This is a genomic window from Solirubrobacter deserti, from assembly GCF_027587175.1.
GTDB lineage: Bacteria > Actinomycetota > Thermoleophilia > Solirubrobacterales > Solirubrobacteraceae > Solirubrobacter > Solirubrobacter deserti.
Genome location: NZ_JAPCID010000052.1, coordinates 1 through 54,660, shown reverse-complemented (window position 1 = coordinate 54,660; position 54,660 = coordinate 1). Strand labels below are relative to the sequence as shown.

61 protein-coding genes and 2 pseudogenes (1 of these 63 only partly in view) are annotated in these 54,660 nt (G+C 71.9%); 15 read left to right on the top strand and 48 right to left on the bottom strand.

Features of this window, described 5'->3' with window-relative positions; all coding sequences use genetic code 11:
* The 3 genes in view from OJ962_RS27320 to OJ962_RS27310 are tightly spaced (each overlapping or abutting the next) and all read right to left on the bottom strand, a layout consistent with a single transcriptional unit that may run on beyond the window.
* A protein-coding gene (locus OJ962_RS27320) for an NAD-dependent epimerase/dehydratase family protein (RefSeq protein ID WP_202952442.1) crosses the window boundary here: on the bottom strand, positions 1-498 show its start. 540 nt of this gene lie to the left of the window's left edge; the window shows 498 of its 1,038 coding nt (coding positions 1-498); its start codon is at positions 496-498; the stop codon falls past the left edge of the window.
* Entirely contained in the window at positions 495-1,313 is an 819-nt protein-coding gene (locus OJ962_RS27315; protein ID WP_202952441.1) for a lysophospholipid acyltransferase family protein, read from the bottom strand. The genes OJ962_RS27320 and OJ962_RS27315 overlap by 4 nt, the downstream gene beginning before the upstream one ends.
* Positions 1,310-1,852, bottom strand: a complete 543-nt coding sequence (locus OJ962_RS27310; RefSeq protein WP_202952440.1) for a 5' nucleotidase, NT5C type — start codon at positions 1,850-1,852, stop codon at positions 1,310-1,312. Before OJ962_RS27310 ends, OJ962_RS27315 begins: the two co-directional genes overlap by 4 nt.
* A gap of 21 nt (positions 1,853-1,873) precedes the next feature.
* On the opposite strand from OJ962_RS27310, the gene OJ962_RS27305 reads away from it, so the two are divergent.
* A complete protein-coding gene (locus OJ962_RS27305) occupies positions 1,874-2,812 on the top strand; it encodes an alpha/beta fold hydrolase (protein WP_202952439.1) in 939 nt (312 codons plus the stop codon).
* On the opposite strand, the gene ilvD is transcribed toward OJ962_RS27305, so the two are convergent.
* From ilvD to thiD, 4 genes are read right to left on the bottom strand one after another with little or no spacing between them, the layout of a single operon-like run.
* Positions 2,799-4,466: a dihydroxy-acid dehydratase gene (gene ilvD / locus OJ962_RS27300; protein WP_202952438.1), complete on the bottom strand. Its 1,668-nt coding sequence runs from the start codon at positions 4,464-4,466 to the stop codon at positions 2,799-2,801. The two genes, OJ962_RS27305 and ilvD, sit on opposite strands and share 14 nt — an antisense overlap.
* A 10-nt stretch (positions 4,467-4,476) precedes the next feature.
* Positions 4,477-5,082: a hypothetical protein gene (locus tag OJ962_RS27295; RefSeq protein ID WP_202952437.1), complete on the bottom strand. Its 606-nt coding sequence runs from the start codon at positions 5,080-5,082 to the stop codon at positions 4,477-4,479.
* A 6-nt stretch (positions 5,083-5,088) separates the two neighbouring features.
* Positions 5,089-5,340 (bottom strand): hypothetical protein, encoded by a 252-nt coding sequence (locus OJ962_RS27290; RefSeq protein ID WP_202952436.1) that lies wholly within the window; start codon positions 5,338-5,340, stop codon positions 5,089-5,091.
* Between the two features lie 12 nt (positions 5,341-5,352).
* Positions 5,353-6,231, bottom strand: a complete 879-nt coding sequence (gene thiD, locus OJ962_RS27285) for a bifunctional hydroxymethylpyrimidine kinase/phosphomethylpyrimidine kinase (protein ID WP_202952435.1) — start codon at positions 6,229-6,231, stop codon at positions 5,353-5,355.
* 83 nt (positions 6,232-6,314) lie between these two features.
* On the opposite strand from thiD, the gene OJ962_RS27280 reads away from it, so the two are divergent.
* Positions 6,315-7,748 carry a circularly permuted type 2 ATP-grasp protein gene (locus OJ962_RS27280; RefSeq protein WP_202952434.1) on the top strand — a complete coding sequence of 478 codons (1,434 nt, stop codon included), beginning with the start codon at positions 6,315-6,317 and terminating at the stop codon, positions 7,746-7,748.
* A 104-nt stretch (positions 7,749-7,852) separates the two neighbouring features.
* Here the strand turns inward: OJ962_RS27280 and dprA are convergent, their stop codons facing one another.
* The 13 genes and pseudogenes from dprA to ffh all read right to left on the bottom strand — a co-directional run bounded on the left by dprA (position 7,853) and on the right by ffh (position 17,998).
* Complete coding sequence (gene dprA / locus OJ962_RS27275) at positions 7,853-8,938, bottom strand: DNA-processing protein DprA (RefSeq protein WP_238931103.1); 1,086 nt, start codon at positions 8,936-8,938, stop codon at positions 7,853-7,855.
* Positions 8,939-9,113: 175 nt separating this feature from the next.
* Positions 9,114-10,628 (bottom strand): YifB family Mg chelatase-like AAA ATPase, encoded by a 1,515-nt coding sequence (locus tag OJ962_RS27270; RefSeq protein WP_202952432.1) that lies wholly within the window; start codon positions 10,626-10,628, stop codon positions 9,114-9,116.
* Positions 10,628-10,993, bottom strand: coding sequence for a YraN family protein (locus OJ962_RS27265; protein WP_202952431.1), 366 nt, complete (start codon positions 10,991-10,993; stop codon positions 10,628-10,630). Before OJ962_RS27265 ends, OJ962_RS27270 begins: the two co-directional genes overlap by 1 nt.
* A gap of 79 nt (positions 10,994-11,072) precedes the next feature.
* A complete protein-coding gene (locus tag OJ962_RS27260) occupies positions 11,073-11,759 on the bottom strand; it encodes an alpha/beta hydrolase (RefSeq protein ID WP_202952430.1) in 687 nt (228 codons plus the stop codon).
* 49 nt (positions 11,760-11,808) lie between these two features.
* Positions 11,809-13,140, bottom strand: coding sequence for a hypothetical protein (locus tag OJ962_RS27255; RefSeq protein WP_202952429.1), 1,332 nt, complete (start codon positions 13,138-13,140; stop codon positions 11,809-11,811).
* Between the two features lie 42 nt (positions 13,141-13,182).
* Positions 13,183-13,926 carry a ribonuclease HII gene (locus OJ962_RS27250; RefSeq protein WP_270006739.1) on the bottom strand — a complete coding sequence of 248 codons (744 nt, stop codon included), beginning with the start codon at positions 13,924-13,926 and terminating at the stop codon, positions 13,183-13,185.
* Positions 13,820-14,434: a signal peptidase I gene (gene lepB, locus OJ962_RS27245; RefSeq protein WP_202952428.1), complete on the bottom strand. Its 615-nt coding sequence runs from the start codon at positions 14,432-14,434 to the stop codon at positions 13,820-13,822. Before lepB ends, OJ962_RS27250 begins: the two co-directional genes overlap by 107 nt.
* 198 nt (positions 14,435-14,632) lie before the next feature.
* Positions 14,633-14,983, bottom strand: a pseudogene (rplS, locus tag OJ962_RS27240) (50S ribosomal protein L19); the annotation flags it as partial.
* A 43-nt stretch (positions 14,984-15,026) separates the two neighbouring features.
* Positions 15,027-15,710, bottom strand: coding sequence for a tRNA (guanosine(37)-N1)-methyltransferase TrmD (trmD, locus tag OJ962_RS27235; protein WP_202952426.1), 684 nt, complete (start codon positions 15,708-15,710; stop codon positions 15,027-15,029).
* Positions 15,700-16,158 carry a ribosome maturation factor RimM gene (rimM, locus tag OJ962_RS27230; RefSeq protein WP_202952425.1) on the bottom strand — a complete coding sequence of 153 codons (459 nt, stop codon included), beginning with the start codon at positions 16,156-16,158 and terminating at the stop codon, positions 15,700-15,702. The genes trmD and rimM overlap by 11 nt, the downstream gene beginning before the upstream one ends.
* Before the next feature lie 4 nt (positions 16,159-16,162).
* Positions 16,163-16,396, bottom strand: coding sequence for a KH domain-containing protein (locus OJ962_RS27225; RefSeq protein ID WP_202952424.1), 234 nt, complete (start codon positions 16,394-16,396; stop codon positions 16,163-16,165).
* A 10-nt stretch (positions 16,397-16,406) separates the two neighbouring features.
* Entirely contained in the window at positions 16,407-16,652 is a 246-nt protein-coding gene (gene rpsP / locus OJ962_RS27220; protein ID WP_202952423.1) for a 30S ribosomal protein S16, read from the bottom strand.
* 14 nt (positions 16,653-16,666) lie between these two features.
* Complete coding sequence (gene ffh, locus OJ962_RS27215) at positions 16,667-17,998, bottom strand: signal recognition particle protein (RefSeq protein WP_202952422.1); 1,332 nt, start codon at positions 17,996-17,998, stop codon at positions 16,667-16,669.
* A gap of 22 nt (positions 17,999-18,020) precedes the next feature.
* On the opposite strand from ffh, the gene sthA reads away from it, so the two are divergent.
* Positions 18,021-19,436 carry a Si-specific NAD(P)(+) transhydrogenase gene (gene sthA / locus OJ962_RS27210; protein WP_202952421.1) on the top strand — a complete coding sequence of 472 codons (1,416 nt, stop codon included), beginning with the start codon at positions 18,021-18,023 and terminating at the stop codon, positions 19,434-19,436.
* Here sthA and OJ962_RS27205 read toward each other — a convergent pair.
* On the bottom strand, positions 19,405-19,683 hold the full coding sequence (locus tag OJ962_RS27205) for a hypothetical protein (protein WP_202952420.1): 279 nt from the start codon (positions 19,681-19,683) through the stop codon (positions 19,405-19,407). The genes sthA and OJ962_RS27205 overlap by 32 nt on opposite strands.
* A 143-nt stretch (positions 19,684-19,826) precedes the next feature.
* Between OJ962_RS27205 and OJ962_RS27200 the strand changes: the two genes are divergently transcribed.
* Complete coding sequence (locus OJ962_RS27200) at positions 19,827-22,949, top strand: PKD domain-containing protein (RefSeq protein ID WP_270006738.1); 3,123 nt, start codon at positions 19,827-19,829, stop codon at positions 22,947-22,949.
* A gap of 37 nt (positions 22,950-22,986) precedes the next feature.
* Here OJ962_RS27200 and OJ962_RS27195 read toward each other — a convergent pair whose 3' ends face one another.
* From OJ962_RS27195 to ftsY, 3 genes are read right to left on the bottom strand one after another with little or no spacing between them, the layout of a single operon-like run.
* Positions 22,987-24,039: an SPFH domain-containing protein gene (locus OJ962_RS27195; RefSeq protein WP_202952418.1), complete on the bottom strand. Its 1,053-nt coding sequence runs from the start codon at positions 24,037-24,039 to the stop codon at positions 22,987-22,989.
* 12 nt (positions 24,040-24,051) lie between these two features.
* The gene (locus tag OJ962_RS27190; protein ID WP_202952417.1) at positions 24,052-24,480 is read right to left on the bottom strand and encodes an NfeD family protein; all 429 of its coding nucleotides are present in this window, start codon (positions 24,478-24,480) and stop codon (positions 24,052-24,054) included.
* 10 nt (positions 24,481-24,490) lie between these two features.
* Positions 24,491-25,486 carry a signal recognition particle-docking protein FtsY gene (gene ftsY / locus OJ962_RS27185; RefSeq protein ID WP_202952416.1) on the bottom strand — a complete coding sequence of 332 codons (996 nt, stop codon included), beginning with the start codon at positions 25,484-25,486 and terminating at the stop codon, positions 24,491-24,493.
* A gap of 22 nt (positions 25,487-25,508) precedes the next feature.
* Between ftsY and OJ962_RS27180 the strand changes: the two genes are divergently transcribed.
* Both OJ962_RS27180 and OJ962_RS27175 read left to right on the top strand, forming a co-directional pair.
* Positions 25,509-25,973, top strand: coding sequence for a GNAT family N-acetyltransferase (locus OJ962_RS27180; protein ID WP_202952415.1), 465 nt, complete (start codon positions 25,509-25,511; stop codon positions 25,971-25,973).
* Positions 25,974-25,977: 4 nt separating this feature from the next.
* The gene (locus tag OJ962_RS27175; RefSeq protein WP_202952414.1) at positions 25,978-26,310 is read left to right on the top strand and encodes a hypothetical protein; all 333 of its coding nucleotides are present in this window, start codon (positions 25,978-25,980) and stop codon (positions 26,308-26,310) included.
* Here the strand turns inward: OJ962_RS27175 and OJ962_RS27170 are convergent.
* The 10 genes from OJ962_RS27170 to OJ962_RS27125 all read right to left on the bottom strand — a co-directional run bounded on the left by OJ962_RS27170 (position 26,307) and on the right by OJ962_RS27125 (position 35,600).
* Positions 26,307-26,651: a VOC family protein gene (locus tag OJ962_RS27170; RefSeq protein ID WP_202952413.1), complete on the bottom strand. Its 345-nt coding sequence runs from the start codon at positions 26,649-26,651 to the stop codon at positions 26,307-26,309. The genes OJ962_RS27175 and OJ962_RS27170 overlap by 4 nt on opposite strands.
* Entirely contained in the window at positions 26,648-27,076 is a 429-nt protein-coding gene (locus OJ962_RS27165; protein WP_238930950.1) for a hypothetical protein, read from the bottom strand. Before OJ962_RS27165 ends, OJ962_RS27170 begins: the two co-directional genes overlap by 4 nt.
* The gene (locus OJ962_RS27160) at positions 27,073-30,285 is read right to left on the bottom strand and encodes a chromosome segregation SMC family protein (RefSeq protein ID WP_202952412.1); all 3,213 of its coding nucleotides are present in this window, start codon (positions 30,283-30,285) and stop codon (positions 27,073-27,075) included. The genes OJ962_RS27165 and OJ962_RS27160 overlap by 4 nt, the downstream gene beginning before the upstream one ends.
* Complete coding sequence (locus tag OJ962_RS27155) at positions 30,285-30,944, bottom strand: ribonuclease III family protein (protein WP_270006737.1); 660 nt, start codon at positions 30,942-30,944, stop codon at positions 30,285-30,287. The genes OJ962_RS27160 and OJ962_RS27155 overlap by 1 nt, the downstream gene beginning before the upstream one ends.
* A gap of 14 nt (positions 30,945-30,958) precedes the next feature.
* Entirely contained in the window at positions 30,959-31,213 is a 255-nt protein-coding gene (locus OJ962_RS27150) for an acyl carrier protein (RefSeq protein ID WP_202952411.1), read from the bottom strand.
* The gene (gene plsX / locus OJ962_RS27145) at positions 31,210-32,289 is read right to left on the bottom strand and encodes a phosphate acyltransferase PlsX (RefSeq protein ID WP_202952410.1); all 1,080 of its coding nucleotides are present in this window, start codon (positions 32,287-32,289) and stop codon (positions 31,210-31,212) included. The genes OJ962_RS27150 and plsX overlap by 4 nt, the downstream gene beginning before the upstream one ends.
* The gene (gene rpmF, locus OJ962_RS27140; RefSeq protein WP_202952409.1) at positions 32,231-32,434 is read right to left on the bottom strand and encodes a 50S ribosomal protein L32; all 204 of its coding nucleotides are present in this window, start codon (positions 32,432-32,434) and stop codon (positions 32,231-32,233) included. The genes plsX and rpmF overlap by 59 nt, the downstream gene beginning before the upstream one ends.
* Before the next feature lie 101 nt (positions 32,435-32,535).
* Positions 32,536-33,051, bottom strand: coding sequence for a YceD family protein (locus OJ962_RS27135; protein ID WP_202952408.1), 516 nt, complete (start codon positions 33,049-33,051; stop codon positions 32,536-32,538).
* A 5-nt stretch (positions 33,052-33,056) separates the two neighbouring features.
* On the bottom strand, positions 33,057-34,667 hold the full coding sequence (locus tag OJ962_RS27130) for an acyl-CoA synthetase (RefSeq protein WP_238930949.1): 1,611 nt from the start codon (positions 34,665-34,667) through the stop codon (positions 33,057-33,059).
* Positions 34,668-34,676: 9 nt separating this feature from the next.
* Positions 34,677-35,600 (bottom strand): hypothetical protein, encoded by a 924-nt coding sequence (locus tag OJ962_RS27125; RefSeq protein ID WP_202952407.1) that lies wholly within the window; start codon positions 35,598-35,600, stop codon positions 34,677-34,679.
* A 17-nt stretch (positions 35,601-35,617) separates the two neighbouring features.
* Here OJ962_RS27125 and OJ962_RS27120 point away from each other — a divergent pair, with 17 nt between their 5' ends.
* Both OJ962_RS27120 and OJ962_RS27115 read left to right on the top strand, forming a co-directional pair.
* Positions 35,618-35,887, top strand: a complete 270-nt coding sequence (locus OJ962_RS27120) for an acylphosphatase (protein ID WP_202952406.1) — start codon at positions 35,618-35,620, stop codon at positions 35,885-35,887.
* Between the two features lie 37 nt (positions 35,888-35,924).
* The gene (locus OJ962_RS27115) at positions 35,925-37,226 is read left to right on the top strand and encodes a hypothetical protein (RefSeq protein WP_202952405.1); all 1,302 of its coding nucleotides are present in this window, start codon (positions 35,925-35,927) and stop codon (positions 37,224-37,226) included.
* A 53-nt stretch (positions 37,227-37,279) separates the two neighbouring features.
* Here OJ962_RS27115 and OJ962_RS27110 read toward each other — a convergent pair whose 3' ends face one another.
* Entirely contained in the window at positions 37,280-38,071 is a 792-nt protein-coding gene (locus OJ962_RS27110; protein WP_202952404.1) for an arylamine N-acetyltransferase family protein, read from the bottom strand.
* 27 nt (positions 38,072-38,098) lie between these two features.
* On the opposite strand from OJ962_RS27110, the gene OJ962_RS27105 reads away from it, so the two are divergent.
* Together OJ962_RS27105 and OJ962_RS27100 are read left to right on the top strand one after the other, a co-directional pair.
* Positions 38,099-38,425, top strand: a complete 327-nt coding sequence (locus tag OJ962_RS27105) for an antibiotic biosynthesis monooxygenase family protein (protein WP_202952403.1) — start codon at positions 38,099-38,101, stop codon at positions 38,423-38,425.
* Between the two features lie 28 nt (positions 38,426-38,453).
* The gene (locus OJ962_RS27100; RefSeq protein WP_202952402.1) at positions 38,454-39,695 is read left to right on the top strand and encodes a phytase; all 1,242 of its coding nucleotides are present in this window, start codon (positions 38,454-38,456) and stop codon (positions 39,693-39,695) included.
* Here the strand turns inward: OJ962_RS27100 and OJ962_RS27095 are convergent, their stop codons facing one another.
* The 8 genes and pseudogenes from OJ962_RS27095 to OJ962_RS27060 form a co-directional block, all read right to left on the bottom strand.
* Positions 39,696-40,202, bottom strand: a complete 507-nt coding sequence (locus OJ962_RS27095; protein WP_202952401.1) for a hypothetical protein — start codon at positions 40,200-40,202, stop codon at positions 39,696-39,698.
* Entirely contained in the window at positions 40,166-40,795 is a 630-nt protein-coding gene (locus OJ962_RS27090; protein ID WP_202952400.1) for a hypothetical protein, read from the bottom strand. Before OJ962_RS27090 ends, OJ962_RS27095 begins: the two co-directional genes overlap by 37 nt.
* 21 nt (positions 40,796-40,816) lie before the next feature.
* Positions 40,817-41,902, bottom strand: a complete 1,086-nt coding sequence (locus tag OJ962_RS27085; RefSeq protein ID WP_202952399.1) for an ABC transporter permease — start codon at positions 41,900-41,902, stop codon at positions 40,817-40,819.
* 53 nt (positions 41,903-41,955) lie between these two features.
* Positions 41,956-42,627: pseudogene (locus OJ962_RS27080) on the bottom strand (ABC transporter ATP-binding protein); the annotation flags it as partial.
* Positions 42,624-43,088, bottom strand: coding sequence for an ATPase (locus OJ962_RS27075; RefSeq protein ID WP_121257010.1), 465 nt, complete (start codon positions 43,086-43,088; stop codon positions 42,624-42,626). The gene OJ962_RS27075 and the pseudogene OJ962_RS27080, both read right to left, overlap by 4 nt.
* A 16-nt stretch (positions 43,089-43,104) precedes the next feature.
* Positions 43,105-43,602 carry a pantetheine-phosphate adenylyltransferase gene (coaD, locus tag OJ962_RS27070; protein WP_202952398.1) on the bottom strand — a complete coding sequence of 166 codons (498 nt, stop codon included), beginning with the start codon at positions 43,600-43,602 and terminating at the stop codon, positions 43,105-43,107.
* Entirely contained in the window at positions 43,592-44,125 is a 534-nt protein-coding gene (gene rsmD / locus OJ962_RS27065) for a 16S rRNA (guanine(966)-N(2))-methyltransferase RsmD (RefSeq protein ID WP_202952397.1), read from the bottom strand. The genes coaD and rsmD overlap by 11 nt, the downstream gene beginning before the upstream one ends.
* A complete protein-coding gene (locus OJ962_RS27060) occupies positions 44,126-44,506 on the bottom strand; it encodes a hypothetical protein (RefSeq protein WP_202952396.1) in 381 nt (126 codons plus the stop codon).
* 24 nt (positions 44,507-44,530) lie between these two features.
* Between OJ962_RS27060 and OJ962_RS27055 the strand changes: the two genes are divergently transcribed.
* Positions 44,531-45,178: an RraA family protein gene (locus OJ962_RS27055; protein ID WP_202952395.1), complete on the top strand. Its 648-nt coding sequence runs from the start codon at positions 44,531-44,533 to the stop codon at positions 45,176-45,178.
* On the opposite strand, the gene OJ962_RS27050 is transcribed toward OJ962_RS27055, so the two are convergent.
* Positions 45,162-46,220 carry a hypothetical protein gene (locus OJ962_RS27050; RefSeq protein ID WP_202952394.1) on the bottom strand — a complete coding sequence of 353 codons (1,059 nt, stop codon included), beginning with the start codon at positions 46,218-46,220 and terminating at the stop codon, positions 45,162-45,164. The genes OJ962_RS27055 and OJ962_RS27050 overlap by 17 nt on opposite strands.
* Positions 46,221-46,264: 44 nt before the next feature.
* Between OJ962_RS27050 and OJ962_RS27045 the strand changes: the two genes are divergently transcribed.
* Entirely contained in the window at positions 46,265-46,615 is a 351-nt protein-coding gene (locus tag OJ962_RS27045) for a hypothetical protein (RefSeq protein WP_202952393.1), read from the top strand.
* Here the strand turns inward: OJ962_RS27045 and OJ962_RS27040 are convergent.
* Together OJ962_RS27040 and recG are read right to left on the bottom strand one after the other, a co-directional pair.
* Positions 46,612-47,112, bottom strand: coding sequence for a DUF4142 domain-containing protein (locus OJ962_RS27040; RefSeq protein WP_202952392.1), 501 nt, complete (start codon positions 47,110-47,112; stop codon positions 46,612-46,614). The genes OJ962_RS27045 and OJ962_RS27040 overlap by 4 nt on opposite strands.
* Positions 47,113-47,233: 121 nt before the next feature.
* Entirely contained in the window at positions 47,234-49,327 is a 2,094-nt protein-coding gene (gene recG / locus OJ962_RS27035) for an ATP-dependent DNA helicase RecG (RefSeq protein ID WP_270006735.1), read from the bottom strand.
* Positions 49,328-49,410: 83 nt separating this feature from the next.
* Here recG and OJ962_RS27030 point away from each other — a divergent pair, with 83 nt between their 5' ends.
* On the top strand, positions 49,411-50,850 hold the full coding sequence (locus OJ962_RS27030) for an amino acid permease (protein ID WP_202952391.1): 1,440 nt from the start codon (positions 49,411-49,413) through the stop codon (positions 50,848-50,850).
* The gene (locus tag OJ962_RS27025; RefSeq protein WP_202952390.1) at positions 50,847-51,722 is read left to right on the top strand and encodes a universal stress protein; all 876 of its coding nucleotides are present in this window, start codon (positions 50,847-50,849) and stop codon (positions 51,720-51,722) included. The genes OJ962_RS27030 and OJ962_RS27025 overlap by 4 nt, the downstream gene beginning before the upstream one ends.
* A gap of 82 nt (positions 51,723-51,804) precedes the next feature.
* Here OJ962_RS27025 and OJ962_RS27020 read toward each other — a convergent pair whose 3' ends face one another.
* Positions 51,805-53,433, bottom strand: coding sequence for a DAK2 domain-containing protein (locus tag OJ962_RS27020; protein ID WP_202952389.1), 1,629 nt, complete (start codon positions 53,431-53,433; stop codon positions 51,805-51,807).
* An 18-nt stretch (positions 53,434-53,451) separates the two neighbouring features.
* A complete protein-coding gene (gene rpmB / locus OJ962_RS27015; protein ID WP_202952388.1) occupies positions 53,452-53,640 on the bottom strand; it encodes a 50S ribosomal protein L28 in 189 nt (62 codons plus the stop codon).
* Positions 53,641-53,687: 47 nt separating this feature from the next.
* Here rpmB and OJ962_RS27010 point away from each other — a divergent pair.
* Positions 53,688-54,660: serine/threonine-protein kinase (locus OJ962_RS27010; protein ID WP_270006734.1), on the top strand; the 973-nt coding region annotated here is incomplete at its 3' end.

The window sequence follows — 54,660 nt, the reverse complement described above, 5'->3', positions numbered from 1 at the left end:
CGTGACGTGGCGGTTGCGGGCGGCGAAGTCCTGAACGGCGTCGTCGGCCTCGACGATGTCGGACTCCAGCCGCGTCCGCGGCGGATGCGGGCGGCGCATCTGCTCGGTGAAGAAGCTCGGGTCGTCGCGCTCACAGCCGTAGTAATGGGCGCTGGACTTGAACACGACCTTGCGCACGGGCGAGTCCGGCCCGCCGCACGCGGCCAGCACGTTCATCGTCCCGATCACGTTCTGCTCGTGCGCCGCCTTGGCCGGCGCGGTGGCCGAGTCCACGATCAGCCGCGTGTCGATCACGGTGTCGATCTCCGCCGCGTGCACGATCCGGCGCAGCAGCGCGTGGTGGGTGCCGACCCGGACGAACTCCGTGCGCTCGAGCTGGCAGCTCGGGTCCTCGGTCGAGACACCGACGATGGCCTCGACCGACTCGTCCTTCTCGAGCTCCTGCGCGAGCCGGCCGCCCCAGTAGCTCGAGAGGCCGGTGATCAGGACGCGGCTCATCCCAGCCACACCGACTTGCGCTCGGCGAGCATCGCGTACAGCTCCTCCTGGATGCGGGCGCGGACCTCCTCGGCCACGGTCTGCACGAGCCCCTTGTCGTTCCACGGCTCCTCGCCCCACTGGTCGGTGGGAATCGGCTCCAGGAAGCGGATGCGGAACTTGGCGGGCAGATAGCCGGGCGCCGGGATGACCGGGAAGTAGATCAGCCGCGTGAGCTTCTGCAACGGGCGGACGTGGGCGAAGATCGGCATCGCCTCCTCGGCCCCGACGAGCGCGATCGGGACGATCGGGGCGCGCGCCCGCATCGCCGACTCCACGAACCCGCCGCGCCCGAAGCGCCGCAGCCGGTAGCGGTCCTTGTAGAGCTTCTCGGTCCCCTTCGCACCTTCCGGGAACACGAGCACGAGCTCCTCCTCGTCGTGCAGCAGCCGGTGCACGTTGGCCGGGTGCGCGGGCACCCCGCCGAGCTTGCTCACGAGCAGCGACAGCCCGGGATAGCCCTTGAAGAAGTGCTCGACGGTCAGATGCAGGTTGCGCGGGCGCGCATGCTCTTCCTTGATCGCCTTGGCGATCATCGACGCGTCGGGCGGGAGCGCGCCGGCGTGGTTGGAGACCAGCAGCGCGCCGCCGGTGGACGGGACGTGCTCGATCCCCTCGACCTCGACCCGGAACCAGTAGTGGTAGAGGAACTCGTAGAGCGTGCGGTCGAAGAAGCCCTCGACGCGCTCGGAGCGGCCCCAGTCCGTGACCTGGCGCTCGGGCTCGATGGCCGGGAGGTGGGCGCGGTGGTCGGCTGCGGGTTCGAGCTCCTTCACGTCAGATGCGGCTCCAGGCGTTGCGCGAGCGTCGGCCAGTCGGGGGCGGAGATGACGCCGGGCAGGTCCCGGTTCCACGGGTGCTCGAGCGTCGCGGCCGTGATACCCACTTCGACGGCCCGCTGCAGATTCACCGGCGAGTCGTCGATCAGCACGTCGATCTCCAGCTCCAGGCAGCGGCTGATCTTGTCATTGGAGCAGTACAGGTCGTCGTGCGGGAGGCCGATCTGCTCCAGCCACTCGGCGGTGTGCGGGTGCGCGTCGGCGGCCCGGTGGCTGGTGATGTGGATGTAGTGGCCCTGCTCGTGCCAGCGCGTGATGGCCTCGACGGCGCCCGGGTAGGGCTCGGCGGCGAGGACGTGCTCGGCCGTGTGGGTCTCGGTCACGATCACGCGCAGCTGCTCGGGCTCGAGCTTGTCGATCGCCCACGTGGCCTGGCTGTCGTACGGGAGCTCGACGCCGAAGCGGCGGCGGGCGATCTCGGCGAGCTGGTCCCAGTAGGGGTGCAGCGTCGAGTCGATGTCGATCGCGAGGCGCACGGGCGTTGGTACGGTAGCGGCGTGTCGGGGTTCCTCGGGCAGGTGCGTGCGCTCCCCGGCAATGCGCTATTCCGGCAGAAGCCGGACCCGGAGTACGCCGACGGCGACGACTCGACGTGGATGAGCGTCGACTGGCCGTCGCTGACGCACGACGTGACGGTCCTCGGCAAGCGCGTGCGGGTCGTGGACACGGGCGGCGACGGGCCGCCGCTGCTGTTCCTGCACGGGCTCGGCGGGCTGTGGCAGAACTGGCTGCTGAACATCCCGGCCTTCATGGATCGCTTCCGGGTGATCGCCCCGGACCTGCCGGGCTTCGGCGGCTCCGAGATGCCCGCGGGGCGGATCTCGATCCAGGGCTTCGCGCGGGTGATCGACCAGCTCTGCGATCAGCTGGGCATCGACTGCCCGGTGGTGGTCGGGAACTCGATGGGCGGGTTCATCGGGGCCGAGCTGGCGCTGGCGTTCCCGACGCGGGTGCAGAAGCTCGTGCTGGTCTCGGCCGCGGGGATCTCGGTCGAGCACATGTGGAAGGAGCCGGTGATGGCGATCGGGCGCCTGATGGCCGTGGGCGCCGCGCGGGTCGGCGTCAAGCAGCTGCCGGTGGCGACGCGGCCGCGCCTGCGGCGCGCGGCGCTGCAGCTCGTGGTGCGCTACCCGGAGCGCCTGTCGGTCCCGCTGGCGTCCGAGCTGGTGGTGGGCGCGGGGACGCCGGGGTTCGTCGGCGGGCTGGACGCGGTGCTCGACTACTCGTTCCGCGAGCGGCTGCCCGAGATCGAGATCCCGGTGCTGATCGTGTGGGGCCGCAACGACATCCTCATTCCGGTCGCGGACGCCTACGAGTTCGAGGAGCTGATCGGCGCCAACGCCCGTGCCGTCGTGTTCGACGACACGGGCCATCTGTCGATGCTCGAGCGCCCGTCGCGGTTCAACGGGCTGCTCGCCGAGTTCATCGATGCGTGATCGCGCCCTCGCTGGCGCTGGAGACCTGCTGGGCGTACTTGCCCAGCACGCCGCGGGTGACGGTCGGCGGCGGCTCGTAGGCGTCCAGCCGCCGGGCGATCTCCTCGTCTGAGACGTCGAGGTCCAGGCGTCGTGCGTCGACGTCGATCGTGACCGTGTCGCCCTCCTGCACGGCCGCGATCGGGCCCTTGTGGACGGCTTCGGGCGCGATGTGGCCGACCATGAACCCACGCGTGGCGCCGGAGAAGCGGCCGTCGGTGAGCAGCGCGACGCTGTCGCCCAGGCCCTCCCCCACGATCGCGGCCGTCACGGCCAGCATCTCCCGCATGCCGGGGCCACCGGCGGGGCCTTCGTTGCGGATGACGACGACGTCGCCCGCGTTGATCTGGCCGCTCGTGACGGCCTTCATCGCCGCTTCTTCACCCTCGAAGACGCGCGCGGGGCCGCTGTGGCGGCGGCGTTCGTGGCCGGAGAGCTTGACCACGCTGCCCTCAGGAGCGAGGTTGCCGCGGAGGATCGCGATGCCGCCGGTCTTCTTGATCGGGTTCTCGAGCGGGCGGATCACCTCCTGGCCCGGCGCTTCGTTGGCCGCCTCCGCCTCCTCGCCGATGGTCTTGCCCGTCACGGTGGGCGCGTCTTCGTGGAGAAGCCCGAGGTCGACGAGGCGCTTGGCGAGCACCGCCGTGCCACCCGCGGCGTGCAGGTCGGTGGCGACGAAGCGGCCGCCCGGCTTGAGGTCGCACAGGGACGGGCTCGACTCCGCGATCCGGTCGAAGTCGTCGATGTCGAGCGGGACGCCCGCTTCCCGCGCGACCGCGAGCAGGTGCAGGACGGCGTTCGTGGAGCCGCCGGACGCGGCGACGGCGAGGATCGCGTTCTCGAGCGACTCGCGCGTGATCAGGTCGCTGGGCTTCTGGCCGCGGCGCAGGACGTCCATGACGAGCTCGCCGGCGGCATAGGCGTGGTCGGCCTTCGTGGCGTCCTGGGCCGGTGTGAGGCTCGGGCCGATCGGGCTGATGCCCATCATCTCGAACGCCATCGCCATCGTGTTGGCCGTGTACTGGCCGCCGCACGCGCCGGCGCCCGGGCTCGCGGCCGCCTCGATGTCCGCCAGGTCCTGGTCCGTGATCTTGCCCGCGGCGTTCGCGCCGACCGCCTCGAAGACGTCCATGATCGTGATGTCGCGGCCCTGGTAGTGGCCGGGCGGGATCGAGCCGCCGTACAGCATCACGCCGGGCACGTCGAGGCGCGCGAGCGCCATCACCGTGCCGGGGATCGTCTTGTCGCACGCGCACAGGCAGATGACGGCGTCGAACAGGTGGCCGAGCGTGACGAGCTCGATGGAGTCCGCGACGACCTCGCGGGAGACCAGGCTCGTCTTCATCCCGGACGTGCCCATCGTGATCCCGTCGGAGATCGCGACGGTGTTGAACTCCATCGGCGTCCCGCCCGCGGCCTTGATGCCGTCCTTGACGTGCTTGGCGAGCGCGCGCAGATGGAAGTTGCACGGCATCGTCTCGATCCACGTGTTCGCGACGCCGATGATCGGCTTGGAGAGGGCCTCGTCGTCATAGCCGATGCCCTTCAGGTACGCGCGGGCGGCCGCGCGGTCACGGCCCTCGGTCAGTGCCCGAGAGCGGTGTTTGAGGTCCATGTGGCGAATGCTACGCGGCGCCGGACTGAGTGCGTCCCGATCGCTCGAGACGCTCGCGCTCCCAGCGCCCGAGACGCCAGATGTCGCGCTGGAGGAGCTTCTGGTCGACCTGGCGGCCGGGCAGGTGCATGTTCGCGGAGGAGATCAGCCGCCGTTCGTCGCCCTTGAGCGCCATCCACTTGGCGAGCACGTCGTCGGAGTCGGGGAGCCGCGTGGAACCGTACGGCTTGGACTCGTCCGGGAACTCGACGCAGTACTCGTTGAGCAGGCGGCCCGTCTGCGGGAGGTAGGCGACGATCGGCTTGTGCGGGTAGATGAGGTACGCGTACGGGACGCCGCGGAGCTCGGAGTCCAGGCTCTCGCCGCCCCAGACCCGGATCAGCCCCAGGTCCCGGTACATCTCCCACTCCTCCTCGTTCACGCACGACTTCAGCAGCTCGCGCGCGCGGTTCTCGGCGCGGCGCTCGCGGCCCGGGTCGTACGCGGCGATGTGGCCGGCCTCGATCGCGGCCTTACGGACGCGACGGGCCTCGGCCCGGCGGTCGAACCACGGGATCGTGACCTCGAACAGCAGCGCGACGATGACGATCGCCGTGGCGATGAGCGCGACCGTCACGGCGGGTCAGCGCGCTCCGCCCGCCGCGCGCGGGAAGAAGATGACGCGGCCGGCGTCGCGCGGGACCTCGGCGAAGTCCCGGACCATCTCGGCCTCCCTGCGGCCGCTTTCGGTCTGCACCGGGATCGCGGCCCACATGCCCAGCTCCAGCTGCTTCCGGAACTCCTCCACGAGCCGCTGCTCGTCCTCGAGGAGGTTCGGATCCCCCTCGGCGATCAGCTGCTCGCCATAGCCCGGACGCATCCGCAGGAACTTCATGCGCGCATTATGTCACGTGCGCTGGGGCGGATTTGAGGGTGTGGTCGCGCCAGGCTGACGCGCCGTCAGGCCACGGACGGCGATGTTCAGCGCGTCCACGGGCCCCGCTCCGCGCCCGAGGTCGCGCAGGCCGTGCTTGACGGCCTCGGACGCGATCGCCCGCGCGTGCCGGGCCGCTTCGAGCGGAGGGAAGCCGAGCGCGAGGTGGGCTGCAAGCGCGCTGGAGTGGGTACAGCCCGACCCATGCGCAGCCCCATCCGGGTGTCGCTCACCGGTGAGCGAGTGGAAGTGCACGCCGTCGAAGTACACGTCGACGACCTCCTCGCGGTGGCCGCCCGTTATGACAACGGCCTCTGGCCCGAGCGCGTGCAGCGCCCGGGCGAGATCCTCGACGTCGCGGCTCGGATCGCCCCCGCGTGCCCACGCCGCGGTGTCTCCCTCACCGCCCGCGAGCACGCGGGCCTCCGGCAGGTTCGGCGTGATCACCGTGGCCAGTGGCAGCAGCTCCTCGACGATCGCCTGCCGCGCCTCGTCGTCGAGCAGGACGGACCCGCTCTCGGACACCATCACGGGGTCGATCACGACCGGCGTGGCCGGGTCCAGCAGCTCGAGCGCGGTGCGCACGGCACGGACGGTCGCGGCCGTGCCGAGCATGCCGATCTTCACCGCGGCGATCTGGATGTCTTCGTTGATCGTCTTGACCTGCTCGACGATGAACTCCGGCGGGACCGCGTGAACGCCCGTCACGCCCACGGTGTTCTGGGCCGTGAGCGCGGCGATCGCCGTCATGCCGTGGACGCCGCAGCGCGCGAACGCCTTCAGGTCCGCCTGGATGCCGGCGCCGCCGCCGGAGTCCGACCCGGCGATCGAAAGGACTGCGGGAGGGGCCATCGCGCTCAGGTTAGGCGGTTGATCGCGTTTGGCCCGCGTGTAGGGGGTCCGCGGGTTGACGTTCTGTCAGGCTGGTGCGTCTGATGGCCTCGATGCCCGCCGACGAGCTGCTCTCCGCCTATCCCGCCGTCGAGGGCTGCTACGACGAGGCGTTCACGCAGGACGGCGCGGTGCGCGCGGCGTACCGTGCGGGGCTGGAGGCGGTTCTGCGCGCGGAGCCCGCGGAACTGCCGGGCCGCGTGTCGCGGACCCTGCGGCGCGCCGGCGTTCGCTTCTCGTCGGTCGAAGGCGACCTGGAGTTCTACGTCGACCCCGTCCCGCGCGTGATCACGGCGAGCGAATGGGAGCCGGTCAAGCGCGGGCTCGCGCAGCGCGTGCGCGCGCTGAACGCGTTCGTCGCGGACGTGTACGGCGAGCAGCGGATCGTGTCCGAGGGCGTCGTCCCCGCCTGGGTACTGGAGTCCGCCGATTACTTCGAACCCGAGATGCGCGGGGTGCGGCCGCCCGGCAACGTCTGGATCGGTGTCGCCGGTCTGGACCTGGTCCGTGACTGCGACGGGTCCTGGCTGGTCCTGGAGGACAACGTCCGCACGCCTTCCGGGTTCGCGTACCTGCACGCGACGCGCCGAGCGCTGCTCGAGCACATCGACGTTCCGCCCGACGCAACGCCGCGTCCCCTCGACGGCGAGATCGACCTGCTGGCCGACACGCTGCGCGCGGTCGCCCCATCGTCCGCCCGTGGGCGGCGGGCCCCGGTCGCCGCGCTGCTCACCGACGGCGAGCGCAATTCGGCCTATTGGGAGCACGGCTGGCTCTCCCGCCAGCTCGGCATCCCGCTCGTGGAGCCGCACGAGCTCGAGGTGCGCGAGGACGACTGCGTGTGGCTGAAGCCGCGTGGCCTGCGCGAGGCGCGGCGGATCGACGTCCTCTATCGCCGCACGAACGCCGACCGCGTGGACTCCGACCTCGCGCGCATGTTGCTCCCGGCCGTGCGCGCGGGTCGCCTGGGCCTCGTGAACCAGTACGGCACGGGCGTCGCCGACGACAAGCTCACGCACGCCTACGTCGAGGACATGATCCGCTTCTACGTCGAGGAGGAGCCGATCCTGCGGTCGGTCCCGACCTACGACCTCTCCCAGCCCGCGCAGCTCGAGGAGGCGCTCGACGTCTTCGACCAGCTGGTGTTGAAGCCGCGTGCGGGCCACGGCGGCGTGGGCGTGCTGATCGCGCCGCGCTCGTCGCCCGCCGAGATCGAAGCCACCCGCAAAGCCGTGCTCGCCGACCCGAGCGCCTGGATCGCCCAGCGCATGATCATGCTCTCCACCCACCCGACCGTGGTTGACGGCGGCGGACTGGCGCCGCGGCACATCGACCTGCGGCCGTTCGTCTTCCTGGGCGAGGGCTGCAACCCGCGCGTGCTGCCGGGCGGGTTGACGCGCGTGGCGCGCTCCGAGGGCGCGCTGGTCGTCAACTCGTCGCAGAACGGCGGCGCGAAGGACACCTGGGTCCTGCCGTAGCGGCGCGGACCAGCTCGCTCGCGCGGCACAACCGTGACGATCGGTCACTTGACCCCCGTATGCGGGGTCAACTGACCGATGGCCCCTTCGCGCGGGCGTGACGCTCACGCCGCTCGCTCCCAGCGGCCGGCGAAGCCGCGGCGGACCAGGCCGAGGCGTTCGAGCTCGGCGAGGCCCGCGAGCGCGAAGCGGGCCTCCTCCGTCGTCTCGGCCAGCTCGGACAGCGTGCCGTGGCCGTCCTCGACCGCCGCGAGCAGCGCGGCAACCCGCGGCTCGAGTTCCGGCCGCGGCGCGACGCGCTGCTCCGGCGGAGCGGTGAACACGCGGCCCGTCGCTCCGGCGAGGAGTTCGAGCGCGTCCTCGGCGTGACGGATCAGCGGCGCGCCCGCCTGGATGAGCGAGTGCGTTCCGCCCGAGAGGCGGGACGTGACCATGCCGGGCACCGCGCCGACCGCGCGGCCGAGCTCGTTCGCGAAGTCGGCGGTGGTGAGCGAGCCGGAGCGCTCGGTGGCCTGGACGACGACGGTCGCGGCCGACAGCGCGGCGATGATGCGGTTGCGCGCGACGAAGCACCAGCGGTGCGCGCTCGCCCCCGGCGGCATCTCCGAGATCACCGCGCCGCGCTCGGCCACCGCTGTGTGCAGGAGGCGCCCGCGCGGCGGGTACGGGATGTGGGCGCTCGCGGCGAGCACGCCGATCGTGCGCCCGGGGCCTTCGAGCGCGCCGGCGTGGGCGGCGGAGTCGATGCCCATCGCGAGCCCGGAGACGACGGTGACCTCCGCCGCGGAGAGCCCGCGCCCCAGCGCGCGGGCGACATCGATCCCGTAGGTCGACGCGCGTCGCGCGCCCACCACGCCGACGCCGTCCGTGTCCTTGAGCACCGCCGGGTCGCCGAGGATGTGGAGGACGGCCGGCGGGTCCGCGAGGTCACGGAGCCGCTCCGGGTACTCGTCGCGGCAGCGGCACACGGTGACCAGCCCGGCGGCGGTCGCCCGCGCGCGGGCCGCGGGCGCATCGAACTCGGCGTAGCGGCGCGCGATGTCCTCGGAGGCGCCGACCTCGATCAGCGCCTCGTCGCTGAGCGCGAGCACCCGCCCGGGCGCACTGCGCTGCTTGAACTCGATCTGCAGCCGGCCGGCGATCGCGGCGATCAGCCCCGTCCGCCGCAGGCACACGTCGCACGCGGTCATGACCGCGCCTCCCGGCGACGCCGGCTGGCCCGACGCGGCTGCCGCGGCGGTCCGGAGACGCCGCGCCGCCCGCGATGTGGCCGCGGCCGTGGCGCCGCTTCGTGGCGCAGCACCGGGGCTGCTGCGCTCGCTCGTGGCCGCGTCACCCCCCACCGGAGCGTCGTCACGGTGGCGCTCATGCGGCCTCCGCGAGCGGTAGGTGGTCGTCGAGGCGGAGGCTTCCGGCGATGCTGACGTGCTCCGGACCGACGATGTCGGAGGCGTCGAGGTCGGCGACCGTGCGCGCGACGCGCAGGATGCGTGTATGGCCGCGGGCCGAGAGCGAGTGGCGGTCGTAGAGCTCGGCGAGCAGGCGCAGGGCGCTCGGCGTGATCTGGCCGAGCTCGCGGATCTGGCGCGAGGTCAGCTGGGCGTTGCAGGCCTCGGGGTGGTTGGCGAGGCGGTGCTCCTGGCGTGCGCGCGCGGCGACGACGCGCTCGCGCACGGTCGCCGAGGGCGGCGCGGCCTGGCGGCGCAGCGCCTCCGACGGTGGGCGTTCGACGCGCATGAGGATGTCTATGCGGTCCAGCAGCGGGCCCGAGAGGCGGCGGCGGTGGCGAGCGAGGTCGGCCTGGGTGCACGTGCAGCGCGAGCCGCCGAGGCCGCACGGGCACGGGTTGGAGGCCGCGACGAGCATGAAGCGCGTCGGGAACGCCATGACCTGCTGGCCGCGGACGATCGTGACGTGGCCGTCCTCGAGCGGCTGGCGCAGTGCTTCCAGGCTCGGCCGGGCGAACTCGCTCAGCTCGTCCAGGAACAGCACTCCACGATGTGCCAACGTCGCCTCGCCGGGCTGGGGCGGGTTGGAGCCGCCGACCAGGCCGGCCGCGGAGATCGTGTGGTGGGGCGCGCGGAACGGGCGCTCGGTGACCAGTCCGGCGCTCCCGCGCAGGCCCGCGATCGACTGGATGCGGGTGACCTCGATCGCCTCGTCCGGGCTCAGCGGCGGGAGAATGGACGGCAGCCGGCGGGCGATCATCGTCTTGCCCGTGCCCGGCGGGCCCTGAAGGAACAGGTTGTGGCCGCCCGCCGCCGCGACCTCGAGCCCGAGGATGAGCGCGTTGTGGCCGCGCACGTCGGCGAGGTCGGGGACGTCCTCGGCGGCGTCGGGGACCTCGTTCGGCAGGCCGGGCGGCGCTTCCTCGCCGCGCAGCGTCGCGACGAGCTCGCTCAGCGACTCGACGCCGATCACCTCGATGTCCGGCACGAGCGCCGCCTCGCGCGCCCGCGACAGCGGCAGGACGAGCCTGCGCAGCTCGTGCCGGCGCGTGCCCTCCGCGACGGCGAGCGCGCCGCGGACCGGGCGCACCTCGCCGGTCAGGGAGAGCTCGCCGACGATCGCGCACGACTCGACCCGCTCGGCCTCGAGCTGCCCGGACGCGACGAGCACCGCGACCGCCAGCGGCAGGTCGAACGCCGGCCCGACCTTGCGCAGGTACGCCGGCGCGAGGTTGACCGTGATGCGCCGCAGCGGGAACTCGTAGCCCGAGTTCACGAGCGCCGCCCGCACGCGCTCGCGGGCCTCGCGCACGGCCTTGTCCGCGAGCCCGACGACGGTGAACGCCGGCAGGCCGAGCCGGATGTCGGCCTCGACCCAGACGCGCCGCGCGTCCACGCCCTCGACCGCGAAGGTGGTCACCCGGGCGAGCATCAGAACGCCGCCTCCAGATGGTCGAGCCGGATGAGCTCGCCGCGCGAGTCGAGCAGGACCGCGACGCCGTCGAAGCGCAACGCCGCGCCGAACGGGCGGCCCGGCGCCTCGGTGAGCCACGCGATCGCCATCCGGCGCACCTTCGAGCGCTTGACGAAGTGCAGGTTCTCCCACGGTTCGCGGTCATCGGAGCGGCGGGTCTTGACCTCGACGAAGACGAGCGTCGAGCCGTCATAGGCGACGAGGTCCAGCTCGCCGAAGCGGGTGCGATGGTTGCGGGCGAGCACCTCGAACCCGAGACGCTCGAAGTGCTGCGCGGCGAGATCCTCGCCTTGCTGGCCCGCCGTATGCCGGACGTCGGTCATGGGGCGCGACGCTATGGCCGACCCCTGCAACAGCGCTACGGCGTGTTTGTGCCGGAAGTGCGAATTCTTTGTGCCGGAATTACGCGACGGCGAGCAGCGCGGCGAGATCGGTGGGGTGCGTGACCATCGCGTCGTGGGGCGCGTCGAAGTCGACGACATCCCAGCCCGCGGTGTCGCGCAGGCGCGTGGCGAAGCCGGAGAAGCTGGCCGTGAGCGGGCCCTGCGTGCAGCGCACGTACTGTCGCGCCAGGGGCGGAGACGAGGGTGCGGGAAGCGGCTGCGTCAGCGTCGCGAGCGGGTGGGGCGTGAGGCGGTCCGAGACCCAGTCGGCGCGCTCACCCACGACGCCGAAGACCTCCGGTGAGGGCGGAACGACGACTCCGCCGGACGTCGCCTCGTCGTAGGCCTTGCGCCGCGCCGGCAGCAGCAGGTCGAAGAACGACTGGCCGTCTTCGGGCACGAACGCGTCGAGGAAGACCAGCCGCGCGATCCGCGCGTGCGCGCGCGCGGCCGCGCCGGTGACCACCATGCCCCCATAGGAGTGGCCCACGAGCACGACCTCACGCAGGTCGGCGAAGTAGAGCAGGCCGGCGAGTTCCTCGACGTGCCCGTCCAGCGTCGCGGAGGCGGCCATCGAACGACGCTCGGCGAGGCCGGACAGCGTCGGCGTGAGCACGTCATGACCGGCGAAGGCGAGCTCGGTGGCGACATCGCGCCAGCACCAGCCGCCGTGCCAGGCACCGTGAACGAAGACGAACGTGGCCATGGCAAGAGGAAACCACGCCGGGGCGCGACGAGGCGCGCCGCGTGCGCGGCTAGAGCGGGCCGACCTGGCGGGTGCGCCCGTCGGGGTCGATGGTGCGGATGACGTAGTAGGCGCCGCCTTCGATGTCGGCGCGGCGGAGGCGGGCCGCGGCGCGGGCGCCGATCGGGACGCGGACCGTGCGGCGGGCACCGCGCGGGACGGTGGCGCGGGCGCGCCCCAACCGGCTTCCGGACCGGCCGATCTCGTAGGCGCGGACATCGACCCGGCACCCGGCGGTCGGGGCGGTGAGGCAGCGGATGATGACGGGCAGGCTCGGGTTGCGGTGGCCGAGGGTGGGCGTGCTGTAGACGGTGACGGCGACGTCGGAGCGCGCGCAGGGACCCGCCGGGACCGTCACGCCCGAGGCGGCGGGCGCAGCCAACGACAGGAACTGGCAGGCCTGTGAGGACCAGGCGACGTGGGAGCCGTTGAAGTCGAGCGTCTCGATCTGGAACGCCGGGGGGCCGCGGAACAGCACGGTCGGGTTCTCCGAGCCGGGCCGCGGCTCGACGACGACCGCGCGGGCGCCCTCGTCGAGGCCACGCGAGGCGACGTAGGCGATCCGCCCGCCCGCCAGCGACACGAGCCCGAAGTCTCCACCGGTGGTCACGACCTCGAACGCGCCGGCGCCCACGGGCGCCCAGGCCAGCACGTCGACCCCGTACTCGCTCTCGCCCGTCGCGGCCAGCGCGCCGCTCGGGTCCACCGACAACGAGCCGACGCTCATCGCGTCCAGCGCGACCCGGCGCACCTCGGCGCCCGTCGCGAGATCGAACACGACCACCGCTTGCCCCACGGACACGGCCGCGAGGGAGCCCGCCACGGCCAGCGTCCGCACCCGCGCGCCCGCGGGCAGCGCCAGGCGGCGCACCGAGCCGTCGGCGCCCGTCACCACCGCGCCGAGCGCGGGGCCCGACCGCTCCAACGTCACATAGCCGCCCGACCAGGCCCAGAAGTCGCGGTCGGCCGCCATGGTCGCGCCCCGCGGGACCGAGCGGCGCAGCGGCGCGCCGCCGAACGGCGCGCTGAGCAGCGCGCCCACGCCACCCCGGCCCGACACGACGCGCAGCCCGACCCGCCCGGCACCCGCGGCCAGCCGCCAGGAGCCGGCCGAGGCCGCACCCGACGACGCACGCCCGAGATGGGCAACCGGCCCGCCGGCCGCGGCCCGCGCGGACACACGCACGCCGTCACCGCCCTCGCCACGGCTCCAGACGACGGTGCCCGCGTCGAGCACCGGCCCGCCCTCACCGAGCTCGCGCGCCTCCAACGCCTCGACGCTCTGCGCGCCAGCGGGCGCCGCCGCGAACAACGCTCCCGCCAAGACCAGCCCGACCAGCACCCCGCCGAAGTTACCGGGGCGAGCCTCGAGCGGTCGCGGTACCTAGAGCGCCAGCTGCTGGTAGGCCATCGACTGAAACGACATGCGGTGCAGCGGCGAGACGCCCTGGCGCTCGATCGCCGCCCGGTGCTCGGGGGTCGAGTAGCCGACGTGGGTGCCGAACTCCCAGCCCGGATACTGCTTCTCCATCCGCCGCATGAAGCGGTCGCGCGTGACCTTGGCGATCACCGAGGCGGCGGCGATCGCGGCCGAGGTGGCGTCACCACCGACGACGTGGCGCTGCTCGAACCCGCAGTCCGGCACCGGGAACCCGTCCGAGAGGCAGATGCCGTCTTCTGCGCCCACGCGGCGCAGGCAGTCGCTCAACGCGGCCAGGTTCGTCTTGTGTAGGCCGCGCGAGTCGATCCCGCGCACGCACCGCGAGGTGACCGACACGCGCACCGCCGCCCGCAACACACGCGGATACAGCAGCTCGCGCATCTCCTCCGAGTGCTGCTTGGAGTCGTTGAGCGCGCTCAGCGAGCGCCGGTCCGACAACGACAACGTCTCGTAGTCGAACAGCACCGCCGCGGCGACCAGCGGCCCGGCCAGACAGCCGCGCCCCGCCTCGTCCGCACCGGCGACGAACCGGTAGCCGAGCTCGCGGTCGAACTTGAACAGGCGCGAGCCCGACGGCTTCTTAGAGGAGGCCGATGCGGCCCGGCGGCCAGTAGGTCGCGAAAGCTTGGCCGATGATCCACTTTTCTGGGACTGGACCCCAGAAGCGGCTGTCGTCAGAGGAGCCACGGTTGTCGCCCATCATGAAGTAGTGGTCGGCTGGAACGGTGATCTCCGTCGGGAATTCGCACGCATCTTCCGGATCGCACGGCCGCGCGAAGTCCTCCGTCTGACGCTCGCCGTTGAGCACGACGTGCCCGTCCTCGATCGAGATGCGGTCGCCGGGACCGGCGACGACGCGCTTGATGAAGTTCACGTCGGCGCGATCGGCCGTCGGCTCGCCGCACGGCGCGCCGGCGGCCGGCTGCCCCGACCCGCACGTGTTGGTGGTGGCGCCCTGCGGCGGGTGGAAGACGACGATGTCTCCCACCTCGGGACTCGTGAAGCGCTCGCCGATCCGGTTGACCAGCACACGCTGCCCGATCTGCAGGGTCGGGACCATGGACTCGCTCGGAATCCGGTACGGCTTGACCAAGAAGGCCTGGATCCCGAGCGCGAGGCCGAGCGCGACCGCGACGATCAGGACCAGCTCAACGAGAGACCCGGAGGTCGACGACGACCCCTTCTTGGTCGCCACGCCGCGGTGCTCCTAGCTCTGCTTTTCGTCACCCGCGGCCGCCGACTCGGCGTCCGCAGACGCCTGCGTCTCGGCGACCTCGGCTTCGGCCTCGACGAGCGCCTGCTCGTCGACAGCCTCGCCCGGAACCTCGGGGTCGACCGCAGCCGCGGTCTCCGCCGACGGGTCGTACAGGATGCCGCGCTCGACGACCTCCTCCGGACCGGTGTAGCGGCGCTCGCGCACGCGGGCGCGCTTGCCGACCCGGCCGCGCAGGTAGTAGAGCTTCGCGCGACGGACGTCACCGCGAGCAGCGACCTCGATCTTCTCGATCTTTGGCGAATGGATCGGGAACGTGCGCTCAACGCCGACGCCGAAGGACTGCTTGCGGACCGTGAAGGTCTCGCGCACCCCCTCGCCCTGGCGCTTGATCACAACGCCCTCGAAGACCTGCGTACGGCGACGCGAGCCCTCGATGACCTGGAAGTGGACCTTGACGCGATCACCCGACTGGAAGCGGGGCACGCGGCGCAGCTGAGTGCGCTCGAGAGTGTCGATAACAGTGCTCATGGCTAAGAATGGCCTCGGGCGTACAGGGCTCCAGGGCGGTCGATCATGGTAGCGGACGTTGCGCCCGCAGCCGCGACTGCGCTCGCCGCCACTCCTCCACGCGGGCGTGATGGCCCGACAGCAACACGTCGGGAACCGCCCAGTCACGCCATTGAGCCGGTCTCGTGTAGTGCGGGTATTCCGGTGCGCCCTCGAGCGCTTGCGAGAACGACTCCTCGACCGCGGACAGATCGTCGCCGAGCACGCCGGGCAGCTTGCGCAGCACCGTGTCGAGGACGACCATCGCGGCCAGCTCGCCGCCGGCCAGCACGTAGCGGCCGATCGAGATCTGGTCGGACACGAAGTGCTCGAGGATGCGCTCGTCGAAGCCCTCGTAGCGGCCGCACAGCAGCGTGAGCTCCTCCTCCCCCGCGAGCTCGGTGGCGAGCGCGTCGTCGAGCAGGCGGCCGGCAGGGGTCAACGCGACCACGCGCCGGTGCGAACGCAGCGACACCGGGTCCTCCCCGTAGCGCTCGCGCAGCGCCGCCTCCATCACGTCCACGCGCAGGACCATGCCCGCGCCGCCGCCGAACGGCGTGTCGTCCACCTGCCCCCACTTGAGCGGCGTGGCGCTGCGGAAGTCGAACGCATCGACCGTGTGCCCGAGCGCAAGCGCGTTCTGCACGTGGCGCTGCGAGCGGAACCACTCGAACCACTGCGGGAACAGCGTGAAAACGTCAGCCTTCACCGAGGAACTCCAGGTCGATGTCGATCCGGCGCGCCTCGAGGTCGATCGAGCGGATGCAGTCGCGCACGAGCGGCACCAGCAGCTCGGACCCGTCCTCGCGGTCCACTTCCAGCACCTCGACGGACGGCAGCGCGCTCATGCGGCGCACGACGCCGACCGCCACGTCGCCACACACCACCGCGCACCCCTCCACATCGGACGCCCAGAACTCGTCCTCGTCGAGCATGGAGTCCTCGCGCGGGATCGTCAGCACGAGGCCGCGCAGCGCCTCGGCGTCCTCGCGGGTCGCGGAGCCCTCCAGCCGCAGGATCGGCTTCTCAGCCGTGCCGGCGCGCCGCACGATGCGGCGCCCGGAGACGATCCCGCCCGAAGCGGGGAGCTCCGGGGCGACGTCGTACACGTAGAAGGAACCGTCGAGCCCGTGCGGCCGGCCTACGCGGCCGACCACCAGCTCACTCGACGATGTCGATGAGGACGCGTCGGTTGTCCTTGACCGCGGCGGCCTTGACGACCGTCCGGAGGGCCTGGGCGGTTCGCCCACCGCGTCCGATGACCTGTCCGTAGTCATCATCATCCACCGAGAGCTCGAGGACGAGCGTGCCGTCGTCCTCCTCGTACTCCTCGACCTGCACCTTTTCAGGGTGGTCGACCAGCAACCGCGCGAGGTACTCGAGCAGCTCGCGCACGAACAGTCGCTTAGGCGGAGATGCCCTGGATCTTCATGAGCTTCTGGACCGGCTCAGAGGGCTGCGCGCCCTTCGAAAGCCAGTACCGAACCCGCTCCTCGTTGAGCACGACCGTGGACGGCTCCGTCTGCGGGTTGTAACGACCGATGGTCTCGATGAACCGGCCGTCCCGCGGGGAACGGCGATCGGCGACGACCACCCGCCACTGGGGATCTTTTTTCCCGCCGACGCGGGTGAGTCGCATGCTGACTGCCATATCGGCGCAGCAGTTTAGCGACCGCGCATGATCTGACCGAGATCAGGCATTTTCCCTTGCTGAATGCCGCGCATGACCTTGCGCATCTGGTCGAACTGCTTGACGAGCTGGTTGACCTGCTGGACCGTCGTGCCCGAGCCCTTGGCGATCCGCAGCCGGCGCGAGCCCTTGATCAGCTCCGGGTGCCGGCGCTCGTAGGGCGTCATCGAGAGGATCATCGCCTCGACGCGGTCGAGCTCCTTTTCGTCGACGTTCATCTTCGACAGCTGGTGGCCCGCCAGGCCCGGGATCATCCCCAGCAGAGACGTCAGCGGGCCCATCTTGCGGATCTTCTTGAGCTGGTCGAGGAAGTCCTCGAGCGTGAACTGGTTCTTGCGGAGCTTGCGCTCGAGCTCCTTGGCCTCGTCCTGGTCGACCTGCTGCTCGGCCTTCTCGATGAACGACAGCACGTCGCCCATGCCCAGGATGCGCTGCGCCATCCGGTCCGGGTGGAACTTCTCGAAGTCGCCGAGCTTCTCACCCGTGGACGCGAACAGGATCGGCTTGCCCGTGACCGCCTTCACGGACAGCGCCGCGCCGCCGCGGGCATCGCCGTCGAGCTTGGACAGGATCACGCCGTCGAACTGCGCGACCTCCGCGAACTGCTCGGCGACGTTGACGGCGTCCTGGCCGGTCATGGCGTCCACGACCAGCAGGACGACGTGCGGGCGCACGCGCTTCTTGATGTTGGCCAGCTCGGCCATCAGCGCCTGATCGACGTGCAGGCGGCCGGACGTGTCCACGATCAGGACGTCCTTGCCGTCCCGCTTGGCCTGGTCGAGCGCCCATCCGGCGATGTCCACCGGGTCGGCGTCGGTCCCGCGCTCGTACACCGTCGCGCCCGCCTGGGCACCGACCTTGATCAGCTGATCGACGGCCGCCGGGCGGTAGACGTCGCACGCGGCCACCGCGACGGACGACCCGTTCTGCTCGGAGAGCAGCTTGGCGAGCTTCGCGGTCGCGGTCGTCTTGCCCGAGCCCTGCAGGCCGGCCATCAGGATCACGGTCGGCGGCCGCGGCGAGAACGTGATGCCGGCGGACTGGCCGCCCATCAGCGCCGTCAGCTCTTCATTGACGATCTTGATGACCTGCTGGCCCGGGTTGAGCTGCTTGGTGATCTCGATCCCGAGCGCGCGCTCTTTGACCGAGCTCGTGAACTGCTTGACGACCTTGAAGTTGACGTCGGCCTCGAGCAGCGCGAGGCGGATCTCGCGCATGGCCTTGTTGATGTCGTCCTCGGTCAGCGCGCCGCGTTGGCGAACGCCCGCCAGCGTCCCTTGAAGCTTCTCCGAGAGCGAGTCGAACATGTGCTGTGAGACTGTACCCGCCGTGGAGCTCGATCTTCTCGTCATCGGCTCGGGTCCGGGCGGCCAGCGCGCCGCCATCCAAGCAGCCAAGCTCGGCAAGCGCGTCGCCGTCGCCGAGCGCCGAAACCGCCTCGGCGGTGTCTCGATCCATACCGGGACCATTCCTTCGAAAACCCTGCGTCAGGCCACGCTGGAACAGATCGCGACGCGTCCGCTGGACGTGCTCGATCCGACGCGGGTCGAGGAGACCGAGCAGGAGGCGATCCAGCAGCTGCTCGACCGCGCCGCCGCCGTCGTCGCCGGCGAGACCGCGATCACGCGCGAGCAGTTCCGGCGCAACCGCGTCGGGCTGCTGCAGGGCGACGCGTCCTTCATCGACCCGACCACGGTCCGCATCGAGGGCAGCGACGAGCCGGTGAAGGCGCAGCGGATCGTGATCGCCACCGGCACGCGGCCCGCGCGCCCCGCGTCCGTCGAGTTCGACGACCGCACGATCATCGACTCCGACGGGCTGCTCAAGCTCGAGAAGCGCGTGCCGCGGACGATGACGGTCGTCGGGGCGGGCGTGATCGGCGTCGAGTACGCGTCGATGTTCGGTGCGCTCGGGACCAAGGTGACCGTCGTCGATCAGCGCGACCGCGTGCTCACGTTCCTCGACGGCGAGCTCGGTGAGGCCTTCCAGTACCTGCTGCGGCGCCGCAACGTCACGTTCCGGCTGCGCGAGAAGGTATCCGGCGTGGATGCGCTGCCCGGCCGTGGCGCGCGGCTCAAGCTCGCCTCCGGCAAGGAGATCGTGTCCGAGACCGTGCTCTACGCCACCGGCCGCCAGGGAGACACCGAGAAGCTCGAGCTCGAGAACGCCGGGCTGAGCGCCGACAAGCGCGGCCGGATCGAGGTCGACGGCACCTACCGGACCACGGTCCCGCACATCTTCGCCGTCGGCGACTGCGCCAAGTGCGGCGGCGCCGGCGGCCTCGCCGCGACCGCCATGGAACAGGGCCGGATCGCGGCGCTGCACGCGTTCGAGCGGCCCGTGACCCAACTCCCGGAGCTGATCCCGACGGGCGTGTACGCGATCCCCGAGCTGGCGCAGGTCGGCGCGACCGAGGAGGAGTTGACGGACGCGTCGGTGCCCTACGTGAGCGGGATCGCGCGCTGGAGCGAGCTCGCGCGCGGCGTGATCGCAGGCGACCGCGACGGGATGCTCAAGCTCCTCGTCTCGCCCGAGACGCGCGCGGTGCTCGGCGTGCACGTGCTCGGCAGCGGCGCCACCGACCTCGTGCACATCGGCCAGGCCGTGATGGCGAGTGGCGACAAGGGCCTGGACTTCCTCGTCACCGCCGTCTTCAACTATCCGACGTTCGCCGAGTCCTACAAGGTCGCCGCCCTCGACGCGGACAACCGCATCAAGGGCATGGCGGCCTTCGGGCAGAGCTGACCCGCCAGCGCCGCCAGACCGCGAGCGCACCGACGAGCGCGAGCGCCGCGACCACGACCAGCGGCCACAGCTGGACGGTCGCCGCCCGGATGAGCATGGCGAGCTGGGCCGCAGCCGCCACGCCGAGCACGAGCGTGCCGGCGCGGCTCGGCCGCAGGAACGCCAGAGCGGCGATTGCCGCGACCGCGAGCAGCCACGCCCCGACCAGCGCGACCGCGAACAGATAGGCGTCGCCCTCGAACCCCACGCCGCAACGCTAGAGCACCGCGTGGACGAATGTCTGATGGGCAGCGGTCGCTGAGCGCTGAGAGAGTGCCGCGGAACTACGGAGCGGTGTGAGGGGGCGACAGGATGAGTCGAGGCGATCGGGCACGGGTGCGGTTGGCGGCCGTGGCAGCGGCGGTGGGAACGGTGCTGGTGCTGCTGAGCGTGGTCGCCGTCGCCCGCTCGACGCCGACCGCGGCCAAGCAGGTGGCGATCCTCTCCATCAGCTCGCCCAGCAACGGGACCTACGAGGCCGCGCGGGCGCGCGACAGCGGGCTGGAGCCGGTCATCCTCGGGCCCGCCGAGTGGGTCGGCAAGACCGTCGACGACTTCAAGCAGTACGCGGCACTGGTCCTCCCCGAGCGCAGCTGCGGAGGCGCCCGCAGCACGCTCGTCTCGAGCAAGGCGGCGTGGTCGGCTGCGGCGACCGGCAACAAGATCCTGATCGGCAGCGATCCGAGCGATCACGGGAGCGGAGGCCGGCCTCTGGTCGCCAACGGGATCCTGTTCGCCGCTTCGGGCGACGAGACCGGGCTCTACGCCGCCTTCGAGTGCGACAACAACGACGCGGGGATGGTCGAGGTGCTCGACGCGATCGACGGCACCACGGGTGAGTTCGCCACCCAGACCGCGGGCTGTTACAACCGTTCGCACCGGGTCGCCGACCACCCCGCGTTCGCCGAGACCACGGACGCCTCGCTCTCCAACTGGTCGTGCTCGGTCCACAACGCCTTCACCAAGTTCCCGGACCGCTGGCGCGTGCTGGCGATCGCCCAGGAGCTCGGCACCTTCACCGCGCCGGACGGCACGATCGGCCTCCCGTACGTGCTTGCCCAGGGCCAGGCGCTCACGTACGCCGGCCGGGACCTGACAGCGGTGGGCGACTCCGTCAGCGCCGGTGAGGGCATTGGCTACGGCTACAAGTGGAACAAAGACAGCAAGCGCTGGGAGGACAAGAACGGCTCTTCGGCCTTCTGGGATGTCTTCTACGAGCCGATCGGCTGCCACCAGAGCGACGAGGCCCATCCGCGGGTCCTGGCCACGCTGACCGGAGCGACGCTCAAGGAGCACCTCTCGTGCACGGGCGCCACGTTCGACGAGGGCCTGAAGGGCCGCCAGGACACCGACGGCGTCAAGGAGCCGCAGATCGGCGGGTTCGCGGACGGCCCGGGCGTCAACCAGCAGTACGTCGGCAGCACGCCCGACCTCGTGACGGTCAGCATCGGCGCCAACGACATCCAGTTCTCCAAGATCGTGACGAGCTGCTTCTACCCCGTCTCGTCCGTCTTGGTCGGGACCTGCGGCGGCAACCTGGATACCGCGACCACGCGCGTGGACGGCGACTACGTGTCCAGCCGGCTCACCCGCCTCTACAAGCGCATCCAGGACATCGGCGACGCGAACGGCAAGCGGCCGCTCATCCTGCACACGCAGTACGTGAACCCGTTCCCCGCCTCCGACGAGGACGAGGACTGCTTCGACGTCAAGGGCGGGTGGACCAGCGGCTTCGCCCGCGACGACATCAACAAGATGGTCACCGGGCTGAACACCCTCAACCGGCGCATCAAAGAGGCGGCCGACGCGGCTCACGGCGTGATGGCGGTCCCCGCCAACCCCGAATTCGCCGACCACCGGTTCTGCTCGGACGACCCGTGGGTGTTCGGCATGGACACCGGACTCGACCCGCGCGCCAGCTGGACCGCGATCGATCTCAAGACGGCGGCGCCGTTCCACCCGACGATCGCCGGTCAGGCCGCCATCGCCCGCCAGATCAAGAAGACGCTGGACTCCGCGGTCTCGATGCGCCGGTCGGGTGAGCTGGTGGAGGTCGCGTACGCGTCCGGACCCAAGCTCACGTTCGCCCGCGTCAACACCGCCGGCACGACGATCGTCGTGCCCAAGTCGGGCTCGGAGGTCCCCGCCCACCCCAACTTCCGCGTCCGCGACGCGTGGGAGATCGACACGGCCGCAGATTTTTCTGGAGCGATCACCGTCTCGCTGCCCGCGTCGGCGGGCGACAGCCTGTGGCACCACACGGGCGGGCGCTGGGAGCAGGTGCAGTCCACGTTCGACGGGTCGAAGCTGCAGGGCAGCGTCACGTCGCTGTCGCCGTTCGCCGTCGGACCGGCCGTCGACCCGATCCACGCCGCGATCGGCGGCGGAGAAGGCGGCGTGGCTCCGGAAGCGGTCGCGTTGACCGCGGCTCCGAGCACCGGCGCGGCGATCGACGAGGTCGCGTGGGACTTCGGTGACGGCACGTCCGCCACGGGGATCGACGTCACGCACGCGTTCCGCCACAGCGGCACGTACACGGTCCAGGCGACCGTGCGCAGCGTCGACGGCGCCGTCGACACGGCGACCCGGACCGTCACGATCACCAATCCCGCCCCGGTGCTCCGCGCCGAGGTGCCGGCCACCGGGACCGTCGGCGAGCAGGTCGAGCTCGACAGCCGCGGCTCGACCGACGCCAACGGCAAAGTCGAGCGCGGCTGGTGGGAGCTCGACGGCGTCGTCCTCGAGCCGGCGGCGCAGCTGAGCACGCTCACGCTCGAGCAGCCCGGCTCGGTGACCGTCGAGGCGGTCGTCCGCGACGACGAGCTCAAGGAGACGCGGCGGGCGTTCACGATCACCGTCGAGCGGCCGCAGACGCCGTCCGCCCCGGGTGGCGGCAACACCGGCGGCGGGGGCGGTGGCAGCGGGGGCGGCGCCGGCCCTTCACCGCAGGCGGGCTTCTCGTTCGCCTCGGCCTCCGGCCCCGACATCCTGCTCACCTGCGCCCGGGCGTCGCTCCTGCTGACCGAGGTGTCCAGCCGGGGCAGCCGGTTGCGGGCCGCGGGCGTGGCCGCGCGGGCGCTCGCCGGGCAGACCGTGCAGCTGCGCCGTGCAGGTAAGCGCGTCGCCAGCGCCAAGGTCCGGGCGGACGGGACGTTCGGGATCGGCGGTGCCGCACGCGCCGGGCAGTACACCGCGGTGATCGGGAACACGACATCGCCGCGGATGGCGCTGCAGTCCAAGCTGCGCCAGAGCGCGGCCCGCCGGTCCGGGGGCTCGGTGACGCTGTCCGCGATGACGACGGGCACGGTCATCGTGGAGCGGATGACCGCGTGCGGTCAGTGGCGGCGTGAGGCGAGGGCGAAGGCGAGCCGCAACGGCAGGTTCAAGGCCACGGTCAAGGCCCCTCCGGCCGCGGCGGTCGTCTATCGCCTGCGCGCCGGCGGGCGGCAGGTGCTGATCCCGGTGGCGCTGTGAGAGCGGGCCGCGGCATGAGCCGCGGCCCCTAGGGCCGCTAGGCGCCGGGTACCGGCGGGGCGGGCGGGATCTCGCGCGGCGCCGGTGAGGTCCCGACTTGGCTCGTGGCGCTCTCGGCCTCCTGCGTCGCCTGCGCGGCGGCGCGGGCGGCCTCCTCGGCGTCGCGGCGGGCGCGCTCGTCGATCTCGTCCATGGTCGAGGACGGCTTGGGCTTCGGCTTCGCCTTGCCGGCGAACTGCTCGGTCAGGTTCGAGACGGCGCTCGTGAACTCGGACGGGATGATCCAGATCTTGTTCGCGTCGCCGTTGGCCAGCTGCGGCAGCGTCTGCAGGTACTGATACTGCAGCAGCGCCTGATCCGGAGCGCCCTCGTGGATCGCGTTGAAGACCGTCTCGATCGCCTTCGCCTCGCCCTCGGCCTTCAGGATCGCGGCCGTGCGCTCACCCTCGGCCCGCAGCACGGCGGACTGCTTCTCGCCCTCGGCGGTGAGGATCTGGGACTGCTTGACGCCCTCCGCCGTGAGGATCGTGGCGCGGCGGTCACGCTCGGCGCGCATCTGCTTCTCCATCGCCTCCTGCACGGTGCGCGGCGGCTCGACCGACTTGAGCTCCACACGGCCGACGCGGATGCCCCAGCGGCCCGTGGCCTCGTCCAGCACGGCCCGCAGCTGGCTATTGACGCTGTCGCGGGAGGTGAGCGTCTCCTCGAGCGTCATGCCGCCGATGACGTTGCGCAGCGTCGTGACCGTGAGCTGCTCGATCGCCTGCAGCGGGTTGGCGACCTCGTAGGTGGCCGCCCGCGGGTCCGTGACCGTGAAGTAGATGACCGTGTCGATGCCGACGACGAGGTTGTCCTCGGTGATCACGGGCTGCGGCGGGAACGAGACCACCTGCTCGCGCAGGTCGATCAGCGGCTTGACGCGGTCGATGAACGGGACGATCAGCGTCAGCCCCGGGTCGAGCGTGCGGCTGTAGCGGCCGAGCCGCTCGACGATTCCGGCGCGCGCCTGCGGCACGATCCGCACGCCCGAGGCGGCGATGATGAACAGGAACACGATCAGGACGATCAGCGCGATCAGGCCTGCGGTCATTCGGTCTCCCTCTTACTCGGCCACGAGCGCGGTCGCGCCCCGGATCTCGAGGACGTGCACTTTCGTGCCCGGCTCGATGACGGCATCATCGTCGTACGCGCGGGCGGTCCAGATCTCGCCGTCGAGCTTCACGCAGCCCACGCCTTCGTCGTTCGCGATCCGCTCCACCACCATCGCGGTCTGCCCGACGAGTGCCGCGGTCCCCATCTTCAGTGCCTTCGTCTTCTGATGCGAGCGGGCGAGCGGGCGCAGCGCCGCCAGCAGGATGATCGAGACCACCAGGAAGGCCGCGGCCTCGATCGTCGTGCCCGCGCCGAACGCGGCCAGGACCGCCGCGACCGCCGCCCCGCCGGCGAACGGCGCCAGGAAGAAGCCCAGCGTGGCGATCTCCCCCACGGCGAGCGCCACCGCGAGGATCAGCCAGATCACCCAGGGGTCCATGAGCTCGAGATTACGCGGTCAGCAGGGCTTTGGCGAAATCATCCGGGTCGAACGGCCGCAGGTCCTCGAGCTGCTCGCCGATGCCGATCAGCTTGACCGGGATGTTGAGCTCGTTGGCGATCGCGAGCGCGATGCCGCCCTTGGCCGTGCCGTCGAGCTTGGTGAGGATGATCCCGGTGACGCCGACGGCCTCGCCGAACAGCTTCGCCTGGCGCACGCCGTTCTGGCCCGTGGTGGCGTCCACGGTCATCAGGGTCTCGTGCGGCGCGTCCGGCATCTGCTTGGAGATCACGCGCCGGACCTTGGTCAGCTCGTCCATCAGGTTGGTCTGCGTGTGCAGGCGGCCGGCCGTGTCGATGATGATCACGTCGGCGCCGCGCTCGCGGCCACGGGCGATGGCGTCGAAGGCGACGGCGCCGGGGTCGGAGCCCTCAGGGCCCTTGACGACATCCACGCCGGCGCGCTCGCCCCAGCGCTCGAGCTGCTCGACGGCGGCGGCGCGGAACGTGTCCGCCGCGCCGACCACGACCTGCAGCTGGAGCGTGTTGCGCAGGTGCCAGGCGAGCTTGCCGATCGTCGTCGTCTTGCCGGTGCCGTTGACGCCGACGACGAGGATGACCGTGGGGTCGGGCCGCAGATCGATCTTGTCGTCGCCGGTGCGGGCGAGCTGGGCGAGCAGCTCCGCGAGGCGATTGCTGAGCGCCTCGCCGCCGACGAGGTTGCCGTCCTCGGCCTCACGCTCGAGCTCCTCGACCACCTGGGCGGTCGTGGCCGCGCCGACGTCGGCGTAGATCAGCGCCTCCTCCAGGCGCTCCCAGGTCTCCTCGTCGAGGTCACCCTCGAAGAGCGTGGCCTGCACCTCCGCGGTCAGCGCCTCCCGCGTCTTCTTCATGTTCTCGCGTAGGCGCTTGAAGAAGCCGCGGCGCTTCTCCTCGCGTTCGGGCTCGGCGGGCACCTCGGGGGGCGCCTGGTCAAGCAGGAAGAGGTCGTACCAGTCTCTGGCCATGCGGTTCGGCAGGATACGAGGCGTGATCGACGTGAGGCGGATCGACGGCGACTCAGAGGTCGCGCGCGAGCTGTTGGTGGCGATGGAGGCCTACGTGGAGGCGAGCCTCGGGCCGGTGTCGGCCGAGACGACGTCGACCGTGGACCCGGGCGAGATGTCGCCTCCGGACGGCGCCTACGTGGTGGTGCTCGAGGACGGCGTGCCGGTCGCGGGTGGCGGCGTGCGGCGGCTGGGTGACGATGTCGCCGAGGTCAAGCGGATGTACACGCTGCCCGAGGCCCGCGGGCGCGGGCACGGGCGACGGCTGCTGGCAGCGCTGGAGGACGCGGCGCGGGAGCTCGGGTACGCGCGCGTGCGGCTCGACACGGCGGCGACGATGGACGTCGCGCGGCGGCTCTATGGCGAGGCGGGATACCGCGAGATCGAGGACTACAACGGCAATTCCTACGCCGTGTTCTGGGGCGAGAAACGGCTGTATCCTGAGTAGGGCAATGTCCGCCTTGGTTGAAGCTCGTGAATCGCTCTCGTACTGGGAGTCTCGCCTCGATCAGCTGCCGCGGACGGCGGTGCGCAAGCGCCGTGAGGCGCGCGAGATGGTCGTGCGCTGGCGCGAGCGCGTGGACGCCGCCGAGCGCGCGGAGTACGGGCCCGGGTTCCTGGGCGCGCTCTTCCTGCTGATGGCCGAGAAGCGCCTGCCGACGCAGGCGTCCCGCCAGATCGTGCGCGTCGGCAAGAGCGCGGCGATCGTGGCCGCCACCGCCGTGGCGACGATGGTCATGCTCACGGTGGTCCTGTTCGACGTGTTGCTCGCGCTGATCTTCTAGGCGTGCTGAACCACGTTGATGACGTGGCCGCCGGGAGCTTTGACGAAGAATCGCCGCACGCCCCAGGGCTCGTCGCGGAGCTCGTAGACGATCTCGAGGCCTTGCTGCTGGGCTCGGGCGTAGATCTCGTCCACGTTGTCGACGCCGATCGAGACGACGGCCTGGTCGAGCCCGTAGGCGTGGCCGATCGAGAGCTGCGCTGACGGGACTTCCGGCACGACGAACGTGGTCATGCCCGGCATTTCCATCCCGACGTCGAGGCCGAGGAAGTCGGTGTAGAACGCGCTCGCGGCCGCCGGGTCCTCCGTGAACAGGTTCGGGACCACGCGGTGGACCGTCATGCGTGCACGCCGATCAGACCGACGCCGCCCGTGATGCCGCTGCAGCCGATGCACGCGACGCAGCCCGTGCAGTTCACGCAGCCGATGCACGCGACGCAGCTCGCGCAGCCGACGTTCCCGAGGCCGGCGACGATGCCCGCACTACCGACGATGCCCGCCGAGAGCGCGACGCCCGCGCTGCCGACGACGGTCGTGGAGCCCGCGACGGCCGCGGAGCCGACGACCGCGGACGAGCCCACCACGGCCGCGCTGCCGACCACGCCGGCCGCCGCGACCACGCCGGTGCTGCCGATCACGCCGACCGAGCTCGCAACGCCCGCGCTGCCGACGACGCCGGTCGAGTTCTCGACGCCCTTGGAGCGGTAGACGCCGCGCGGCTCGAGCACGGCTTGCGCCTGTGCGCCGTTGCCGTTGCCGTGCGTCACGCGGCGACCTCCTCGGCCGGCTTGGGCAGCTTGCGCGAGATCACCTTCGAGACGCCGTTGCCGGCCATGGACACACCGTACAGGGCGTCCGCGGCCTCCATCGTGCGCTTCTGGTGGGTGACCACGATGAACTGCGCCCGGTCGCTGAACCCGCGCAGCACCTGCAGGAAGCGGTCGATGTTGAGGTCGTCGAGCGCGGCCTCGACCTCGTCGAGGATGTAGAACGGCGACGGGCGCGCGAGGAACACCGCGAACAGGAACGCGAGCGAGGTCATCGTCTTCTCGCCGCCGGACAGCAGCGTCAGGCGCTTCGTGGACTTGCCCGCGGGCGTGATCTCGATCTCGACGCCGAGCTTGTCCTCCGGCGTGCTCTCCTCCTCGTCCTCCTCGGGCTCGGGCACCGGCGTCTCGTCGTCGCCGCCGCCGAGCACGGGGCGCGGGCCGGAGTCCTCGCGCACGAGCCGCAGCGCGCCGCGGCCGCCCGGGAACAGGTGACCGACGACCTCCTCGAAGTTCTTGGCCGCCGCGTCGAAGGTCTCCTCGAACGCCTCCTTGATGCGGCGGTCGGTGTCCTTGATGAGCTGCGCGAGCTCGCGCATCGCCGTCTCGAGGTCCTCGCGCTGGGCCTCGAGCTCCTGGACGTGCTCGAGCGCCTCTTTGTACTCCGCCTGCGCGAGCGGGTTGACCGGGCCGAGCTGCTCGCGCCGGCGCTGCAGGCGCTCGATCGTCTTGTCCAGGTGGGCGCGCTCGCCGTCGTCGAGTGGCGTGTCGGACGGCTCCGGTTCCAGGCCGAGCTTGGCGGCGAGCCGCTCGAGCTCGGCGTTGGCGTCTGCGGCGTGGTCGCGGGCGCGCTGGGCCTGCACCTCACCGCGCGTGACGGCCTCGCCGCGCTCGCGCAGCTTCGCGTGCACGCGTGACTCCTCCGCCGCGCACTCCCTGAGCTCCTTCGCCAGCTGCTCGCCCGCGGCCTTGTCGGCGTTGAGCTCGGCCTCGAGCGCTTCGAGCCGGTTGGCGACGGCGGCCTGCACCTGCTTGAGCGCGTTCGCGAACCGCTCCGCGACGGGCTTGAGTTGCCGGTCGCGCTCCAGCCGGCGCTGCTCGTGCTCCAGCCGACGTGCCCGCTCGGCCCGCTCGCGCTCGGCACGCTCCTTCAGGCGACGCTCCGTGGCGATCTGCGACTCGACCTGCGCCTTGCGGTCCGCGCTCGGCCCCTCGTCGGGCGCCGCACGCCGCTGCTGGATGACCCAGCGCGCGTGCCGCTCGGCCTCGGCGGCCTCGTCGCGTTCGCGCGCCGCCGCACGCGCCTCGCGGTCGAGGCCCTCGCGCGCGGCGTCGGCCTCGGCGACCTTGACCTGCGCGGCCTCGACCGCGTTGAGTGCGGCCCGCTCGGCCTTCGCTGCCTCGTCGACCTGGGCGACCAGCGCGTCGCGCCGGTTGCGCTCCTTGAGCACGCGGTCGTGCCCGCCGGGGCTGACCTGGCGCAGCTCGCGCGTGCGCGGCGACCACACGCGCCCGTCCTTGGTGACCGCGATGCCCGCGAAGTCCGGCCGCACGGCCGCCACGTCGTCGACGACCCAGACGTCCTCGAGGATGGCCGCGGCGAGGCGGCGAGAGGGGTCGTCGCCGGAGGCCACGACGTGGGCGCCGAGAGGCTCGGCGCCGTCGGCGGGCGGCGAGGACGCGGCGGCGGGCGCCGTCCCCGCGGCCGGCACGATCAGCGCAGCCGCGCCGTCCTTGCCGCCCTTGGACAGCAGCTTCCCGCCGGCCTCGAGGTCGAGCGCGACGCCCGCGCGCAGGCGCGGGCCCAAAGCGGCGGACAGCGCGAGCTCGTAGCCCGAGGCCGCGGAGAGCGTGTCGGCGAGCGCCTTGGCGCCGCCCGGGGCGCCCGCGTTCGCGCGCAGGAACTGGTTGACCTTGGCCAGCTCGGCGCCGATCCGCGCGGACTCGCGGCGGGCCTTCTCGGCGGCGACGTCGAGCTCGCGGCGGGCGCGGCGGGCGGCCTCTGCGGCGGCCTCGCCCTCGGCGCGGCGGGCCGCGGCCGTCGCGGCGAGCGCGGTCTTCTCCGCCACCACCTGGGTCGCGGCCTCGCGCTTGGCTTCCAGCTCGGCGAGCTCACGCTCGAGCCGCACGCGGTGGTCCTCGGCCAGCGCGGCGAGCTCGGCCTGCAGGCCCGCGATGCGCTCTTCGGCGCCGTCGTCGCCGACGTCGGCCTCGATCTCGGCCTGCAGCGCGGTGATGCCGCCCGACCGGCGCGCCGTGCGCTCTTCGAGTTCACCGATGAGGCGCTGGGCGGCGTCCAGCCGCATCCCGACGCGCTCGCTGGAGGACTTGGCGGAGTAGAACCGCGACGACAACGCCTCACGTTGACTGCCGCGCGAGGACAGCGCCTCCTCGGCCTTGGCGCGGCGCGCGCCGACGGCGGCGAACTCCTCCTCGGCGGCAGCGGCCGCGGCCCGGGCCTCCGCCACGGCGGTCTCTGCCGCGACCAGCCCGGCGCGGGCGCCGCGGGCGTTGTCGCGCGCCAGCGTCCACTTGGCCTCGTCGCTCTGGCGCTCGATGCGCTCGTGCAGCTCGGCGGCCTCGGCCTGGCGCTTGAGGGGCTTGAGCCGCGTGCGGGCCTCGCGCTCGACGTCCAGCGCGCGGTCCAGATTGTCCTGCGTGCGCTCGAGCTTGAGCTGCGCCTTGCGCCGGCGCTTGCGGTGCTTGCCGAGGCCCGCGGCCTCCTCGATCAGCATCCGCCGGTCCTTGGGCTTGGACGTGACGATCTCCGCCACGCGGCCCTGCGAGACGACAGAGTGCATCTCCTTGCCCAGGCCCGTGTCCGAGAGGATCTCGATGACGTCCGTGAGCCGGCACTTGGCCCCGTTGATGCGGTACTCACCGTCGCCGGCCCGGTTCAGCCGCCGGGTGATCGCGATCTCGCCCGCGGGCAGGTCCACCCGGCCCGACGAGTTGTCGAGGATGACCTCGACCTCCGCCTCCGAGCGGGACTTGACCCCGTGCGCACCCGCGAAGATGACGTCCTGCATCGACGCGCCGCGGACGGCCACCGGCGACTGCTCGCCCAAGGCCCACAGCACGGCGTCCGTGATGTTGGACTTGCCGGACCCGTTCGGGCCCACGATCACCGACACGCCCGGCGCGAACGTCAGCCGCGTGCGGTCCGGGAAGGACTTGAAGCCTTTGAGCGTGATCGAGCTGAGGTGCATCAGCCCGGCCCCAGCGACTCCAGCGCCGCCTCGGCCGCGGCCTGCTCGGCGTCCTTCTTCGAGCGCCCGCTCCCCCGCGCCACCTCCTGGCCGTCCACGACCGCGACGACCTCGAACGTCCGCTCGTGCGGCGGCCCCTCCTCGGAGGCGACCTCGTAGACGACGACCGTCCCGCGCCGCGCGAGCTGCTCCTGCAGCGCGCTCTTGAAGTCGGCCGGATGCGCGAGCGCCCGCTCGATCTCGGGCTGGAACGCCTCCACCACCGCGTCGGCCACCTGCTCGTAGCCGAACTGCAGGTAGCAGGCCCCGATCACGGCCTCGATCACCGACGCCAGCACCCGCTCGGTGCGCGCGAGCTGCTCGGTCGCGGGCCCGGCGAACTCCGGCGGCGCCGCGGCCTTCAGGCGCTCCGGGATGCCCAGCCGCTCGGCTACGTCCCGGCACGAACGGCCGCTCACCGCCTGCGCGCGCACCTTGGTCAGGCGGCCGGCGCCGTAGGCGTCGGGCTGCAGCCGCGGATACAGGTGCGTCGTGACCGCCAGGCCGAGCACCGAATCGCCGAGGAACGCCAGCCGCTCATAGGAATCCGAGCGCTTCTCGGTCCAGGACGAGTGCGTCACCGACTGCCGCGCGAGTTCGGCCGGCAACGCCTCGAGCATGTCGTGCAGCTGGTTCAGGTGCCCGACGGTTCGTGGGCCAGAACGAAGTCGATGGCCTGGCGCACGGTGTGGATGCGCGCCGCCTCCTCGTCGGACATCTTCACGCCGTACTGATCCTCGAGCTCCTGCACGAGCGTGTACAGATCCAGCGAGTCGGCCGACAGGTCCTCCCGGAAGTGCGTGTCCTCGGTGATCGCGGACGGATCCTCGAGCTCCAGCTCGTCGGCCAGGTGTTCGCGGATCAGGGAAAGGACTTGCTCTCGGGTCATGACTGGTCCGGCAAGCTACCGACCGCCTCGGACGCCGTCTTGCGCAGCGCGCCCGCCTCGGCCAGGCGCGCGTAGGTGCGTCCGGCCACGTCCTCGCGGACGCCGCGCGCCGCGACCTCGATCGCGCGCGTGAACCCGCGCGCCCTGAACGACCCGTGCGGGACGACGCCGATGTGCCGCAATCCGAGCAGGACCGCGCCGCCCTGCTCCTCCGGGTCGATCTCCGACCGCAACCCGCGCAGAGCGGGACGGAGCAGCATGCCGCCGAGCTTGGAGCGCCAGTTCGACATGGCCGCGGACCGCACCGCGCCCAGCAGCGCGGCCGAGGTCCCCTCCATCACCTTCAGCGCGACGTTGCCGGTGAAGCCGTCGGCGACGATCACGTCCGCCGCGCCCGTCCCGATCGCGAAGCCCTCGACGTTGCCGACGAAGTTCAGCCCCGCCGACCCGGCCAGCGCCTCGTGCGCGGCGACGACGACCTCCGTGCCCTTGGTCGACTCCGTCCCGTTCGCGAGCAGCGCCACGCGCGGCGACGCGACACCGCCGACCGCCTCCATGAACGCCGCCCCCATGTGCGCGAACTGGACGAGCATCTCAGGCCGGACCTCGACGTTCGCGCCTGCGTCGAGCAGCAGGAACGGCTTGCCCGGCACCGGGATCATCAGCGCCAGCGCGGGACGGTGGACGCCGCGCACGCGCTTGAAGCCGAACGTCGCGGCCGCCAGGGCCGCGCCCGTGGACCCGCCGCTGATCACCGCGTCGGCCTCGCCGGAGGACACCGCGGCGACGGCCTGGACGATCGACGCGTCGGGCGTGCGGCGCACGGCCCGGACGGGATCGGCCTCCTTGGCGATCGACACGGGCGCGTCGACGACGGAGACGTGCGAGGGCACCGGCCCGATCTCGGCGGCCGGGCCGTACAGGATCACGCGGACGCCCGAGGCGTCCGCAGCACCGCGCGCGACCTCAGCGGGGCCGAGATCGGCCCCGTTGACATCGACGGCGACGGTGAGGCTTCTAGTGCTCGTGGTCGTGATCGTGCTCGTCGTGCATGTGCACGACTTCGCGACCGCCATAGAACCCGCAATGCGGGCACACGCGGTGCGGGCGGCGAGGCCGGCGGCACTGCGGGCAGTCGTTGACCGAGGGAGCAGTGATCTTGTGCTGCGCCCGGCGCTGCGAGGTGCGCGCGTGCGACTGCTTTTGCTTAGGGACGGCCATTTCGGCGCGACAGGATAGCGGCTCGGGAGTTCCCGCTCCGGACACGTCTCTCGACGCGACCTCGGGGAACTCCCCGTAGCGTCGCCCGCAGGCGATGCGACCTACTCGAATTTGAGCTCGGACAGCTTGGCCCAGCGCGGATCCGGCTCGGCCTCGTGCGCGTGGTCCGGGTCCTCGTTGAGGTTCGCGCCGCACTGCGGGCACAGCCCCGCGCAGTCCGCCCGGCACTTGATCTGGGCCGGAAGCGCGAGCGCGAGCGCGTCGCGCGCCCACGCCTCGACGTCCAGCTCGTCGTCCACATACGGCGACTTGAGCTCCGAGTCCCCGGCTCCCGGCTGGTGGACCTCATAGGAGTCCACGTCGAAGGTCGGCGACGCGGGCTCGAGGCAGCGCATGCACGGACCTTCGAGCTGCGCGCTGAAGCGCAGACGCAACGCCCAACCGTTTCCGGTGGTGCGGGAGACGTCAAGGCGCGCGGGCACCAGCTCCGGGACGACGGCGTAGGTCGAGCCGCCGTAGTCGAACGGCTCGACGTGGACATTGAGGTCCAGACGCCGGCCTTCGCCGGAGGTGAGCCCGAGGCGCGCGAGGTCAAAGGAGTCCGTGCGCTGAGGCATGCCTCTTACATTAGTTCTCGCTTCAACACCTTCCCGGTGGAGGTCCGCGGGAGCTCGTCGACGAACTCGACGTCGCGCGGCTGCTTGTAGCCGGCCAGGTTCTCCTTCACGTACGCGCGGACCTCGTCCGCGGTGATCTCGCCCCGCCGGACGATCACCGCTTTCAGCCGCTGGCCGTACTGCTCGTCGTCCACGCCGAAGACCGCGGCCTCCACGATCGCCTCGTGGCCGTGCAGCAGATCCTCGACCTCGGCCGGGAAGACGTTCTCGCCGCCGCTGACGATCATGTCATCGTCGCGACCGTCGATGAACAGGCGCCCGCGGTCGTCGAAATGGCCGACGTCGCCGGAGGAGAGCAGCCCGTCGATCTCGTCCTTGCTGCCGCCGCCCGTGTAGCCCTCGAACTGGACGTCGTTGCCGACGAAGATCCGGCCCGTCTCGCCCGGTGGCAGGACGTTCCCGTCCTCGTCGTAGATCTTCACCACGGACCCGCGCGGCGGGCGGCCGACGGTGCCGGGCGCGTCGCGCAGGTCGCGCGGCGTCGCGATCGTCGCCCACGCCACCTCGGTCGAGCCGTAGAGGTTGTAGAGGTTCTCGCCGAAGTGGTCCATCCAGCGGCCCGAGATTGCGCCCGGGAGCGCGGAGCCGGACACGGGGACCGCGCGCACGCTGGAGAGGTCGTAGCGGTCGAGCACCTCGTCCGGAAGCTCGAGGATGCGCTGGATCATCACGGGCACCACGACGAGCGCCTGGCAGCGGTGCTGGGCGGTGAGCGAGAGCGTCGCCTCCTCGTCGAACTTGCGCTTGAGCACGACGGTCGACGCCAGGCTGATCCCGAGCGCCCACTGCGCGAAGCCCCACGCGTGGAACAGCGGCGCGGCGAGCATCGTCTTCTCGCGCGCCTTCAGCGGGATCACCGACAGCAGCGCCGCGATCGGGTCGATCGACTTCGGCATCGAGCGTGACGCGCCCTTCGGCGTGCCGGTCGTGCCCGAGGTGAGGATGATCGCGCGGCCCTTCTCGTCCGGCGCCTTCAGCGGCGCGGGGTCGCCGCGGCCGATCACGCCCTCCAGGTGCGGGTGATCGCTGGGCTCGTCGTGCCAGGCGACGTAGCGCTTGCGGCCCTCGGCCGCGTCCGCCAGCACCTCGGCGAACTCCTGGTCGTAGACGATCGCCTTCGGCTGCTCGCGCTCGGCGACGTCGGTCAGCTGCGGGCCGCTGAACGCGGTGTTCATGAACAGCGCGTTGGCGCCGAGCTTCGAGCACGCGACGACGGCGTCGATCCAGCCGCGGTGGTTGCGGCACATGACCGCGACGCCGTCCCCCGGCTTGATGCCGTCGGCCATGAACGCGCGCGCGAGCGCATTCGTGCGTTCGTCGACCTGTTTGAAGGTGAGCGTGCCGAGCTCGTCGATGACCGCGGGCTCGTCCGGGAACTTCTTGGCGGCGCCGATGTAGCCCGCGGCGGGCGTGGTGCCGAAGCGCAGCAGCGCGCTCACGGTGTGCCACAGGTGGTCCGGGCGTTCGGGGTGCACGATCCCCGCTCGGGTGAGCGTTACCAGCGTCTGCAGCTTCGTCGTGGCCTGCGTGGCGAGCTCACTCGGCTTCGGGATCAACGGTCTCTCCTATTTGGACGGCAGCCTCATACCCGCTGGGAGCGTTCCCGTGTCTATGAGCTTGCGAATCTCGGCTGCGCGCTTGGGATTGAGGTAGACGTGGCGCTGGCCGACGGAAGGCTTCTCGGAGAGCAGCCCCGCTTCCAGCAGCGCCTCCCCGACCTCCTGCGCGAGCGCGCGGTCGTTGCCCGCGAAGCCTCGCGCAAGGTGCGCGAACTCGGTGTGATATCCGCCCCACTTCCCCATGCCGTCGAGCCGTTGCAGGATCCGGCGCGCGGCGCGCTTGGCGGGGTCGGGATCCTCGTGCGGGCGCGTGGCGTTGCCGCCGGTGCCCAGGATGGACAGCACCGCGTCCTCGACCTCGTCGTGGGGGCCGGCGGGGCGACCGCCGAGGCGCGCGACGGCCTCGGCGATCTTGAGCGGGTGCTGCGCGCCGATCGGCGCCTTGAGCTCGACGTTCTCGATCACCCCGGGCGGGAGCGCGTGCGCGCGGGCGCGCAGGCGGTCGATGCCGTACGACTGCTCCTCGAACGCGAGGTCGACGAGCTCGGGGTCCAGCTCGCCCGCCTCGAAGCCGAGCACGAGGAAGCCGCCCGGGAGCTCGCCCGCGCGCAGGCGCAGATCGTGCGGGCCGGTGGGCGGGCCGGGCTCGGCGAGCTCGACCAGCGTGCCGACCACGGCTGCGACGAGCAGCCACTCGCGCTCGGGGATCGATTCCGGGTCGGCGCGCAGCGTGGCCGTCGCCGGGGTGGCGGCCAGCAGGCCGTTGGCGAGCCCGATCTCGACCGGCTGCTCGATGCCCGAGCGCGGCTTGGCGAGCTCGTGGCGGCCGCGCTTGAGCGTCTCGGTCAGGACCTCCCTCAGGCGCGCGGAGGCCGAGGGGGGCGCCTTGGCCCCTCCACAGGCGTCGAGCTCGCCTTCGAGGGCTGTCATTTGTCTACCGTACTGGCATGGCCGAACGGCGCCGCGTGGTGGCGCACGGGAACGTGCAGGGCGTCTTCTTCCGGGAGTCGACGCGGCGTGAGGCCGAGCGGCTCGGCGTCGCCGGCTGGGCCGAGAACCTGGGTGACGGGACGGTCGAAGCGGTCTTCGAAGGCCCTGCGGCTGCGGTTGACGCGCTGGTCGAGTTCGTGCGCGGCGGGCCCGGGCACTCGACGGTCGACTCGGTGGACGTGCGCACCGAGGCCGCCGAAGGGCTGCGCGGCTTCTCCACGCGCTAGTTCCGTCGGGACCGGCGCGTAGCGTGGTCGGTTGCTCATGGAGGCCGCCACCCCACTTCGCACCCCGCGCGTCCACGTCCTGATGGGGCGGGTGATCGTCGACAACGTCGTCATCGACGATCCCACGACCGCGGCGTTCCTGGACCGTCGCATCTCCGCGGGCGACGACCCGGTGGCGATCGTCAACGACGCGATCGAGGTCGGCGCGCGGATCCTGGAGCGCGAGCAGGCCGCGGTGGACGCCGAGTTCGTCCGCAACGAGTTCGAGAAGGTCTCACGCGAGGTGGAGACCGCGTTCACGGACAAGGCGCGCGTGGTGGCCGAGTTCTTCGGCACGAAGGTCGACGAGGTCTTCGGCGAGGAGAACGGGCACCTCGCCCGCGAGCTGCAGCGGCTGTTCGGCGAGGGCTCGACGGCGGCCGTGCAGCACCAGCTGCGGGAAGTGATGCGCGACCAGAGCGCGCGCATGCGCGAGGACCTGCTGCGCCAGTTCTCGTCCGCCGACGGCAACAACCCGCTGGCCGATTTCAAGGCCGCTCACCTGCGCACCACGCGCGAGCTGGCCACCCGCCAGGAAGCGCAACTGGAAGCCATGCGCGAGCAGATGGTGGCGTTGAAGCTGGAGCTGGCCGGGCTGCGCTCCGAGCGCGAGAAGGCCGCCGAGGTCGCGGCCGAGCATGCTCGCGGCACGGCCAAGGGCCGCCCCTACGAGGAGGCGCTCGTGGACGCGCTGGACGCGATCGCCCGCGGCCACGGCGACGACTGCGACGCCGTCGGCGACTTCCGCGGCGGCGGCGGTCGCAAGGGCGACGTGGTCGTGGACATCGAGGGCTGCTCCGGCGCCGCGCGCGGCCGCATCGTCTTCGAGGCCAAGCACTCCCGTCGCTCACGCAAGGAGGCGCTGTCCGACCTCGAGGAGGCGATGGCCCAGCGCGCCGCCGACTACGGCGTGTGGGTCGTGCCGTCCGCCGAGCAGCTGCCCGCGCGCGTGGACGGGTTGAAGGAGATCGGCGGCGACAAGATGTTCGTCGTCTACGACCCCGAGGACGGCTCGCGCCTGGCGCTGGAGGTCGCGTACTCGCTGGCCCGGGCGCGCGTGCTGATGGCCAAGGGCGGCGTGGACGGGCTGGACGCGCCGGCGCTGCGCGCGGAGGTCGAGCGGGCGCTGGGCGCGATGGACGAGGTCCGCCGCATCAAGCTCCACCTGACGAACGCGGCCGGCGGCATCGAGCAGGCGCGGGCCGTGCTGGACGCCATGGCCGAGCGGGTGCGCGCGCATCTGGCCCAGATCACCGCTCTGGTCGACTCGGCGGACGAGAACGGCGACGACACCCACTGACCGCGCGGCGGGCGCGAAGGGCCTGACGCTCGGCCAGTGGGCGTGCCAGCCGTTCAGGCGGCTCGCGCGGCCAGGAACGCGTCGTGCTGGGCGACGGCCAGCGCCCACAGCCGCGGGTCGCGCCGCGTGATGCCGAACTCGCCCGAGAGCACGGCCCAGAACTCCGCCTCGTCGAGCACGCGCTTCTCCGCCACGCCGGGCCCGACCGAGGAGAACGTGCGTGCGCGCAGCGTGTCGATGCGGTCCGCGCGCGGACGCTGCACGACGAGCGTCTTGACGAACGAGGACTCCGGGTCGGTCGCGAGCCGGCGGTGGTGGGGCTCGAAGGCGCTCACGGGCGACGGGTCCTCGTCCATGCGGAAGCCCGAGAACGTGGACCACTCGTGCGCGCCGATCCACCACGTGCCGCAGGGCTCGAGCTCGACGGTCCACGCGAACGGGCCGATCGCGTGCGTGCCCGGCTCCAGCGGCAGCGGGTCGACGAAGCCCTCGCCCAGGCCGGCGTCGGCGATCCACAGTGAGCCGTCGATGTCGACGACCAGCGCCATGTGGTTCGTGGGTCCCTCGCCGCCGACCACGGCCTGATGGCGCTCGACCGAGAAGCCGAGCTGCTCGAGCAGCCAGCTGAAGACCGTGTTGACCTCGAAGCAGTAGCCGCCGCGGCCTTCGCTCAGGAAGCGCTCCGCGAGCGCCGCCGACGCCAACGGACCGGTCTCGCCGAGCTGCACGGCGATGTCCTCGTACGGGATCGCGCCGAGGTAGGCGCGGTGCACGTGGACGAGGCCGTCGAGGGTCGGCTCGACGGGGCCGTCAAGGCCGATCCGGTGCAAGAGGGCGTTGAGCATCGCGCCCGGGATGGTAAGCCAGCCCGTATGGCGATTGCACGCATCTGGCGCGGAACGGTCCCGACCGCCCGCGCCGACGAGTACACCGAGTACATGAACCAGACCGGCATCAAGGACATCCGCAACACCGCCGGCAACCTCGGCGTCTTCCTGCTGCGCCGCGAGGAGGGCGAGGAGACGCACTTCCAGACGATCTCGGTGTGGGAGTCCGAGGACGCGATCGAGGCCTTCAGCGGGTCCAAGGACCGCACCGCGCGGCTGGAGCCCAAGGACGAGGAGTTCCTCATCCGCTCGGAGCCGGAAGCCGAGCACAACGTGATCGCCAGCGATCCCAACAACATCTTCACCGGTTGAGCGCGGCGCGGCGCCTAGCGTCGCGCGCATGTCCAAGGTCGCCCTCGCGCTGCTCGCGCTGCTCGCCCTCATCGCCGCACCCGCGGCGCAGGCCCAGGTCAAGGCCACGCTGGAAACCGCGCCGCTGTTCGACGACGAGGCCGGCGGGGACGCCGACGCCGACGACCCCGCCATCTGGGTCCACCCCACCGACCGGCGCGGGACGCTGGTCGTCGGCACCAAGAAGAACGCCGGCCTCGACGTCTACGACCTGCAGGGCCGCACGCTGCAGTCGATCCCGTCGGACCCGGGGCGCTTCAACAACGTCGACGTCGTCACGGGCGTCCGCCTCGACGGCAAGACGCGCGACCTGGTCGTCACGTCCGACCGCGGCCTGGACCAGCTGCGCGTCTTCGCCATCGACCCGGCCAAGGCCCGCAAGGGCCAGCCGCCGCTGACCGACATCACCACGCCGAACGCGCCGCTGGTGTTCAGCGCGACGCCCGAGGAGGTCGAGGTCCAGGCCACCGCCTACGGCCTCGCCGCCTACAACGACCGCGGCGACGGCTTCGTCGCCGTCTCCCGCCGCTCGCGCACCGCGGTCGCGCTCTACAAGCTGATCGCGGCGCCGAACGACACGGTCTCCTACGTCCGCGTCGACGACTTCACGCTGCCGGACACGTTCCGGCTCCCGAACGGCACCCGGTGGACGCCGTGCGAGGACCCGGGCGACGGCCCGCAGGTCGAGGGCATGACGTTCGACCCCCAGCGCGGCCTGCTGTTCGCCGCCCAGGAGGACATCGGCCTGTGGGTGGTCAAGGTCGGCCGCCACGGCTTCACCGGCCAGCCGACGCTCCTGCAGAAGGTCAAGGAGTTCGGCGTCCCGGGCACGTTCGATCCCGAGACCGAGGAGTGCGTCCTGGGTGCCGACCCGGGCTTCGGCGGCCGGCACGTCGCCGCCGACATCGAGGGCCTGACGATCTGGCGGATCCCGTTCGTGCGGGACATCCTGCTCGTCTCCAGCCAGGGCGACAGCCGCTTCGTGGCCTACGGCGACGGCGGCCTCGGCGGCTTCATCGGCGAGTTCACGATCACCGACGGGACCGTGGACGGCGTCGAGCACTCCGACGGCGCGCAGGTCCTCGCGGAGCCGCTCCCCGGGTTCCCGCTCGGCCTGCTCGTCACGCATGACGGCGAGAACCGGCCGGATCCCGAGGAGCGGGCGTCCACGAACTTCAAGTACACGCGCCTGGAGCGCGTCGGCGTCGCGCTCCTGCTGCAGCCCTTCTAGCTAGGAGAGCTCCGGGAACGAGAGGTCGAGCGACAGCAGCGGCGTGCTGGTGCCGAGGATCGGGCCCAGCACCGGACCGAGGATGTCGTTGAGCGCCCCGCCCACCGTCACGTCGAGGTCCTTGACCGTGACGGTGCCGTCGAGCACGTTCAGATCGAGCTCGTCGGTGTCCATGTCGCCGACCTTGACGCGGACGCCGTCGATGTAGGCGTAGAGGCCGGCGTTGGCCCCGAGCACGATCTCGGGGTTGACGAGCTCGACGCGGCTGCCCAGGCCGGGCAGGTCGAGGATCAGGCCGCCGCCGAGCTTGATCGTGCCGGTCTCGCTCGTCACGTCGACGTCGACGGACTCCAGCGGCAGCACCGTGACCTCGCTGTTGCCGTCACCGTCGAGGTCGAGCCCGCCACCCGGTAGCAGCGGCGAGATCGAGCCGCCGCCCGGGAGCCGATCCAGCAGACCCGGGTTGACGGTCAGCGCGCCGCCGGGCGTGTCGCCCCGGCCGGGCACGCCGCTACCGCCGCCCGGAGCCCCCGGGGTGCTCGGCGCGCCCGGCAGCCCGGGGCGACAGGGGTGCCGGAGGACGCGGGCTGGATCAGCCGGACGTCGAGCGTGCCGAACTGGCTGAACCGCTTGAGCGCCTTCTTGCGCAGCGCGCGATTGACGTAGTTGGCGCCCGCCTGCGTGAGCTTGAGCGTGTAGCCCTTGGTCTGCTGCACCTTGCCGCTGTCGGCGGCCGTCGCCCGCGCGCCCGACACGGTGAAGGACTTGATCCGCTCGTTGGAGATCAGCATCGACACGTAGCCGCTCTCGGGCGTGTCGAGCACCAGGCGCGGATTGACGACGGTCGCGGTGCGCTGGCCGCGCTTGAACTTGAAGCCGGTCTTCTGCGTGTAGTACGCGACGTCCCCCTCGCGGGTGCCGAAGTCCTTGACGATCGCGGCGGAAGCCGTGCAGGGGAGCGCAACCCCGCCGAGCAGGGCGGCGGGGACGACGAGCAGGCTCCGGTCAGCGGATGAGAGCTTCGCGACCTGGACGCTCGGCGCGATTGCGGGCGAGCGTCCAAAGTGTCGATGAACCCAACAACGCGAGTGCGCAAGCAAGCTTGCTGTTCGCGTGCTGACCTACTGTCGGGCGAGCCGCAGTGCCTCAGAGAGCTTGACCGCGGAACCCGTGCGCAGGACGACGGCGGAGTAGATCCGGGCAGCGAGCGGGATCAGCAGCGCGGTGGCCGCGATCATCACCCCGACCGACGCCGCGATCTCCCACGCCGGGACCTCGCCGAGCGCGATCCGGCCGGGCATCGTGATCGGTGCCGTGAACGGGATGAACGCGCAGATGTGCGCGACGACGCCGTCCGGGTCGTCGTTGACCGCGAAGCCGGCGAAGAACGAGACCAGGATCGCCATGGTCAGTGGCGTCGTGGAGCTCTGGAGCTCCTCCTGGCGCGGGACGAGTGCGCCCGCGGCCGCGTACAGCGAGGCGTAGAACGCGTACCCGAGCACGAACCACACGAGCGCCAGCGCGACGGCGGTCAGCAACGCGCCGTCGATGTCCAGCGCTCCTGTCACCCCGGCCACGGCGACGCCGATGACCGCGATCAGCAGCAGCTGCCCGAGCCCGAGCAGCCCAAGCCCGATCACCTTGCCCGCGAGCAGGTCCTTCGGGCGGATCGCGGCCAGCAGCACCTCGACCACGCGCGAGGACTTCTCCTCCACCACGCCGGACGCCACGTAGAAGCCGTACGCGATCAGCTGGCCGTAGAGCATCAGGATCGCGAAGAAGGCCAGCCCGGCCTTGGCGTCGCGGTCGGGATCGACCGGCTCGGCCGTGACGACCCGCAGGTCCGGCCGCCGGCTCGGCTCCAGCGCCTGGTTGGCGGTCTGCAGCAGGCCGACGAGCGTGTCGTCGGGCTCCTCCTCGGAGCGGATCTCGCCGCCGACCAGCCGCACGTCCGGCTCGGTGTCGCTGATCGTGACCTCGGCGTCGAAGTTGCCGGCGAGCGCGACGGCGCGTTCGGCGACCGGCCGGCTCTGCGCGTCGGTCGCGATCACGTACTCCGACGTCCCGCCCAAGCCCAGCAGCGGCGGGATCACCACGACGAGGACGATGATCGCCAGCGTGATCCCCGTCGAGATCAGGAACGACTTCTCGCCGGCGCGCTCGGTGATCTCGCGCCGCGCGACCAGGCGCACGTTGCGGTTGATCATTTGACCGCCTCCCGGAACAGGTCGGTGAGCGTCGGGCGCTCGATCACTTCCTTGACCACCTTCTGACCCGGCCCGCGCAACTCCTCGACGGTGCCGGAGGCGACCAGCCGGCCGTCCTTGATGATCGCCACGGCCTCGCACAGGCGCTCGACGAGCTCGAGCTGGTGCGAGGAGAACACGACGGGCACGCCGGTGCGGGCATAGTCGAGCAGGACGCCCGAGAGCACGTCCACGCCGACCGGATCGAGGCCGGAGAACGGCTCGTCCAGCACGAGCAGCTCTGGCTCGTGGACGAGCGCGGCGGCGAGCTGCACGCGCTGCTGGTTGCCGAGCGAGAGCTCCTCCACGCGGTCGCCGGCGCGCTCGGTCAGGCCGAGGCGGTCGATCCAGCGGTCCGCCGCGGCGTCCGGATCGTCGACGCCGTGCAGCGCGGCGAGGTAGCTGAGCTGCGGCTTGACGCGCATCTTCGGGTACAGCCCACGCTCCTCCGGCATGTAGCCGAAGCGGGCCCGCATCCGCGTGTGCAGCTGCTCACCGTTCCAGCGCACCTCGCCGGCGTCGGGCGCGAGCACACCCATGACGATCCGCATGGTCGTCGTCTTGCCGGCGCCGTTGGGGCCGACGAAGCCGAACATCTGGCCGGGCTCGACGCGGAACGACACGCCGTCGAGCGCGACCCGGTCGCCGTAGCGCCGAGTCAGACCTTCCAGCTCGAGCCCTCTCAGGAGACTTCAGCCGGCTCGTCGCGGCCTTGGAGCCGCTCGCGCCCGCGCTGTACGGCCGCGATGAACTTGGACAGGTTCACTTCGAGCGTGTTGAGGATCTCGTCCGCGTAGTCCTCGGCGCCGAGCCGGATCTCGCGCTCGCGGGCGCGGGCGTCCTCGATGATGTCCTCCGCGGCGCGCTCGGCCTGGCGAGTGACTTCCTGCTGGGAGACCAGCTGCTCCTGGCGCTCGCGCGCCTCCTTGACGATGCGCTCGGCCTCGCGCTTGGCCTCGGCGAGCATCTCCTGGCGCTCCTTGACGATCCAGCGCGCCTGCTTGATCTCCTCGGGGATCGTGGCGCGCATCTGGTCGAGGATGTCGTAGATCTCCTCTTTGTCCACGCGCACGGTGTCCGTCAGCGGGACCGCTTTGGCGTTGTGGACGAGGTCGTCCAGCTTGTCGATGAGTACCAGGACGTCCATTTGGCTCCCCGTTTCGCTACCGCCCCAGCGCTTCCTGCAAGCGGCGGGCGACCTCCTCAGGTACGAGTCCCGACACGTCGCCACCGAAGGTGGCGATCTCCTTGACTCCGCTGGATGACAGGAAACTGTACTGCGGTGAGGCCATGAGGTAGATGGATTCCACGTCGGAGGCCAGCGAACGGTTCAGCTGGTTCATCTCCAACTCGTATTCGAAGTCGCTGATCGCGCGCAGCCCTTTGACGATCGCCTTCGCCCCCTGCTCGCGCGCGAAATCGACGACGAGCTTGTCGAACGGGACCGCGCGCACGTTCCCCAGATGCGCGGTCGCGCGCTCGATGAACGCGATCCGATCCTCCGCGCTGAACACCGACCTGCTCTTGCGCACGGACGCGTTCACGACGGCCACGATCAGCTCGTCGAACATCACCGACGCGCGCGAGATGATGTCCAGGTGGCCGTTGGTCACCGGGTCGTAGGAGCCGGGGCAGACGGCGATGCGCGGGTCAGGGGCCATAGATGCGGATGAGGGTGTCGCCGTAGCGGCGTTCGTCGGTGAGGGGCAGGGTGAGCGTGAGCGGCGCCCGTCTGTCGCTCTCGGCCACCACCACCGCCCCGGGCGCCAGCACGGCGGGGAGGGCCTCCGACAGCGGCTGCGCGAGGCGCTCAGCATGACGGTACGGCGGGTCGAGGAAGACAAGATCGTATTGCTCGCCGCTGATGGATGCGGTGGTGAGCAACCGGAGGGCGTCCCCGCGCTTGACCGTGGCGTGCGCCTTCAACGCCTCGAGGTTGGCCCGGATGACCTTGACGGCGGCGTGCGCGTCATCGACGAACGTGACGCTTTCGGCGCCGCGCGACAGCGCCTCCAGCCCCAGCGCGCCGCTGCCCGCGAACAGGTCCAGCACCCGCGCGTCCTCGGTCCGCGTGCCGAGGATGCTGAACAGCGCCTCGCGCACCCGGTCGGACGTCGGGCGCGTGGCGTCCCCGGGCGGGGCCTTGAGGGTCCGCCCTCCGTAGTTGCCGGCGATCACGCGCACTCACAGATGATCCAAGCACGTGCCCGTCGCGGCGGACACCGCGAGCACGAGCGCCGCCAGGATCGCGACCCAGCCCGCGCCGCCGAAGCCACCGACGAGCGCGAACGACCCCGGGCTCCGGCGGTCCTCGATCCGGGAGACCGCGAGGCCGAGGGCGAGCCCGGCCGGGACGGTGAACGCGAACGCCCACACGCCTTCGGCGAGCACCCAGGCGAGCGCGGCGAGCACGGACGCGGCGACCCACGTGAGCACGAGCGGGCCGCGCACGCCGCGGCCACGGGCGATCAGCACGAGCGGGACGACGAGCAGGGCGAGGAACGCGACCGTCCCGGCGATCGTCCACAGCACGCGCGAGTCCTCGGCCAGGGCGCCGCACCACACGAGGGCGCATATACCCTCGACCGCATGGATGAAGCCCTCGCTCGGTTGCCCGTCAGCACGCTGTGCGACGTCGACAAGTCGCTGCCGGTCGTCGATCCCGCGATCCGCCCGCTGACGCCCGCGGCGCGCCTGTGCGGCCCGGCCTACACCGTGGTCGCGGCGGGCGAGTTCCTGTCGGTGCTGTGGGCGATCGGTGAGGCTTCGCCCGGCGACGTGCTCGTCGTGCAGGCGGGCGGCGCGCCGCTGGCGGCGCTCGGCGAGCTGCTCGCGAGCGAGGCGCACCGCCGCCGGCTCGGCGGGATCGTCGTCGACGGCTACGTGCGCGACCGCGCCGGGCTCCCGCCCGAGCTCCCGCTGTGGGCACGCGGGACGGTGCCGATGGCGGGCCGCAGCGACGTCGCGCCGCGCGTGGGCGGACCGATCCTGTTCGGCGGTGTGCGCGTGACGCCGGGTGAGCTCGTGCTCGCCGACGAGGACGGAATCGTGATCGCCCCGCGTGAGCAGCTGGAGGCGTGCCTGGCGCGGGCGAAGGAGATCGAGGCGCTCGAGGACGAGGTGCTCGGCGGGATCCGGCGCGGCGAGGACCTGCTGGCGATGACGAACCTGCGCGAGCACGTCGCCCGCCTGCAGGCCGGCGAGGCGTCCTCGCTCGCGATCAACCCGCCCGCTTGAGCGCGGCCCGCTCGGCCTCGGTCAGGCTCGGGTAGTCGCGCTCCTCGTTGAGCCAGCGGTCGATCAGCGGTCCGCTGTAGCCGGCCTGGGCGAGCTTGAGCGCGCCCAGCGCGGTCAGGTAGGCGCGCTGCTCGCCGCGGGCGACCGGGTCCAGCTGGGCGGGCTCGAGCAGGCGCGCGGCGCGGACCCAGGTCTGCGGCCAGTGCTCGGGGTCCGGTGCCTGCGGGAAGAAGCGCAGCACGCGGACGAGCCCGGCCACGACTGCGTCCGGGAGCGGGCGCGGCATGCGTTCCGCCATGGCAACGAGCTTGCGGGCGTCGGCCTCGGCGGGGTCGGCGGCGTACGCGAACTCCACGTCGCCGAGCGTGAACGGCGTGCCCGCGCCCTCGAGGACGATCCGGCGCACGCCCGGCTCCAGGTCGGTGGAGACCGTGAGCGGGCCGGGCTCGAGCGGCAACTTCGCCCAGTTCGGGCTGCGCGCACCGACCTCGACCTTGACGACGGTCGGCCCGGTGCCGGCCGTGGCGCGCCACGCGTCGGCGTCGAAGCGGTACTCGGTCACGACGACCATCGAGGACCCCGGCTTGCGGGTCGCCATCCGACCCACCGCCGGGATCTTGGTCAGCCACGCGGCAAGCTGCTCGGCGACGCGGTCGCTCGGCTTGGGCGCCTTCTTGGTCACCGGCAGCGGGAACGGGTCCGGCAGCAGGCCGTGGACCTGGACCGCCGCCCACGTGCGCCCGTTGGCGGTGGCGACGGTCGTCCCGGACGTCGGGAAGCCCGCCTTCCGGAGCGCCTTGTTGGCCTGCGTGAGCGGAACGTCAACGGTGAAGCCCAGGCCGTAGCCGAGCACGTGCGGCGGCGGTGTGCTGCCGATCTTGAGCAGCTCGATGTCCACGCTCGCCCGCACGATCCCGGACGTGAACGGGCCTGCGTCCCGCACCGGGACGAGCACGGGCGCGCCGGTCCGCGCGACCAGCTCGTCGAGCGCCGCGGCCGGGTCCGCGGCGCGCAGGATGACGTGGTCGAGCGTCAGCCGCACGCCGCGCAAGATAAAGGGTCAGACCCCTTAGGCTTTCGCGCCGCATGCGCACGCGGATGATCTGGATCGTCGCCCTGGTCGCGTCCGCGCCCTTCGCGTTCGCCTGGTTCGCGCTGGCGGCGCGGACGGTGATCCGGGCGCCGATGGACGAGCGCTCGCTCGAGGTCTCGGTCGACAACGTGGCGGCGTTCGGGCTCATCGCCGGCACGGAGTGCACGCCCGCGCTGACGCGTTGCATGGTCTACGACGACTCCGGCGGCGGCGCGACCTATGCCGTCACCGCCCGCAACCGCTCGTGCTGGGATGCGCGGCTGATCGACAGCTACTCGGCTGAAGTCGTTCCGCCGTCCGAGCTGAGCGGCTGCGTGCGGCTGTGGCAGTGGTCGGTGCTCTAGCGCGTGGCCTTCGCCAGGGTGAGGTGCGTGCGGACGACCGGCGCGGTCTCCGCGGCGTAGGCGCGGACGTTGGCCACGCGGCCGGCGTCGATCTCCAGCAGGCAGATGCCGAGCGTCTGGCGGTGGGCGACGATCTGGCGGCGCAGGTAGGCGCGGTCGAACGCCTCGCCCTCGAGCGCGGCGAGCCGGGCGGCGTCGCGGCGCTGGGTCGGGGACGGGCGGCTGGGCAGGCGCGTGTCCCACGCGCGGGCGACGGCGCGCAGCTTCGCCTGGGCGGCGGTGTGGTCGGTGATCATGCGCCGCGCGAAGGCGCGCACGGCGGTGTCATCGCTCTCGCGCAGGGCGAGCCGGCCGGTGGCGATCTCGGCCAGGTTCGAGTGTGCGGCGTTGACCACGAAGGAGCGGTCCTCCGGGAAGTCCATGGGACGCGCGGAGGCGGTGGCGGGCGCTGCGAGGGCGAGGGCCGCGACGGCGGCGGCAAAGGGGCGATTGCGCATGTGCGCTCGCTACCCCTGCACCCGGGCACTTTCCGTGCACGGAGGGGCGAGAACGGACCGTGACATTGGCAGCGCGTCCTGACCCGAACCGGGAAGTGATCCCGGAGCGCGCGAGCGCCGTTCAGGCCGGGATCGGCTCGAGGGCGTCGGCGCCGTAGGTGCGCAGGATCGCGTCCTCGATCAGCGCGTGCTCGGGCTGCAGCAGCTCGGGATCTGCGTCCTGGATCTCGCGGGCGTGACGGCGGGCGCGCTCGAGCAGCTCGACATCCTCGGGCAGGCGCGCGAACTTGAACGCCTGCAGACCGGACTGGCGCACGCCGAGCATCTCCCCCTCGCCGCGCAGCTCGAGGTCGATCTCGGCCAGGCGGAAGCCGTCGGAGTGCTGGTGCATCGCCTGCAGGCGCCGCGATTCCTTGGGCCCGAAGAGCAGGCACAGCGAGTCGTGTTGGCCGCGCCCGATCCGCCCGCGCAGCTGGTGCAGCTGGGAGAGGCCGTAGCGCTCGGCGTCCTCGACGAGCATCACGGTCGCGTTCGGGACGTCGATGCCGACCTCGATCACGGTCGTCGCGACGAGCACGTCGGCGCCGCCGCTCGCGAACTGCGCCATCGCCTCCTGCTTCTCGCGCGGGCGCATCTGGCCGTGCATGAGCACGACGCGGTAGTCCTTGAGCTCGCCGCCGCGCAGGCGCTCGAACTCGGCGGTGGCGGCGCGGGCCTGCAGCGCCTCGGACTCCTCGACGAGCGGGCAGACGACGAACGCCTGGCGGCCCTTGTCGAGCTCCTCGCGGATGCGCTCGTAGGCGCGGGCGCGCTCGTTGTCGGTGGCGGCGACGTGGGTGTCGATCGGGCGCCGGCCGGCGGGCAGCTCGTGCAGGGAGGTGACGTCGAGGTCGCCGTAGGCGGTGAGCGCGAGCGTGCGCGGGATCGGCGTCGCGGTCATGTGCAGGATGTGCGGCGCCATCCCGGCGGGCGCCTTGCGGTCCAGCTTGCGGCGCTGGTTGACGCCGAAGCGGTGCTGCTCGTCCACGACCGCGACGAGCAGGCGGTCGAACTCCACGGCGTCCTCGATCAGCGCGTGCGTGCCGACGAGGATCTTCAGCTCGCCGGACGCGAGCTTGCCGAGCAGGTCGGTGCGGCGGCCCTGCGGCGTGGAGCCGGTCAGCAGCGCGGCCTGCACGAGCTCGCCCGGCATGAGCTTCTGGAGCGTGGCGAAGTGCTGCTCGGCGAGCGTCTCCGTGGGCGCCATCAGCGCGGCCTGGCCGCCGGACTCGACCGCGCGCAGCATCGCGTACAGCGCGACGACGGTCTTGCCGGAGCCGACCTCCCCCATCAGCAGGCGCTGCATCGGGCGGTCGGAGGCGACGTCCTCGTCGATCGTCGCCATCGCCTTCGACTGATCGCCCGTGGGCGTGAACGGCAGCGAGTCCTTCAGCCAGCGGGCGGTGAGCGCGGCCGGCGGTTGCAGCGGTTCGGCGCGCGCGCCTTCGCGGCGGCGGGCGCGCCGGCGCAGCAGCGCGATCTGCAGCAGCAGGAACTCGTCGAACGCGAGCCGTCGTCTTCCGCCCTCCTGATCGCCGAAGTGGGCGGCGTCGACGGCGGCCCAGCGGTCCGGCAGCCGCTCGAGCGCGCGGATGCGGGCGGGCAGCGGGTCCAGCACGTTGCGCATCTCGGCCCGGTGCTCGTGGGCGAGCGCGGCGATCTGCACGGACGTGAGGCCCTCGGACGCCGGGTAGGTCGCCATGTCCTCGCCGGTGGACACCAGCTCGCCCGTCTCGGCGTGCTCGTTGACGCGGAAGCCGCGCTGGCCCTGGTACTTGCCGGTCAGCAGGAGCCGGGTGCCGGGGCGGTAGCGGCGCTCCAGCCACGGCTGGTTGAAGAACGTGACGCCCATGGTGCCGGTCTCGTCGGAGACGCGCGCGGAGACCAGCGGCTTCATCCCGCGCCGGCGCACCTGTCGGCTGGTGATGCTCAACACTTCGACGACGACGGTCGCCGTCTCGCCCTCGACGAGGTCCCCGATCGTGCGCGCGGCGCGGCGGTCGCGCGGGATGTGATCCAGCAGCGCGGCGATGCTCGTCAGGCCGAGCTTCTCCCCCGCCTTCTCGGCCTTCTCGCCCGGCAGATCCAGCGCGTGCTCCAGCCGGCTGGGGCGCGGCATGCGCGGGCGGCCGCCCTCGGGAAGCGGGTCGGAGCTGGCGAACGCGGTCGGTGGCACGACTGAAAAGTCTGGCGTGCGGGGAAGACGCGACGCCGACGGGTTGTTTAAGGTCCGTTTACGCGACCACAGGGGGACGTGGCATGGGGGCAAGCCGAAGCACGACCGGACCGTTCGCGGTCAAGGACCATTCGCGCCTGATCGCTGACACCGAGGCCGGCGCGGAGGAGGGCGGCCTCAAGCGGGCGGTCGGGGCGCTCGACCTGACCGCGCTGGGGATCGGCGCCGTCATCGGCACGGGCATCTTCGTCGTCATCGGCGAGGGCATCGGCCTCGCCGGGCCCGCGGTGATCCTGTCCTTCGTGCTGGCGGCGGTCACGTGCGTGTTCTCGGCCCTGTGCTACGCCGAGCTCGCGTCGTCGATCCCTGTGTCCGGTTCGGCCTACACGTACGCCTACGCGACGCTCGGCGAGCTGGTCGCGTGGATCATCGGCTGGGACCTGATCCTCGAGTACGGCGTGGCCGTCGCGGCCGTGGCCGTCGGCTGGGGAGGCAACCTCAACGAGTTCCTGGACAACACATTCGGCTTCGCGCTGCCGGAATCGATCGCGAACCCGCCCGAGGAGGGCGGGACCGTGAACCTGCCGGCGGTGGTGATCGTCGCGTGCGTGACGTTCCTGCTCGTGCGCGGCGTGCGGGAGACCGCGAAGGCCAACTTCTTCATGGTCATCTTCAAGCTGCTGATCCTCGCGTTCTTCATCGTCGTCGCGTTCGCGACGGCGTTCAGCGCCGACAACCTGTCCCCGTTCGCGCCGGAAGGCGTGAACGGCGTCGTCAGCGCCGCGGCGGTGATCTTCTTCGCCTACATCGGGTTCGACGCGGTCTCCACGGGCGCCGAGGAAGCCAGGCAGCCCCGGCGCGACCTGCCGATCGCGATCATCGGCTCGCTGATCATCTGCACGATCGTCTACATCCTCGTCTCGATCGCCGCGGTCGGCTCGCTGGACGCCAAGGCGCTGCAGGAGTCCGAAGCGCCGCTCGCCGCCGCGCTCGACGAGGGCGCCGGCATCAGCTGGGGCGCGAGCATCGTGGCGCTCGGCGCGTTGGTCGCGATCACCTCGGTGCTGTTGACGATCTTCTACGGCCAGACCCGCATCTTTTTCGCCATGGCCCGCGACGGCCTGATGCCGCGCAACATCGCCAAGGTCAACCCCCGCACGGGCACGCCGGCCAAGCTCACGATCGGCCTGGGCGTGTTCATCGCCGCGCTCGCCGCGTTCGTGCCGCTGAGCGAGATCGTCCAGCTGGTGAACATCGGCACGCTGTTCGCCTTCCTGCTGGTGAACATCGGCGTCGTGATCCTGCGCATCACGCATCCCGACATGGAGCGGCCGTTCCGCGTGCCGCTCGCGTGGCCCGTCCCGATCTTCCCCCTGATCGGCGTCGGGCTGATCATCTACCTCATGCAGGAGCTGCCCGCCGCGACTTGGTGGCGCTTCGGCATCTGGCTGGCGATCGGCATCGCGTTCTACTTCCTGTACGGCCGCCGCCACTCCGTGCTGCAACGGGAGCATCGATCATGACCATCGTGGTCGGGCACGACGGGTCCGATTCCGGCGACGACGCAGCCGCCCTGGGCGCGCAGCTCGCACAAGCGACGGACGCCGCGCTGATCGTGGTCAGCGTCTACCCCGAGGAGAACCCGGTCGGTCTGGGGCGCGTCGACGCCGAGTGGGTGGGCTACATGCGCGAGCAGGCCGAGGAGGTCAGCGCGTCTGCGCGCCGGTTCGTCGACGAGCGCGGCGCCGAGGCCACGTTCCGCGTCGTGGGCTCGAGCTCGGCTGCCCACGGCCTCGATGACGTGGCCGAGCAGACGGACGCGACGATGATCGTGGTCGGCTCCTCCCGGCACGGCGCCCGGCGGCGCATCTCCCCCGGCTCGACCGGCGAGCGCCTGCTGCACGGCGCGATCTGCCCCGTCGCGGTGGCCCCGCGTGGCTGGCGAGACCGGCCGGCGGAAGAGGCCGTGCGCCGGATCGGCGTCGCCTACCTCGACGCGCCGGAGGCCCGCGAGGCGCTGAACGTCGCCGCGGCGCTGGTACAGCGGACGGGCGCGTCGCTGACGCTGTACACCGTGGTCGCACCGCGCGCGGAGATCTTCTCGCCGGTGATCGGGCGCGACGCCGAGGAGTCGTTCCTCGGCGCGGTGCGGGAGGGTGCGCGCGAGGCGCTGGACCGCGCGGTCGCGGGGCTCCCGTTCGAGGCGGCGGACGAGCTGCTCGAGGGCGACGTGGTCGACTGCCTGGCGGCGCTGGACGAGCGTGAGTGCGACCTGCTCGTGTGCGGGTCGCGTGGGTACGGGCCCGTCCGGCGGGTGCTGCTCGGGGGTGTGGCTTCGCGGTTGGTGCGGCGGGCGGCGTGTCCGGTGGTGGTGGTGCCGCGCGGGGCCGAGTGAACGGCAACGCCCTTCGCGAGCGACATCCGTCAGTTGACCACCCATACGGTGGTCAAGTGACGGGTCGCTTGCCCGGGTGGCTCTACTCGGCCGACACGAGCCACCACCAGGCGGGCTGCCCGCCACGGGACAACTCGACCTCGGCGGTGTCGGGCGCGAGCGCCGCGACCGCTTCCCTCGCCAGCGGTGCCCCGTCCCCTTCGATCACGGTGAGCAGCTCAGCCTCGCGGCCCAACTCACCGAGCACCACTTCCAGCGTCTCCTCGACCTCGCCCCACGCGACGAGCTCCTCGTCGATGAAGCCGACCGAATCCCCGCGCCGGAAGCGCCCCTGGGTGTCGTCCCGCGCCGCCTCCGTCACTCCGCCGGTGCGGACGTGGCGCAGCGTCTCCTCCATCGACGCCGCGTTGCGCCGGGAGTCGGCCCCGGAGTCCAGCGCGACCGCCGCCGCCAGCCCTGCCGCCATCGAGCGCGTGGGCACGACCCGGACCGCCTTCTCGCTCAGCTCGGCGGCGCGCTCGGCGGCCATGCGCACGTTCGGCGAGTTCGGGAGCACGACGACTTCCTCGGCCGGGATGTCGTGGATGCCGGCGAGCAGCTCGTAGGTGCTCGGATTCAGGGTCGGACCGCCGTCCAGGACGCTCGCGCCGAGGCCCTCGAACAGCGCGCGCATGCCGTCGCCGTTGACTACGGCGAGCACGCCGCAGGCGTCGATGGTGCCGCCGACGCGGGCCTTGCGCTGCTCCACCTGCTCGTGCATGTCCGCGACGTCCAGGCGCGAGACCTCGCCGGCGCCGTCGAACAGCGCGGTGGCGCGTTCGGGCTCGTCGGTGTGCACGTGGACCTTCAGCGTCGCCGAGTCGCCCACGACCAGCACCGAATCTCCGAGCGCCTCCAGGCGCGGCAGCCAGGGCGTCGGCTCCAGGTTGTCGCCCGTGACCGCGAAGTTCGTGCAGTAGCGGTAGGTCGAGGAATGGTGCTGCGGGTGCGTGATGCGGGCCGGCGCGTGGTGCTCCAGCGGCGGCGGCTCGTTGCCGCGCAGGGCCGCGATCACGCCCGCGAAGATGACGGTGAGCCCGTAGCCGCCGGCGTCGACCACGCCGGACTCGCGCAGGATCGGCAGCAGCTCGGGGCCGCGCTTGACCGACGCCTCGCCGGCGTCCAACGCGTGCTCGAGCACGTAGGCGAGCATCTCGTTCTGCGTCGCGTCGTCCACGCGGTGCTGCAGCCGCGGCTCAGCCATGTGCGCGATCTCACTCGCGGCACGGGCGGCCATCTCGCGCACGACGGTGAGGATGGTGCCCTCGGCAGGGTCGCGCACCGAGCCGTACGCGCGGTCGGCCGCGCGGGCCATGGCGGCGGCGATCAGCACCGGGTCCACGAGCTCGCCGGGCCGGGAGATGAGCTCCTCGGCGGCGCCGCGGATCAGCTGGCTGAGGATGACGCCGGAGTTCCCGCGCGCGCCGAGCAGCGCCGCGCGGGCGACGGACTCGACGATCTGGTCACGGCCGATCTCGTCGATCTCGCCCTGGGTGGAGAGATTGTCGAGCTCGGTGAGGACGGCGCGCAGCGTCAGCGCCATGTTGTCCCCCGTGTCGCCGTCGGCGACCGGGAAGACGTTCAGGTTGTTGACCTCTTCGCGACGTGATTCGAGGTGCGCAAGCGCAGCCTCGATGACGAAGCGGAAGCGGAGGAGGCTCGGATCGGCCACGACGTGCGCGGCCGTCCGTTAGGCCTTCGTGACCTTGCCCGCTTTGAGGCAGCGCGTGCACACGTACACGCGCTTCGGCGCACCGCTCTCGAGGATGCGGACCTTCTGGACGTTGATATCGAAACGCCGCTTGGTCGCGACCATCGAGTGCGAGCGACTCTGGCCGAAGGCCGGGCGCTTGCCGCAGGAGTGACAGATTCGAGCCATTGGAGCCGCAGAGTATAGGAGGGCGGGCGGCGGGTACCGTGTACCTGATGCCTTCGGTCTCACCGGATCGCATTTCCCTGCCGGATCGCTACCGCGTGATCAGGCACCTCGCCAACGGTGGCATGGCGAGCGTCTGGGAGGCGCACGACGAGCTTCTGGACCGCGCTGTAGCGGTGAAATTGCTGGCTTCGCATCTCGGCGAGGACGACCGCGCGCGCCGTCGTTTCCAGCGCGAGGCGAGGGCCGCCGCGGGCCTCTCCTCGCACCCGCACGTGGTGACGATCTACGACGTCGGCGAGCACCAGCGGCAGGTCTTCATGGTCATGGAGATCATGCGCGGCGGCTCGGTCGGGGACGCGATGAAGTCGGGCCGCCAGATCCCGGCGCAGATGAAGCTGCGCTGGCTGCGCGAGGCGGCCAGCGCGCTGGACACCGCGCACGAGGCCGGCGTCGTGCACCGCGACATCAAGCCCGGCAACCTGCTGCTCGACGACCACGACCGGCTCGCCGTCGGCGACTTCGGCATCGCCCGCGTCGCCTGGGAGGACCAGCTGACCGCGACCGGCCAGGTGCTCGGGACCGCCGCCTACCTGTCGCCCGAGCAGGCCATGGGCGAGCCGGCGACGGCCGCCTCCGACCGCTACGCGCTGGCCGTCGTCGCCTACGAGCTGCTGACGAGTTCGCGGCCGTTCGAGGCCGAGCACTTCGCCGCACAGGCCCGCGCGCACCTCGAGGATCCGGTGCCCCCGGCGTCCACCCGCGCGCCCGAGCTGTCCAAGGCGGTTGACGCGGTGTTGGAACGCGGACTGGCGAAAGCGTCCGAGGACCGGTGGGACAGCGCGGCGGAATTCGTCGACGCGCTGGAGCGCACCGTCGACGACGACGACGCGCCGACGCGCAAGCTGGGTCGGCGGGGGAAGAAGGGCGCGGCCGCGCTGGGCGGCGCGGCGGCCGGCGCCGGGTTGGCCGGAGACCGCGACGGCGGCGCGGCCTCGGGCCGCGCGGACGGGCGCGGCGACG

Excerpts from the sequence above, each read along its gene's own strand:
- OJ962_RS27150 (WP_202952411.1), bottom strand. The coding sequence starts at position 31,213 with ATGACCCGAGAGCAAGTCCTTTCCCTGATCCGCGAACACCTGGCCGAC.
- OJ962_RS27030 (WP_202952391.1), top strand. The coding sequence starts at position 49,411 with ATGGGGGCAAGCCGAAGCACGACCGGACCGTTCGCGGTCAAGGACCAT.
- OJ962_RS27025 (WP_202952390.1), top strand. The coding sequence starts at position 50,847 with ATGACCATCGTGGTCGGGCACGACGGGTCCGATTCCGGCGACGACGCA.
- OJ962_RS27105 (WP_202952403.1), top strand. The coding sequence starts at position 38,099 with ATGGCGATTGCACGCATCTGGCGCGGAACGGTCCCGACCGCCCGCGCC.
- OJ962_RS27040 (WP_202952392.1), bottom strand. The coding sequence starts at position 47,112 with ATGCGCAATCGCCCCTTTGCCGCCGCCGTCGCGGCCCTCGCCCTCGCA.
- coaD (WP_202952398.1), bottom strand. The coding sequence starts at position 43,602 with ATGGCCCCTGACCCGCGCATCGCCGTCTGCCCCGGCTCCTACGACCCG.
- OJ962_RS27155 (WP_270006737.1), bottom strand. The coding sequence starts at position 30,944 with ATGCTCGAGGCGTTGCCGGCCGAACTCGCGCGGCAGTCGGTGACGCAC.
- OJ962_RS27085 (WP_202952399.1), bottom strand. The coding sequence starts at position 41,902 with ATGATCAACCGCAACGTGCGCCTGGTCGCGCGGCGCGAGATCACCGAG.
- OJ962_RS27195 (WP_202952418.1), bottom strand. The coding sequence starts at position 24,039 with ATGACCGCAGGCCTGATCGCGCTGATCGTCCTGATCGTGTTCCTGTTC.
- plsX (WP_202952410.1), bottom strand. The coding sequence starts at position 32,289 with ATGGCGGTCGCGAAGTCGTGCACATGCACGACGAGCACGATCACGACC.
- OJ962_RS27265 (WP_202952431.1), bottom strand. The coding sequence starts at position 10,993 with ATGACCGACGTCCGGCATACGGCGGGCCAGCAAGGCGAGGATCTCGCC.
- dprA (WP_238931103.1), bottom strand. The coding sequence starts at position 8,938 with ATGACCGCGTGCGACGTGTGCCTGCGGCGGACGGGGCTGATCGCCGCG.
- OJ962_RS27270 (WP_202952432.1), bottom strand. The coding sequence starts at position 10,628 with ATGCTCGCCCGGGTGACCACCTTCGCGGTCGAGGGCGTGGACGCGCGG.
- OJ962_RS27290 (WP_202952436.1), bottom strand. The coding sequence starts at position 5,340 with ATGAAGTTCCTGCGGATGCGTCCGGGCTATGGCGAGCAGCTGATCGCC.
- OJ962_RS27260 (WP_202952430.1), bottom strand. The coding sequence starts at position 11,759 with ATGGCCACGTTCGTCTTCGTTCACGGTGCCTGGCACGGCGGCTGGTGC.
- OJ962_RS27045 (WP_202952393.1), top strand. The coding sequence starts at position 46,265 with ATGCGCACGCGGATGATCTGGATCGTCGCCCTGGTCGCGTCCGCGCCC.
- OJ962_RS27120 (WP_202952406.1), top strand. The coding sequence starts at position 35,618 with ATGGCCGAACGGCGCCGCGTGGTGGCGCACGGGAACGTGCAGGGCGTC.
- rpmB (WP_202952388.1), bottom strand. The coding sequence starts at position 53,640 with ATGGCTCGAATCTGTCACTCCTGCGGCAAGCGCCCGGCCTTCGGCCAG.
- OJ962_RS27135 (WP_202952408.1), bottom strand. The coding sequence starts at position 33,051 with ATGCCTCAGCGCACGGACTCCTTTGACCTCGCGCGCCTCGGGCTCACC.
- thiD (WP_202952435.1), bottom strand. The coding sequence starts at position 6,231 with ATGGCCCCTCCCGCAGTCCTTTCGATCGCCGGGTCGGACTCCGGCGGC.
- OJ962_RS27055 (WP_202952395.1), top strand. The coding sequence starts at position 44,531 with ATGGATGAAGCCCTCGCTCGGTTGCCCGTCAGCACGCTGTGCGACGTC.
- ftsY (WP_202952416.1), bottom strand. The coding sequence starts at position 25,486 with ATGGCCAGAGACTGGTACGACCTCTTCCTGCTTGACCAGGCGCCCCCC.
- OJ962_RS27125 (WP_202952407.1), bottom strand. The coding sequence starts at position 35,600 with ATGACAGCCCTCGAAGGCGAGCTCGACGCCTGTGGAGGGGCCAAGGCG.
- OJ962_RS27160 (WP_202952412.1), bottom strand. The coding sequence starts at position 30,285 with ATGCACCTCAGCTCGATCACGCTCAAAGGCTTCAAGTCCTTCCCGGAC.
- rpmF (WP_202952409.1), bottom strand. The coding sequence starts at position 32,434 with ATGGCCGTCCCTAAGCAAAAGCAGTCGCACGCGCGCACCTCGCAGCGC.
- OJ962_RS27280 (WP_202952434.1), top strand. The coding sequence starts at position 6,315 with ATGGCCTCGATGCCCGCCGACGAGCTGCTCTCCGCCTATCCCGCCGTC.
- ffh (WP_202952422.1), bottom strand. The coding sequence starts at position 17,998 with ATGTTCGACTCGCTCTCGGAGAAGCTTCAAGGGACGCTGGCGGGCGTT.
- OJ962_RS27190 (WP_202952417.1), bottom strand. The coding sequence starts at position 24,480 with ATGGACCCCTGGGTGATCTGGCTGATCCTCGCGGTGGCGCTCGCCGTG.
- rpsP (WP_202952423.1), bottom strand. The coding sequence starts at position 16,652 with ATGGCAGTCAGCATGCGACTCACCCGCGTCGGCGGGAAAAAAGATCCC.
- OJ962_RS27175 (WP_202952414.1), top strand. The coding sequence starts at position 25,978 with ATGTCCGCCTTGGTTGAAGCTCGTGAATCGCTCTCGTACTGGGAGTCT.
- ilvD (WP_202952438.1), bottom strand. The coding sequence starts at position 4,466 with ATGGACCTCAAACACCGCTCTCGGGCACTGACCGAGGGCCGTGACCGC.
- OJ962_RS27075 (WP_121257010.1), bottom strand. The coding sequence starts at position 43,088 with ATGGACGTCCTGGTACTCATCGACAAGCTGGACGACCTCGTCCACAAC.
- OJ962_RS27110 (WP_202952404.1), bottom strand. The coding sequence starts at position 38,071 with ATGCTCAACGCCCTCTTGCACCGGATCGGCCTTGACGGCCCCGTCGAG.
- OJ962_RS27100 (WP_202952402.1), top strand. The coding sequence starts at position 38,454 with ATGTCCAAGGTCGCCCTCGCGCTGCTCGCGCTGCTCGCCCTCATCGCC.
- OJ962_RS27115 (WP_202952405.1), top strand. The coding sequence starts at position 35,925 with ATGGAGGCCGCCACCCCACTTCGCACCCCGCGCGTCCACGTCCTGATG.
- OJ962_RS27170 (WP_202952413.1), bottom strand. The coding sequence starts at position 26,651 with ATGACGGTCCACCGCGTGGTCCCGAACCTGTTCACGGAGGACCCGGCG.